The following is a 53,641-nucleotide window of genomic DNA, read 5'->3' on the forward strand; positions in this document are numbered from 1 at the left end:
CAGACCTGAGTGTCCGGATGAAAATTCACTGAAAACAGGCCTAATCCCATTGCAGATGGGGGATGGCAGCTATCAAACTGATGAATGTGCGATGGGGCAGAGTCGTGCATAAGCAGGGCTTGGCTGCCGCTTATCCACGCATTGCAGGGGCGCCGGATTCGGACAATTGGGACATCCAATCCGTCCGTGCGCCATGTCCGAATCCCAAGACAAAAACCTGCCCGCCACCGAACGCAAGCTGCAGAAGACGCGTGAAGACGGCCAAGGTGCGCGCTCGCGCGATCTGTCGCACCTGGCCATTCTGGGCACGGGCGCTTTGCTGGTGCTGATGGGCACCCAGCCCATGATGAATCATCTGCGCGAGGCCATGGCCCAGCAACTGGTGTTCAATGCCGTGACAGCCAAGACTCCGGCGCTGATGCTGGAGCGCTTTCAGTCCATGCTGATGCTGGGTCTTGGAATTTCCGTGATCTTCGCGCTGGTGACCACCACGGCCTCGGTGCTGTCCGGCGTGGCTGCAGGTGGCTGGATCTTCAGCTTCAAGCCCATTCAGCCGCGCTTTGGCAAGCTCAATCCCTTGTCTGGCCTCAAGAATCTGTTCTCCAAGCAGCAACTGACCACGGTGGTCAAGATGGTGTTCCTGACCATCGTGCTGGGCTTCGTGGCCTGGAAGTACATGAGTGCCAATATTGCCGAGATTGCATCGGTTTCGGCCCAGCCATCGCCCATGGCGCTCGCCATGGTGGGCTCCTGGCTGACCACGGGCGTCACCCTGCTGCTGGTCGTGGTGCTGCTGGTGGCCCTGATCGATGTGCCGTTGCAGGCCTTTCTCTTCAAGTCGCGCCTCAAGATGAGTCATGAGGAGGTCAAGCAGGAGCACAAGGAGTCCGAAGGCAACCCGCAGCTCAAGGGCAAGATCCGCCAGAAGCAGCGCGAGATCGCCGACCGGGCCAGCGTCTCGGCCGTGCCCAGAGCCGACTTTGTGGTCACCAACCCTACCCACTATGCCGTGGCGCTGCGTTATGACGATGCCACCATGGCCGCGCCCCAGGTGATTGCCAAGGGCACGGATCTGGTGGCGCTCAAGATTCGCGAAATCGCGGGCGCGCATCAGATCCCGGTGCTTGAGTCGCCCATGCTGGCGCGCGCTCTCTATGCCCATGCCGATCTGGATCAGGCCATCCCCGCCGCGCTTTACACGGCCGTGGCCCAGGTGCTGGCCTATGTCTATCGTCTCAAGGCTGCACTGAGCGGCCAGGGTCCCATGCCCGATGCGCTGGGCGAGCCCCCCGTGCCTGTGGAGCTGGATCCGCACCGTGGCCGCACCCAGCCTGCGGCGGTCGATGCTGCTGCGCAGCAAGAAGGTAATCTGTGATGTCGTCGAATCCTCTGCAACTGTTCCAGAAGTGGTCTGGCTCCAATGCCGGCGCCCTGCAAGGGATGACTACTCCCATTCTGGTGGTGGCCATTCTGGGTCTGATGGTGTTGCCCGTGCCGCCCTGGCTGCTGGACACCTTCTTCACCCTCAATATTGCCGTGGCGCTGATGGTGATGATGGTGGCGGCCTACATGATCAAGCCGCTGGATTTCGCGGCCTTCCCTTCGGTGCTGCTGCTGACCACGCTGATGCGCCTGTCGCTCAACGTGGCGTCGACGCGCGTGGTACTGATGGAGGGCCACACCGGCCCCGGCGCCGCGGGTGCGGTGATCGAGGCTTTCGGCCACTTCCTGATCGGCGGCAACTTTGCCGTGGGTCTGATCGTGTTCAGCATTCTGGTGGTCATCAACTTCGTGGTGATTACCAAGGGCGCAGAGCGTATTGCCGAAGTCTCGGCCCGCTTCACACTGGACGCGATGCCCGGCAAGCAGATGGCGGTGGACGCCGATCTGAACGCCGGCCTGATCGACGAGAAGGAAGCCAAGCGCCGCCGTGCCGAAGTGGGCGAGGAAGCCAATTTCTTCGGCTCCATGGACGGAGCCAGCAAGTTTGTGCGCGGCGACGCGATTGCCGGCATCTTGATTCTGGTGATCAACGTCATCGGCGGCCTGATCATCGGCATGGCCCAGCACGGCCTGACCGCGGGCCAGGCGGCCGACAGCTATATCCTGCTGGCCGTGGGCGATGCGCTGGTGGCGCAGATTCCGGGTCTGTTGATCTCGGTGGCCTAGGCCATGGTGATCTCGCGCGTGGGCAAGGAATCCGATATGGGCCGCCAGATCGTGCAGCAGCTGTTCATGTCGCCCAAGGTGCTGGGCATCACGGCCGGCGTGATGATCCTGCTGGGCCTGATTCCCGGCATGCCGCATCTGGTGTTCATCAGCATGGGGGCATTGCTGGGCTGGGGTGCCTGGATGCTGGACAAGCGGGAGAAAGCCCGCGTCGCAGAAGAAAACAGCGCCGCGGCACCCCAGCAGCAGGCTGTGCAGGGTGACGGCGAAGCGAGCTGGGACGATCTGCAACCCGTGGATCTGCTCGGCCTGGAGCTGGGTTACCGCCTGATTGCCTTGGTGGACAAGAGCCGTCAGGGCGACTTGTTGACGCGTATCAAGGGTGTGCGCCGCAAGTTTGCACAGGAGGTGGGCTTTCTGCCCCCGGCCGTACATGTGCGCGACAACCTGGAGCTCAAGCCCAGTGCCTATCGCATGACGCTGCGCGGCGTCATGGTGGGTGAGGGCGAAGCCTTCCCCGGCATGTTCCTGGCCATCAATCCCGGCGGCATCACCACGCCGCTGATAGGCACGGCCACGACCGATCCTGCCTTTGGCCTGCCCGCGCACTGGATTGACGAGCGGCAGAAGGAAGCGGCACAAATGGCCGGTTTTACCGTCGTTGATTCGGAAACCGTGATGGCGACGCATTTGTCACACTTGATGCAAGTGCACGCGGCCAAGCTGTTGTCTCGTACTGAGACGCAGCAGCTCGTTGACCATGTGGCCAAGCTGGCCCCCAAACTCATCGAAGAAGTCATCCCGAAAATGGTGCCCATCACAACGTTCCAGAAAGTGCTCCAGCTGCTGCTGGAGGACTCTGTGCACATTCGTGATATCCGCACCATCATCGAGACGCTGGCCGAAAACGCCACGCAGACGGCCGATCCGGTGGAGCTGGCGCGTCGCGTGCGCATTGCGCTGTCGCCTGCCATCGTGCAGCAGATCTACGGTCCGACCCGCGAGCTCAATGTGATTGCCATCGAGCCCGGCCTGGAGCGTCTGCTGGTGCAGGCACTGTCGAACCCCAATGCGCCATCGCTGGACCCCGGCGTGGCTGAAATCCTCACACAAAAAGCGGTCGATGTGGCCAACCAACAGGAAGAGCTGGGTCTGCCCGCCTGCCTGCTGGTGCCGGACGTCATCCGCAACTCTCTTGCCAAGCTGCTGCGCCGTGTGGCGCCGCGTCTGCAGGTGCTCGCGCACAGCGAGATTCCCGAGACGCACACCATCCGCATCGGCCCGATTCTTAAAGGTGCAACCGCATGAATATCAAACGCTTTTACGCCCCGACTGCCCGTGAGGCCCTGGCCAAGGCGCGCATGGTTTTTGGCGACGGCACCCTGATTCTCTCCAACCGACAGACGCCGGATGGAGTGGAAGTCATGGCCACGGCCGAAGAGACCCTTCAGGACATGGATGCCGGCATGCAGACCGGCTCGCCCCTGCAAAAGGCACTGGAGCGCCGCGCAAGTGACGAAGGCATGAGCCTGCGCAAGGAGCACTCGCCTCTGGCCCCCGCTGCTGCCAGGCGCAGCCGGGGCGGTGAAGCCATGAGTACGCTGGAGCATGTGCAGGCGCGTCAGACGGCCAAGGAAGAGCAGGCCCGCGAGATGCAGATTCAGGCCAAGCCGGTCAAGGCCATCAATGAACTGGCCCAGCATTCCGTGCAGGACGATGTGGAGCAACTGTCCATGAGCACGCTGACCTTCCAGGACTATGTGCGCGAGCGCATGCTGCGCCGCCGCCATGAGTCGTCGCTGGACAGCAGCGAAGCGCTGCCCACCTTTGCCCAGCGCGTGCAGGAGCGCAACAACGAGCGCCCTGCCATGGCCGCCAAGTCTCAGGCAGCCAGCGCTGCGGTGATCCGCCACAATCCTCTGCGTCCCGAGAAGATCCAGCTCAAGGAAAGCGCCAGACCCGTCAGTACGGCTGCACCTCAGAACTTCATGCAGGAGATGCAGTCCATGAAGGATCTGATCGAGGAGCGCTTCAACACGCTGACCTGGCTGGGCCAGACGCGTCAGAACCCGATCCAGTCCAGCCTGATGCACAAGCTCATCCGTGCCGGATACTCGCCCGCACTTGCACGTGCGCTGATCGAGAAGCTGCCAGAGACGCTCTCCGCCGGCGACGCCGTGCGCTGGCTGATGCAGGTGCTGGAGCGCAATCTGCGCACCGATGCAGCCCAGCCTGCCATCTACGAGCAGGGCGGGGTGTTTGCCCTGGTCGGCGCGACCGGCGTGGGCAAGACCACCACCACGGCCAAGCTGGCGGCGCTGTGCGCGGCCAAGCATGGTCCCGCATCCGTGGGTCTGATCACGCTGGATACCTATCGCATCGGTGGCCATGACCAGTTGCGCACCTATGCCCGCATGCTGGGCATGGTGGCCCATCAGGCCCATGACAAGGCTGCGCTGCAGGACCTGCTCGGACTGCTGCAGAGCAAGAAGATGGTGCTGATCGATACGACCGGCGTGGCCCCGCGTGATCCGCGCAAGGACGAGATCATGGATGTGCTGGCCATTGAGGGCGTGCAGCAGCTGCTGGCCGTCAATGCAGCCGCTCAGGGCGATGCGCAGGACGATGTCATGCAGGCCTTCAAGGCGCGCGGATCGCAACACGCCATCCTCACCAAGGTCGATGAAGCCGTGAAGGTTGGTCCTTCGGTGGACACGCTGATCCGTCATCAGATCCAGCTGCGCGGCGTGACCAATGGCCAGCGCGTGCCCGAAGACTTCGAACGCGCCAATGCGCAACTGCTGGTCTCGGCCTCCATGCGCTCGGCGGCCAAGTCGGCCTTTGATCCCCAGTCGCTGGATCTGGACTTCTTCTTCACCCCTTCGTCCGCCAGCAGCGCAGAGGCTGCCCATGCTTGAGCGTCGCTCGCCATTGCATCAGGGCATGGCTCTGCATGTGAGCGATGCCAGCACCGCAGGCTTGCGCGTGCTCGCCGTGCTGCACAGCGCATCGGGTGCGGCTGCCGAGCAGGCCGTGCTCTGGCCGTTGTGCGCCCAGTTGCAGCGCCTGGGGCAGAAGGTGCTGGTGCTCGATGGCAGCCAGGCCGAATCCTTTCACACGCCAGGTCTTGCCCAGCTGCTGGCGCAGCATGCCTGGCAGGCTCAGGCGGGACTGCGCGCAAGCGTCGGCGACGCCCAGTCGGTGGCCAGCCTGCCCGCGCGACTGGGCCTCAAACAGCTCAAGGCCTCTGCCGACGAGATGGGGCTGGACATGCTGACGGCCCTGCAAGCCTATGTGCGCGGCTACACCACCGTTCTCATCTATGCGAGCAGCGAGACCCTGACGCCGCTGCTGCAAGGCCAGGGCCTGCAGCCGCTGCTGGTCGTGCCACCCGATTCCGAACACCTCATTGAAAGCTACCGTCAGCTCAAGCATCTGGCCTTGTTTGCCGGTGTGGAGTGCACGATTGCCGCACTGGAGGCACCGCTCGCGGCTGATGGTCCGCAGAAATACGACTGGAGCCGCAAGCAAAGCAGCTCGCAGACAGCCAAGCAAAACGCTCAGACACGCTTGCAGCGCCTGAATGCACTGCTACAGTGTTCGCAGCGCCATCTGGGCGATGCCCCGGTGCTCATGCGCTTGCGCTGGCGTCAGGCCAGCGATCTGCATCAGCTCACGCTGCACATGCTCAAGACGGCCTGCATCCTGCCCATGCAGGCCCAGCCTACGGCGGCTGCCGCGCCTGAATCCCTTGTCTGGAGCCATTGACTGCCATGTACACCGCCAAAGGCCAACTCGACCGCGACGCGCTGATTCGTCAGCATGTGCCGCTTGTGCGTCGAATTGCCTTGCACATGATCGCCAAACTGCCACCGAACGTCGAGCTGGATGACCTGATCCAGGTAGGCATGATCGGTCTGGCCGAAGCGCTGTCGCGCTTCGAGAGCGAGCAAGGCGTGCAATTCGACACTTTCGCCAGCCAGCGCATTCGTGGCGCCATGCTGGACGAACTGCGCGAAGGCGACTGGATGAGCCGTAGCTCACGCAAAAGCCAGAAGGAAATCGAGCAGGCGCTCAACCGCCTGGAACAGCGCCTGGGCCGGCCCCCGCTGGAGTCGGAGATCGCGGCCGAGCTGGGCATGGCCCTGGACGACTATCAGTCCCTGCTGGGCAAGGTGCGCGGCACGCAGCTGGTCTATCTCGAGGACATAGGCGGAGGTGACGGCGACGACGGCGACGACTATCTGGAGCGGCATGTGGCCGACTCTGGTGCCGACCCCTTTGCCTTGCTGCGTGACCAGCGCATGCGCTCCGCATTGGTCGAGGCCATCAAGGCCCTGCCGGAGCGCGAGCAGTATGTGATGGGCATGTACTACGAGCACGACATGAACCTCAAGGAAATCGCCGCCGTGCTCGGCGTGACCGAGTCGCGGGTCTGCCAGCTGCACAGTCAGGCCATCGCCCGTCTGCGCACCAAGATGCGCTCGCATTGAACACCTGAAACGGTCCGCCAGGAGCGGGCCATTGACCAGAACAAAGCCGCCGCTTGGGCAGATCCCATCTGCCCAAGCGGCGGCTTTGTTTTTGCAACGCAGCGGCATGGCTGCGTTTTTCTGCTTCATTGTCGATAGCGTTTGGCGTTCTGCGGCATTGGGTTCATGGATGTCTTGATCGTCGCTGCAAGCAAAAAGCCCTGTTGCATCGCTGCAGCAGGGCTTGGCTTGAGTGGCTTTGCAATCAGTGCATCACATGCGGCTGGCCGTCAAACATGTGCTCGAAACTGGCCAGCCAGGGCTCGGCGAGCACGCGAATCTGGGCATCGTTGCGCAGGATGCGTTGCATGATGCGCGCCTTTTCCTTGCGCAGTTCGGGCGCCAGCTTTTCGTCACGCGAACGAAAGCGCAGCTGCTCGATCAGCACGGCACAAGTGCCCTCATAGCGCGCAACACCGTCCCAGTCCTTGGCCTGGGCGGCCTGCAGCATCTTGGCGCTGCTTTCCTCAATGGCGCGGTAGAAGTCGATCAATGTGTGCTCCATATATGCATTGTTTTATTGCCCGGCTGCAGCAGCGGGAGCGGAACCGATTTCTTGCCAGCCTTGGGCGACAGGCTCCACCAGCGAGACTACCTCTTCCACGGCCTGCACGTCATTGCGCAAATTGGCATGAGTCAGGCGCTGGATGCAATAGTCATACAAGGCGCCCAGGTTAGCGGCAAGCTCTCCGCCCTGTTCGCGGTTGAGACTGCCCTTGAGGCCTTCTTCCAGGATGCGCACCGCACGACCCAGTTGGGTGCCCTTGACCTCTACCTCGCCGCGCTCAATCGCGCCGCGTGCAGCATTCAGGTTCTGCAACAGCCCTTCAAACAGCATCTGAATCAGGCGATGTGGCGATGCGCTTTCCACGCCAGACTGAGCACCTACCTGGCGATAGGCACTCGCAGCGCGGGAAAAAGAGGGGGTATACATGGCAGGCTTCCTTGTCAACGACTTACCTTGGATATCGGCAGTCGCTTTCCAAAATCAAGTTTTTTTTGGCCCCGTGCAGAACTGAGCCGCTTTACGCAAAGCGCGAATCTTCAGCTGCTCTTGTTCCAGGCAGCAATCTGGTTCTGCATATAGGTGCTGAGCGCCGAGATGGAGGACATCTGCGAGTCCAGTGCCGAGTATTGACGCGTCAGTTTGGCCTCCAGCGTCGTCGCTCCCGCGTTGATCTTGTCCTGGTCCTTTAGATTGCTCTTTTTGCGCAATTCGAGTGAGTCGGTCTTGCTGTTCAGCGTTCCGTCATAGGCCAGCAGTTCATCCGTGAATTTCTTCATGCTCACGGCAATGCCGCCACCGGTTCCATCGCTGGAAGACTTGGCTGCGAAAAGCGACTTGAGGGCGTCGGGTGAGTCCAGGGCCTTGTCCAGCTTTTCGGACTTGGTGATGCTCAAGGTGCCATCCTTGTACTCGATACCGATATCCGCCAGGCGCTTGAGATCGCCCGTGGCATTGCTGGCCGAGCCGCTGAGCAGGGAGCGCAGGCTGCTTTGCAGACTGATCGTGGCTGAATCGCCCTGGAACAGTCCCGATGGGTCGTTTTCGTCGGTCGAGGATGTCTGTTTGCCGCTCTCGTCCCGCATGCCCTTGGTGGTCTTGGTCAACAAGTCGTTCAAGGCATTGAAAGCGTCTACAAAGTCCTGAATGTTCTTCTTGGTGGCGGTCTTGTCAGCCGTCACGGAGACGCGCGCAGGCTTGTCCACATTGGTCGCCTGATCGACGGTCACCTGGTTGACCGTGATCTTCAAGCCCGGCAGCACATTGTCGAAGTTGTCAGTGCTGGAGGCTTGCGTCACACCATTGATGGTGATCTTGGCATCCTGCGCCCCTTGGTTGGCAGGGATGGAGAAACTGCCCACGGCGGAGCCGCTATCCGTCACGCTGAATGCCGCATCTGCCCCCGTCGCCTTGGAGCGAAGCATCAATTGCTCGTTGCCTGCGCCATCACGCATCACCAGAGCCTGCATGCCGGAGGCCTTTTCATTGATTTTCGCGGCCAGCGTGGTCAGCGTGTCGCTGCTGGTGTAGTCGACATTCACCGGTACGCCAGTCTTGGTGTTCTGGATGCTCAACGTGCCTGCCGCGCCCATCTTCTGATCCACGGCACGCGCAGCGTTCACCGATGTCTGCGATCGAGCGAGCTGGGTCACCGACACGTCATACGTCGCCGCGCTGGTAATGCCCGACACCGTCATCGACACTGCGGAGTTGCTGGAGTTGATGGTCATCGAATTCCAGCCGCTATCGCGCGTGAGCTTGGCATTCGCATCGGCCAGCGTGCTCGACAGCGACTTGATCTGAGCATAGGTCGAAATCTGGGTCTGGATGGTCTGCTGTTTGACCTGCAGTCCTGCCAAAGGCTGCTTTTGCAGAGACACCATCTTGCTGATGATGTCCGAGACATTCAGGCCACTGCCAATACCCACAGAGGAAACTGCCATTTTCTACTCCTTGCGGCCGTGGACTCCCGCAGTCCATGCCTATCACTGCCGCCCATTCTGGGGCAAGAAGAAAAAATCAAAAGCATGAAAAGCAGCATGAGGCCTTGTCTATCGCGGCTTTGGACTCGGGCCTCACAGCTTTTCCCGCCTCTTTCTCGGCTTTTTGGATGAGAACTTGAGTGCTTTTTACAGGCGCATGCAAAAAAGGCGGTCTCGCATTTGCAAGACCGCCATCAAAAAGCAAACTTTCACTAGAGCTTGCCTGCGATGCCTCTCATCGAGACGACGCAGGCAGCTACCGTCATCAGCGCAGCAGGCTCAGGACCTGCTGGGGCAGCTGGTTGGCCTGGGCCACCATCGCCGTGCCGGCCTGCTGCAGGATCTGCGTGCGGCTCAGGTTGGCGGTTTCCTTGGCGAAGTCGGCATCGGTGATGCGGCCGCGGGCTGCAGTGATGTTCTCGCTCTGGATGTCGATGTTCTCAACCGATTTCTCGAACCGGGTCTGGATGGCACCCAGGTCACCTCGGGAAGAGTTCACCTTGTCAATGGCCTTGTCGATACGCTGCAGAGCTTCCCAGGCACCAGATTGAGTGCTGATGTCCACCTGGTCAATGCCCTTGCCGCCGCCCGCGGTGGCGGCACCGGCCGCAACATCCACTGCTGCGATGCTGCTGCCCGTGTCAATCTTGACGTTGGCAATATCGTCGCCATTGGCCTGATTTTCGGTGGCGCGCAGCTCGATCTTGGTCTTGTCGTCGCTCAGGAAGGCTGTCACGCCGGTGTCGGCCGTCTTGGAGTTGATGGCCGCCACCACCTTGCCCAGGGCTTCGTCCTCGGTCACGTTGGCATCCTTGGCAATCTTGACCGAAGTCTCGGTGCCATTGGAGCCCGTGATCTTGATTGTCACATCGCCAGCCGAGATCGATGCCTGTGCCTGCGTCTTGACCGTTGCTGCAGTGACATCCGCTGCCTTGCCGTAGGTCGAGTTGCCGAGCTCATCGACCTTGGTATTGGCCAGAGCGCCCACGGTGATGTTGTCGCCGGAGTTGGCGCCCACCTGGAAAACTGCACCGGTGAAGCCACCGTCGAGCAGCTTGGCACCGTTGAAGCTGGTGGTCTTGGCCACGCGGTCCACTTCATCACGCAGCTGGGAAAGTTCGGACTGCAGGGCTTCGCGGTCGCTCTTGCTGTTGGTGGCATTGCCCGACTGCACAGCCAGTTCGCGCATGCGTTGCAGCATGTCGCCGACCTTGCCCAGCGCGCCTTCAGCTGTCTGGGCCAGGGAAATACCGTCATTGGCGTTGCGCGATGCCACGGACAGGCCGCGGACCTGGGTGCTCATGCGCTCGGCAATGGCCAGGCCGGCGGCGTCGTCCTTGGCGCTGTTGACACGCAGGCCCGAAGACAGGCGTTGCATGGAGGTCGCCAGCGAGTTGCCAGACAGCCCCAGATTGCGTTGTGCATTGATGGACACAACATTGGTGTTAATGGTCATTGCCATTTGAGTTTCCCCTTTTTCTAACGCTCACTCGGTGATATGGAATCCGATGGTTGGGAGCACACGAAAAACATGCGCATTTCCATCGACTCCTTTTTTTCAGGCAGTCTGGCTACCCGTTCTTGCCAAAGCCCTGCACTGAAGCTGGGGAGTTGCAGTGCAGGGCCTTGTGTTCATGTCAGGCCTTGCTGTAAGAGCGCATCGCCAAGGCCTGACCTCATTACTTCAGCAGGCTCAGCACTTGCTGAGGCAGCTGGTTGGCCTGGGCCACCATGGCCGTGCCTGCTTGCTGCAGAATCTGTGTGCGGCTCAGGTTGGCGGTTTCCTTGGCAAAGTCGGCATCAGTGATGCGGCCACGCGCTGCCGAGAGGTTCTCGCTCTGGATGTCGATGTTCTCGATCGACTTCTCGAAGCGAGTCTGGATGGCGCCCAGATCGGCACGGGCAGAGTTCACCTTGTCGATGGCCTGATCGATACGCTGCAAGGCTTCCCAGGCACCGGATTGGGTGCTGATGTTTACTTTGTCAATTCCCTTGCCGCCAGCTTCGGTGAAGCTTGCCGCGTCCACCGAGGCAATGCTGCTGCTGATCGAAATATTGGAGAGCGCATCGCCATTGGCGGGGTTTTCGGTCGCACGCAGCTCGATCTTGGTCTTGTCGTCGCTCAGGAAAGCTGTCACGCCTGTGTCTGCAGTCCGAGTATTGATGGCTGCGATCACCTTGCCCAGGGCCTCGTCCTCGGTCACGTTGGCATCCTTGGCAATCGTGACGTCGGCTGCTGCCTTGCCATTGGCGCCGGTGATCGTGATCGTCACATCGCCAGCCGAAATCGCCGCCTGCGCTTCAGATTTGACCGTTGCTGCGACCAACCCACCCGTCACTTCGCCATAAGCAGACTTGCCCAGCTCATCCACCTTGGTATTAGCCAAAGCTCCCACCGTGATGTTGTCGCCCGAGTTCGCACCCACCTGGAACACACCACCGGTGAAGCTGCCGTCCAGCACCTTCTGACCGTTGAAGGTGGTGGTCTTGGCCACGCGATCCACTTCGTCACGCAGTTGCGAGAGTTCGGCCTGCAGGGCTTCGCGGTCAGACTTGCTATTGGTGGCATTGCCCGACTGCACGGCCAGTTCACGCATGCGTTGCAGCATGTCGCCGACCTTGCCCAAGGCACCTTCTGCCGTCTGGGCCAGAGAAATCCCATCGTTGGCATTGCGAGAAGCCACGGACAGGCCACGCACCTGGGTGCTCATGCGCTCGGCAATGGCCAGGCCGGCCGCATCATCCTTGGCGCTGTTGACACGCAGGCCCGAGGATAGGCGTTGCATGGAGGTCGCCAGCGAGCTGCCCGACAGGCCCAGGTTGCGCTGGGCATTGATCGAAACAACGTTGGTGTTGATGGTCATGGCCATGATGGAATTCCTTTATGCAGACGGTATTGATGAATGGTTTGCTTGGTTGCCGGAGCCTTGCATTGCGGGCCTCTTTGGGCTTTGCTTGCCGCTTTTGCGGCTTGCCTGCTCCGTACAATGCAGTTATCGGGCTGTATTTTTTTTTCTTTAGCGTTTTTTCATCTCGCCCGCAGCAAGTCGCCCAAGGGCTTGCTGCGCCGGGCAGATTCTTTACAAAAGCCTCCGTATCAACAGCAGCATGCTGAACAGGCTTTTGGGCGTGAGTCCGCTTCATGGCTGAGAACCAGCCGGTGATGCCGGGGGCTTGGGAAAGCAGCAAGAAGGCGGGCAATTGGCGCTTTATTCGGTCGTATGCAGGTCAGCGGTTCATAGAAAAATCCTCTCATCGCTAGGTTTGCCAATCGCTTAACCAATGTCTTTGGTCACTGCAGCGATGCTCCAAGCCCTAATTCCGGAGGTTTCTAGACATGGCTGCTACCATCAACACCAACATCATCTCGATCAACGCCCAGCGCAATCTAGCCCTCTCAGGCACGTCGCTGGCGACCTCCATGCAACGCCTGTCCTCGGGCCTGCGTGTCAACAGCGCCAAGGATGATGCGGCCGGCCTGGCCATTGCCGAACGCATGAATACACAGGTGCGCGGCCTGCAGGTTGCATCGCGCAATGCCAACGACGGAATTTCCCTGGCCCAGACGGCCGAAGGTGCGTTGGGCAAGGTCGGCGACATGCTGCAGCGTATGCGCGAGTTGGCCGTGCAAGCCGGCAATGCCACCAACAGCAAGAGCGACCGCGAAGCGCTGCAGGCCGAAGTCAAGCAGCTGTCCTCCGAAATCGATCGTGTTGCCAAGCAGACCAATTTCAACGGCCAGAAGCTGCTGGAGGGCAGCTTTGCGGGTGCGGTGTTCCAGGTGGGCGCCAACTCTGGCGACAACATCACGCTGGGCGCTTTGGCAGATACACGGTCCTCGCAGCTGTCCTCGGTGTCCTATGGACAGTCGACAGTCTCCCCCGTTGCGACTGCCCAGCCCATTGCTGCAGGCCAGCCCCTTGCCGATTTCAGCACCGCTGCCGCCGATGTGACCATCACCGTTGGTGGTGGCTCTGCGATCAACCTGGGGCCACTGGCCGCAGCAGGCAGCCCCCAGGAGCGCCTGGGACAGATCGTGGAAGCCATCAACAACAAAACCGGTGATACCGGCGTGACCGCCTACCTGACCAAGATTGATGGTTCCGAGAACTACCAGGTGGACATCCTGTCCAACAAGCTCGACGGCAGCGGCAACCCTGTGTCCGTGACTTTTGGGGGCGCCGACTTCAGCGCGCCAAGCGTGGGCCTCAACCCTGCGGCCAATCCAGCTGGCATCAGCTTGACCGGTGGCGCTGCCCCTGCTGCAGGTTCCGTCAGCAAAGCTCAGGGCATCGAAGACATTGATGTATCCACCCAGGCGGGTGCCTGGGTTGCCTTGCAGAAGATCGACAGCGCCGTAGACCAGATCAACAGCGCACGAGCCACGCTGGGCGCCATGCAGAGCCGTTTCGAGAACGCGGTCAACAATATCGACATCCAGTCGGAAAACCTCTCGGCCGCACGAGGACGCATCGTTGATGCAGACTTTGCCAAGGAAACCGCCAACCTGAGCCGCACGCAGATCCTGCAGCAGGCCGGCACAGCCATGGTGGCCCAGGCCAACCAGATTCCCCAGCAAGTGCTGCAATTGCTGCAAAAATAAGAGGCTTTGCGACGATGCTCCCGCCATCGTTCGCAAAACTCCTCGGGCCGCTTGTTCGCCATGGCTGACAAGCGGCTTTTTTATAGAATCGGATCATCATGACTTCTATCAATATCGACCAATTCATCGAAAATTTTCTAAGTGCCGTGGACTTCCAGGAGTCCGTGGAGGTCACACCCGAGACCGAACTCAAAAGCCTGCCCGAATGGGATTCGCTGGCCGCGTTGGGTGTGATCGTGATGTTCGATGTGGAGTTCGGTAAGGCCATCACGGGCGACGATCTCAAGACCTGCACGACCATTACCGACCTCTACAAGCTGCTGGGCTAAACCCGGAAAGGCTCTTATGGCGCTGTCCACACTGCACAACGTCCGCTTTGCGGGTATGGCGAGTTGCGTCCCACGACGGGTTCTTGACAACTTGCTGGATTGCCCTCCACAGCTGAAGTCGGAACGTGAGCGCCTTGTGCGCAATATCGGCATTCAGAACCGCCGCATCTGTCACGAATGGCAATGCTTCTCCGATCTGGCCTTCGATGCTGCCCAAGAGCTACTCAACTCCTTGCAATGGCAGCGTGAAGAAATAGGCGCCCTCATCGTCATTTCCCAGTCACCAGATTATTTGATGCCCTCCACGGCCATCATCCTGCAAGATCGATTGGGTCTGTCGCACTCGACAATCGCCTTCGACGTGAACTTGGGCTGTTCCGGTTATCCGTTCGGCTTGCACCTGTTGGGCAGCATGATTGCTGCTGGGAGCATTAAAAAGGGCTTGATTCTTGTCGGAGACAAATGCGCATCCGTGCAAGATCCGCTCTTTTCCGATGCGGGCACCGCCACGGCGCTGGAGTTCGATGCCGGTGCGCCTCCAATGCATTTCGACCTCAACAGCGATGGTAGCGGCTACCAGTCCATCCTGCTGCCCGCAGGCGGACACCGTGAGCCGTTCAGTGTTGAACATCTCATTCCCAAACGCGATGAAAACGGTCTCAAGCAATGGCCTAGTGCGCTGCACCTGGACGGCCCTGCTGTATTGAGCTTTTCCACGCAGCGCGTTCCGCCCGCCGTCAATCGCTTGCTTGAATACGCCAACACGCCTAAGGAAGAAGTGGATTACTTCGTCTTCCACCAAGCCAACCGTATGATCAACGAGACCATCCGCAAAAAGCTGAGCTTGCCTGCGGAAAAAGTACCGTCAACCCTGCATGACTTCGGCAATACCAGCGGCGCCTCCCTGCCCATCACCATGACGGCGCGACTGCGCGATGTCTTGGCCAACCACCCCAAGCGTCTGCTGCTAAGTGGTTTTGGCATTGGCTTGTCCTGGGGATCATGTCTTCTGGAGACGGATGGAAACGCCCAATTCCCTGAGCTGGTAGTGTCATGACATCTGTATTCAGCCTCCAAGACAAAGTCATTCTGGTTACCGGAGCCAGCTCCGGTATCGGCCGGCAAATCGCACTGAGCTGCGCCCAGGCAGGCGCCCAAGTGATTGCTTCAGGGCGCGATGCTCAGAGGCTGGCGGCCACGCTGCAAGCCATGCCGGGTACCGGGCACAAGCCCCTGCACCTCGATCTGTGTGACGACCTGGCTATCAAAACGGCTGTGGCAGAACTGGGCAAAATCGATGGTGTCGTACATGGCGCCGGGATTTCTCTACTGGCTCCTTTACGGCTTGCCACGCGCCCCCATATAGAAAGCCAGCTCGCGGCAAATCTGGTCGGTCCCATGCTGCTGACGCAACAGTTGCTGCTGAGGAACTCTATACAGCAAGGCGGAGCCATCGTCTTCATCTCGTCCATTTCCGCCCATATCGGAGTTCATGGCGTGTCGTCCTACTCCGCCAGCAAAGGGGCGGTGGAAGCCATGGCACGCAGCCTGTCGATGGAAGTGGCAAAAAAAGGCATTCGCGTCAATTGCCTAGCCCCAGGTCTTGTACAAACGCCCATGTTCGAAGCGGCTCTTAGCACCACGGGCGGCCTTGATGAAACCATCAAGAGCTACCCATTGGGGCTGGGGCAGCCTGAAGACGTTGCGAATGCCGCCATCTTCTTTCTCTCGCCCGCCAGTCGCTGGATCACCGGTACAACCTTGGTCCTCGACGGCGGTCATACCGTCGGCTGAACTACGTCATGCAACCACGCAAGAAACTCATCATCGTCGGCGCCGGCGGACTGGGTCGCATCGTCCATGACGTGCTGTCTCAAGACCGCGAAATGGACCGCGAATACATCCTGGCAGGCTTCCTGGATACACGCGCCGATCTAGAGCTGCCCTCTGAGCTACATGAAAAAGTGCTCGGCTCTCCTCTGACCTATCAACCGCAACCTGATGAGGTCTATATTCCAGCGATTGGCGATCCCCGATGGCGACAAGAACTGCTGGCTCCCTTGATCGCCCAAGGCGCAGCTTTCTACAGCTATACACGGCAAGCTTCCATTGCCGCTCGCGCCCGCATAGGCCAAGGCGTTTTTCTGACGCCTGGCGCGGTCATTTCCACGGACTGCGAGATTGGCGACTACAGCTATATTGATACCTATGTCATTCTGGGCCATGACACCAAAGTGGGCAGCTATTGCATGATTGGTGCGATGAGCTTCTTAGCAGGTGGAGTGAGCGTGGAAGATGGCGTAGCTCTTCACCCTCGCGCCACTATCGCCAAAGGCGTCACATTGGGGCAGGGCTGCACGGTGGGTATCGGGTCTGTGGTTGTCAAAAATGTGGCATCTCAAGTTACGGTATTTGGTAATCCGGCTAGAGTCATATCTGCCTGATATCTTCATATCTGGATTTTCCACTTTAAATATTGGCTACGCATCGTGCTACTCCCCGTATTATCATCGGCCTGCTATACAGACCAATATTGGTTCGAGCTTGAGCGTCAGAAGATATTCGGAAGCCTTTGGATATTCATTGGCTTGAAACAGCAGTTGCAGCAGGAGAATGATTTTATCACCCGCACCGTTGGCGGGGTACCTGTTCTTGTGCAGAACATCAACGGAGAGTTACGCGCATTTCGCAACACATGCACACACAAGGGGATGCCAATACAAACACAGCTGTATGGCAATCGCAAATTATTGTGCCCTTATCACGGCTGGAGCTTTCATGGCGACGGAAGACTGAGAGGTATTCCTAATGAGCACATTTACAATATCTGTAATCGTTCTGAACTGAACCTGAAGCAGCTTGGAATTGAGACTGTCGGAAATTTCATTTTTATCAATATTTCCGAAAAACCATTCCCCATAGAAAATCAACTCTCTGAGCAGTTGCGCTCCTGTTTGGAAATAGTTTCCAAGCATTTCGACAGCCGTGTCTCTTATACAACATTCACGGGCCGGTACAATTGGAAGCTCAATTTCGAAAATATTCTCGACTGGAATCACGTTCCATTTGTACATTCCAAGACATTTTCACCCATCGTCAACTATGCGGCTGCTTTGCCTAAAAATAAGGAGAGCACGAAAACTGTCGATGAGGGAACGCAAGAAAAACCAACATCCCCATTCAGAGATATCGATTTCAGAACACCCATCCACAGGCGGGATGAGGTCTTGCTGCATGACATCAACTGGATAAGCCGAGTCTCTCTTGAATACCATGGTCGATGGTATACAAAATTTCTGGAAAATATCTTTGATAAGGGTCATCTTTTTGGATGCCATATTTTTCCGAATTTCAACTTTGGCTCGCTGCATGGAGAGACGTTCTATCTGCAGCAATACGACCCACTAGCGCCTGATCTCACCAACTTCCACTCCTGGGTTTTCACCTCCAAGATCAAGGAAGAATTACCTCCGCAGCCTCACTTGTTATGGGGAATACATCACGCGGAAAAACGGGTGATCGACGAGGACAGGGTTCTACTCGAAGCTATGCAGGCATCGCTACTCAATGCCGGGACCATGGGCGTCCTGGGAGACTATGAGCATCGTCAACATACGATGGCTCGCTGGTATATGCAGAATCTTGCAGGCAAGGAGGCCATGAAATAATGAAGCCACTATTGGTTATTGGCCCCGACGGTACATTGAGGAATGCATTCCATCTAGCCTTACAAATATATCCCCAGCGCCAGGCACTCATGTGTCCCATTCCGGTCGAGGATTATTACGAATTTGATTTTTCGGTCCTGAGCGATTTTTCGGCAACGGAGTGGGAGATTAGTGCCCCGGTCAATGAGTTCTACGTCAATGACGTGCGACGCGCTTTCTGTCAGGAACTCAGTGAAGCAGGCTATCAATTCGCTTCCCTCATCTCGCCTCACGCCCATATCGATCCCAGTGCTCGTATTGGGGCAAATTCTATTGTTCACGCAGGATGCTTTGTTGGAGCCGGCAGCTCCATCGGAGATCATTGTGTTCTACACCCCAACGCTGTTTTGACAGAGGACGTAGTTATTGGAGACTACGTGACACTAGAAGCCAATGTGACCATACGCGAGCAATGCAATATCGGGAGCTTCGTTACGATCTGCGCCAACAGCAGCATCATGCGTGCAACGCAGATTGGTACTCATTGTTATCTCAATATCGCAAAACAGTACTCTGGAAATATTCCCGCCTGCACTTTTCATTCACCCATGTTCCCCAACCCTGTTCAAGTAATTTAGTGAATGAAAAACAGTGTCCAAAAAATGCCAAATAGCGCACCCAGGAGGGAGAAATGACAGCAGTGGACGGCATTATCTGCATGCCGGACTTGTTACGCGGCACCCGTAACTTCCCAGAAGCTTTTTTCGACTTTGTGCGCGAACCGATCCAGCAAGGTGCTGGCATAGCCATTGGTTATCCACCGGGCGGCAGGAAGCCGCATGGGCTAAAGCCGGGATTTGATCTTGCGGAATTTCGTGCCCGTGCAGGTATGCCGCCCAGCATTTTTGCCGATAACGCTGCACGGCAGACCCATTGGACAGCGAACTACCATTGTGTGACGGATAGCGCCATTGACTATCTGTTTCAATACATGCCCGCGCGCCACCTCCTGCTTGCCTTCGAGATTCCTCCCTGGCTAGAGCAGGCCTGTATTGCGCGGGATGTGGAATTCCTCAACCTTGCCGTCTCGCCCCTGCGTTTTGGCCGGGATCTGTACGTGGCCCTGCGCTGCTCCAGTGAAATATTGCGACAACGCATTGCCCCTCTCTGTGTACCCTACGAGGAACTGCGTCTGGAAGCAGCCTTGCTGGGGGCTAATGTCCGGATGCACAGGCTGCGGATGGAAATAGAGCGCAACTACCATTTCGAGAGTCTGGACGATGCATTGGTCTTCGTTGGCCAAGCACCCTACGATGCTTCGCTGCTGGCGCCCAATGGGTCTTCATTTCGCTGCACCGACTATGCCGACACTCTGCGCACATTGAGTCAAGGCAAAGTCCTGCGATACAAGCCGCATCCATTTGCCCCAGATTTTTCCCGACAGGAATGTGCTGCACTACAGCGCATCACCGGACAAACACCAAGCATCTGCAATCAGAGCGCTTACCAAATCCTCAGCAGCGAGGACGACGTGGAACTCGTTGGCATTTCTTCAGGCCTGCTGCAAGAAGCCGCATGGTTCGGCAAAAAGTCGCACACGTTGTTTCAGCCTTTTGTTCCGCTGGCCAAGGAAGGGGAGTTATCCGATTCCGCCTACCTTCAAATGCATTTCAAGACTCTGCTGTCACCGGATTTCTGGCATAGAGTTTTAGCCCCGCAGTGCCCTGCACCACGTCTAGCCGCCTTGCCCGATGTAGCACACAGCCATGCCCGGGAGCTACTGGATCACTGGTGGGATTATTCCAAGGTTTTAACCTGGGAACGTGCACTACCCTATGAGTCTTTCATGCGCGGCGGCGGTGCAGCAATGAGGCAGCGTATCGAGACGCTGGAACAAATGGGGCGCACATGGTTGAACGAGGACGAAGCCCCCTTGCTCTGTGCCGATGTTGAGAATTTACTCAAAGACCGTGGCGTAGTTGAGCGCAAGGTAGGCGGCGTCTCACTGACACTGCATTTGGAGCATCCCCACGAACGTAGGTATGCGGCGTGCCTGAAAGCACCGCTGCGCTATCCGCAATATGACATCGACAAGATGTTCATTCAGCGGTTTATCCAAACTGGAGACATCGTGTTGGATGGCGGTGCAAACATAGGCCTGACTGCTTTGCATTTCCTGGAGCAAGGTGCTGCTCGGGTGGTCGCCGTGGAGCCACTGCCTGAACTGGCGTCCCGCATTCAGGATTTACACGAGCCGCGAATTATCTGCGTGGAGGCTGCACTTTCCGAATCCACGGGATATGCTGATCTTCATGTGTCACAGGAACATAACCAAGGCTCTACCTGCGACCAATCTATGCTGGAGCTTTTTCCAGCCATCTTCGGAAAAGAAAGAAAGACAATACGGATTCCGACCATCACAATAGATAGCTTGATTGAAGATTGTGATGTGTGGAAACTGGACCTAGAAGGTGCAGAGTTAAATGCCATTCGTGGTGCACAGGAAAAGTTGGATACCGCGCCACCGCGTCTGATTTATGTCGAACTTTTCGATAAAAAATACCACGCATTCCGTGATTTTATTGTGAACTGGTTTCCGTTTGTGTATCGACTTGGTATTCGAAAATCAAACTATTCCTTGGCACTTTTGGCACCTGAGGATTTTTCAGAGAAATTAGACGAGTTTTATCCCACCTCGCCAACTTATATTTTTTCACTGAAATCCTTGGTTCCATGAATTACAAGCACATTGTGCTCTTGCCCGACCTGTTTCGAAGCCATCGAGCAGCGTCGGAAGGCTTGTTCGCTTTTGTGCGAGAGCCAATACGCCAAGGCTGCGGCATCAATCCCTGCTGGCCTCCGACGGCAAAACAGCCTTCGGCATTATTGCCGGGCTTCGATCTACAAAAATTTCGCGCTCTGGCGGGGTGGAACCCCATGCTCGCCACGGAATTCTGGATGCAGACTTGGCGTGCCGCGCCAGCAGCGGCGGTGGACTACCTGTTCGCCCATGTGCCGCCTTCATCCCTGGTCTTGTCCTATGATCTGCCCCCCTGGCTAGCCCAGGCATGCGCGCAGCGGGACATTGACTGGCTGGACATGCGTCCCTCGCCCCTGGCCTTCGGGCGCGATTTATATGTCGCCTTACGCGCATCGAATGTCACGCTACAAAAACGTCTTGCCGACCTGAGCGTGTCAGATGAAGAGTTGCTGCTGGAAGCCGCGACTCTGGCGGCCAATCTGCATACCCATCAGCTGGGCATGGAAGAAAGTTACCGCTACAAATTCAATCTGGATGACTGCCTTCTTTTCATCGGCCAGCCTTACGGAGATCCGGCACTTCTCTCGCCGCATGGGCGCACCCTATGCTGTACGGATTTTTCCGCACAGTTGCGCACGCTGGCAAGAGGAAAAACCGTGCTGCACCTTCTGGATGCTCGCCATGTTGCGCCCTCATCCCATAGCCTGAGCAGGGGCCCATTGCGCGACCAGGTGCAACAAGAACGCGCAAGGTTGGAGCATATGCTGGAAACCCCTGTGCGGGCATGCCAGCAAAACCTCTATCAGGTGTTGAGCACGCATGACGACGTGGAGTTGGTCAGCATCTCCGCCCCAGCCTTGCAAGAAGCCATATGGTTTGGCAAGACAGCGCACACGCTGTTTCGCTCCTACACCTCGCTGACGGGAACGGGGACTCCGCGGGAAGACGGTTATGTGCAGGTGCATTTTCGTGATGTGCTGTCTCCCGCCTTTTGGCACGCAACGTTATCTCCCGATGCTCCACCCCCACGGCTGCCCGCCTTGCCCGAGCTGGAGCGCAGCCAGGCCCGCACGACGCTGAACCACTGGGGCAGCTACGAGCAGGTCACGACGTGGGAACGCCCCTTGCACCATGCGAGCTTTGAGCGTTCTGGTGGCAGTGTGCTGCGCCAGCGCATTGAAAAGCTGGAACAGGTGCATAGCTCCACATCCGCTGTCGGAGCCTCGGATGAGTCCATCATGCGCATGAGAATTCGTGCCTTAAAGGACACCAAGAAAGGCCAGACCGCATATGTGCTCGGCAATGCTCCTTCCTTGAATGAGCTGGATATACGGGCCCTATTGCAAGCAGAATCATTCTGGTGCAACCGTGCCTATGAAATAGAAAAAAAGGGCATTGAATTTCTGCCTCAATACTATTTTTTCAGCGATCGCATGGGATTTCAGGAATTTGGCAAAAACGTCATGGCCGTCAAAGCGCAGCAGAAGTTCTTTCGGGAGCAAGCGGCCGTACTGGCCCGTCAAACCTTTCCGCAAGATTTTGATGCGCAAGGAGTGATTACCTATGGTAGCCAACCATTGCCCTTGATGTTCGAGGGAGAAGGACACTTTTCAACAGACCCATCCTTGATCGTGAACGGAAGCTTTACCGTCGTCATGGATGCCATTCAATTTGCCTTTTATATGGGATTTGAGAAAGTCTATGTCGGTGGCGTAGATCTGGATTATTCAGGCACACCCTATTTCTTTGGGGGGAAAGTGCCGGATTATGTGAATTTTGAATCCGGAACGGAAAATATGAGAAAGTCCTTCATTGTCGCACGACGGCACTTTGAAAGGCATGGCCGCATTTTGGGAAAAATAACCCACTCCCCTAATCTGCCACTCGATTACATATCATTATCAAGTCACTCGGAGAATCTTAATGGATGATACACAAATATTTATGTGTCAAGGGGTGGGTGTATGCCGCATCGGCGACAAAGATGTTCGCTATCTACTCAGCAATAAGAACTCAAACGCTTGGCGCTTTGAAACCTTGTTCACTAAAGAACCAGAAACCCTAGAGTGGATTGATAGCTTTTCCGAAGGTGATGTGCTATGGGATGTTGGGGCAAATATCGGTATGTATTCAATATACGCGGCCTTGCGTGGCATCAATGTCATAGCATTTGAACCACATTTCGGAAACTATTTTCAACTTTGCGCAAATATCTATATGAATGGTTTGCAAGACAAGATTAAGGCCTACTGCTTTGCCTTGTCTGAGGATATTTCTGCCGGTACAATAAATCTTGCATCTATCAGTATCGGAACGGCGCTGAGTTCATTTAACAACGATCTGGATTACCTCGGTAATCCATACATCCCCGCGTTTCGGCAAGGCATGATGGGCTGTAGTATCGATCAACTGGTTAACCTTTTTGGCATGGATGTGCCTAATCACATCAAGATTGACGTAGATGGTATCGAATTAGATATTGTTAATGGTGCACGCCAGACGCTTTCAGATCCAAAGCTAAAATCTGTATCTATTGAGTTGGTGGAAATGCTACTTGAGCAGGTGGACGGCGTGAACAGCATTATGCACACATGTGGTCTTGAATTTATGCACAAGAAACAAAGTACTATATATCCTCACAAACAGCTTGAGGGTGTACTCAACTTTCTCTACAAAAAACCTTGATTCTATGAAAAGGAGGTTCTCATGTTTTCTGTTAATCAAGTAGTGGATAGATTGATTGATAAGATTCGCTGTGCAGACATTGATGTCGAGCCCTCCGATAATATTTACGTGGAAGACCTATTTGAGCCGACGATTTATCAATCAATACTTGCTCAACTCCCCAGCAAGGACAACTACGAAATCCTTCCCCATCCTGACGCTAAGCTGCCAGATGGAGGCTCCACACGATTAATGTTTGATCTGACCGATGAGTCCATACAGCGGTTACGCGGCGAGAATCGGACCTTTTGGGAAAGAATGCGTCAAGTATTTTCTTCAGATGCATTGAAAGATGCAATTCTTGAAAAATTCAGCGGAAGAATAAAGCGGCGCTTCAATGGAGAAATTCCGGAAACTGTTTCCATTCCTATTTTCTACAAAGACTTCCCTGGTTATTTTATTAACGTACATCCGGATCATGCTATAAAGGTGGCCACTTTCCAGATTTATTTGCCAGAAGACAATTCACAAATCCATTTAGGCACATCTTTCTATCGTCAGGAAGGAAATGATTTCATAAAATTGAAACGCAACCAGTTTCAACCAAATTCAGGCTATGCCTTTGTTCGGACGGATGAGAGTTGGCATGGTGTTGACCCTATCGGTGAAAGTGAAAGAGAACGAAATACAATGGCACTCACCATTTATATAAAAGGTTCCAATCACAAACCTTGGCAACCAAAGATGTAGTTCTTCACCAGCTAAAATAAGAATTTCTCATCTTTTTCAAAGAAAATGAAAAAAACAGAAAAAAACAAACCTAATAAATCTTATTCTCTTAAAGATATTCAAAATTTTCAGCAGAGATCAGATATCACCAAACTTCTCAAAGCTGGCTCCATCGGTGTCGAGTTGGGTGTTGCAGAAGGAAGATTCTCCGAAACGTTGCTGAAAACAGGGTGTTTTTCTCACCTCTATAGCATCGATATGTGGGCGGGAGATCGCCATCACGATACAGCGCAATACAAGACTGCATTGCGCCGCTTGCTTCCATTCCGAGATCGAAATACCACATTGCGCATGACTTTTGATGAGGCGCTTGACCTATTTCCCGATGCATTCTTCGACTTCATTTATGTCGATGGGTATGCACATACAGGCGAAGAAGGTGGTGCCACATTTGACCACTGGTGGCCCAAATTGAAGCCAGGCGGCGTGATGGCTGGTGATGACTACGCCCCCAAATGGCCACTAGTCGTTCAAGCAGTCGATGCTTTTATCGACAAGTATCAGCTAGAGATAGGCTTACTGAATTTCCAGAAATCCGATGATCCTTGGTCGCAGTATCCGACCTGGGCAACGGTAAAACCCATTGAGAAGTAAAGTTTTCGCGCAGATGGAAAGGTGGCACCAAAACGTGTTCACTACCTAAGCAGTGCTTGCTACCGCACTACATACCCGCTGGCGTTGCTCCGCCGTAATGCTCAGAAAAAACGGTAGCCCCAGCAGAGTTTGGGCCAGTGCCTCGGCATTGGGCGTATCCAGTGACACGCATCGCTGTTGCAGCACGTCGATGTGCTGCAACAGCGGCTGGTACCAGCGCCTCGTCATGATGCGCGCCTGCTGGCAGGCTTGCTCTACCGCCGCACGGGCTAGGGCATTCGGCAGGCGAGCACACAGCACTGTGGGGGCCATCAGCGGGCCGCCCGCGCCCTGGGTCTGCCAAGTCATGCAGTGGCCGCTGGCCTGATCGATTTCATGTATCAAATCAGCCTGTAGTGCTTTTCGTTTATGCGCATGGTGCTCCCATTTTTGCAGTGAAGCCAGACCAATGGCTGCATGATATTCGCTCATCTTGGCGTTACTGCCCAGCCCAGCCAAAGTGCCCACTGGCGCATCAGCGTCAGGATCCAGGTTGATGCCGAAGTTGGAGAGCTGGCGCACCTTGGCCGCTAGGCCAGGACGGGTGGAAACGACCAGCCCGCCCTCGCCCGCAGGCAGACTTTTGGTGGTGTGCAGACTGAAGATCAAGGTACCTTCGACACCTTGCAACCATTGGCTGCCATAGGCGGCCGCGGCGTCGATGACCACGGGCAAGCCGGTATCCCGCTCGAATTGCTGCCAGGCCCGCATGTCGTGGGGCATGCCGAAGGTGGCAACGGGTATCACCGCGTCAATGCGCATGTGCTCGCAGACGGAACGGGCAATGTCGGGCGTGAGCATCCAGGTTTGCGCATTCACATCGGCCAGCACGGGTTGATGGCCTATTCGCACTACGGCAGTGGCTGTGGCGACAAAGGTAAAGGCAGGCAACAGGATGCGTGAACCAGGCTGCAAGTCCAGTGCCTGCAAGACCAGCTCCAGCCCCTGAGTGGCGTTAGCCACCGTGGTGAGTTGCTCTGACCCCAGAACGAATCGCTGTGCAAGCGCACTCTCCAGCTCCTGTACCAGCGGGCCAAAGTTGGAATAGTGCCGAGCGGCATGCATGCGCTCCAGCCAAGGCAACAGCTCCTGGGGAGATGGCATATCGGGCACCAACAATGGCACCCATGGCGGCTGCTGTACAGTCGTCATGCGACAGCATCCATCTCGGCCAATGCTTGCGCTAGATCGACATCGACGCTCAATGCCTTGCGGTCACCGCGCAAATAGTTGAGCCACATGAGCCGATAGGCGTCTTCCAGCTCTTGCGTACGTGAGACATAGTCCATCAACCCACTTTGCTTGAGACGATCGCGCGTCACAGAGCAGCGGCACTGCTGCAAGAATTCGGGATTGTTTATGCATCGCAAGACACGCTCTATATATTCCTGTTCGCTTTTCACTGCCCAATGTCCCAGGCCCAGCCCTTCCAAGATACGCGCAGTTGACGCATCTACGCCACGCTCAGCATCCAGGGCGACGATAGGCATGCCCATCCACAGCGCATGCAAGGTGGTGGTGCCACCGGAGATTGGAGAGGTATCGAGCACGATATCTGCAATATGTCCCATCTCCATAAACCGGTCGAGCGGCTGCTGGTGCAGCACCGAAACGCGATCCAGGGGCATGCCGGCCGTTTCCACACGTGGTTGCATATGGGCCTGGGCGGCATCGGGATTTTCTTCCTTGACCATGATGATGAGACGCGCATCCTCGCGTTCATGCAGGATGCGCGCCCAGATGCGCAGCATCTCGTCGGTGATCTTGGACGAGTTGTTCAGCGATACCAGCGTCGGGTAGCCGTTGCGCAGCATGGGCGGCTCTTCGCATAGCGGGGCATAGGCAGGCGGCGTATAGCTTGCCATGGCGCGCAGATAGAACAAGGTTTCCGAGTAATGCGGAGCATGGCTGGGGGGAGCGATACCCTCATCCACCAGCCGGTAATCCATGGCCTTCATGCCCAGCGTCTGCATATAGCCCAGCCAGGTCACCTGCACGGGTGCGGCACGGCGCGCGAAAACGCCCAGGCGGTGGCCCTGTGTATATCCGGACAAGTCCACGAGCACGTCGATTTCGTCCTGACGGATTCTTTCGCACAGCGCTTCATCGTCCATCTCCATCACATCCAGCCAATGCAGCACCAGGGAGCGCATGTGTTCAGTGGTGCTGTCGCTGGGGCCATTGGAGTAGACATGCACCTCGACGTTGTCCGGATTGTGGTGGGCCAGCACGGGCTGCATGAAAAAGGCCACCGAGTGCTGGCGGAAGTCCGCCGTTACGTAACCTACCTTGAGCTTCTTGCGCGGGCTGCGGTCTGCCACCTTCAAGGGTTTGGCCTTGCGCGTCAGCGGATCGGCAAAGCGCCTGCCCCAGTCGCGTGCTGCTTGCAGTGCCAGCATGGGGTCACGACTGGTGTGTGCGTGGATGTAGGCGCGCATCATCCATTGCGGGCCAAGATTGCCTTTCTTGACAACCTTGTCTATCAGGTCACAGGCTTCCTGCTTGCGTCCCGTGCTGAACAGGGCCATGGCCATCAGATGCTCGGCCTGGACTTCCCTGGGATCAAGCTCCAGCACCGTCTGCAGCGCCTCGATCGCAGGCTTCCAGTCCGACATGCGCGTGTAGGCCAGGCCGATCAGCAGCCACAGTTTCGGATTGCGAACGTCCTGCGCCACCTGCTGCATCAAGGCGGTGAGCGCAGGCACAAACTGATTGGTCTTGATCAGCTGATGGATCTCTTCAAGCTCCGATGGCGTGGCTTGCTGCGGTGTTGAGTTCGCGGTGGTGGAGGGGGAAGACATTGGTACCCAGAGAAATGCAAAAAGTGCACTGGCATGCTGTGCGTAGAGAGCCCGATATGGTGCCACCTCAATATACCTGTCGCACTCTTGGTCATCGGCGAGTTAAGACCCCCAATAGCAGCCCATGAACAGGTACGTCTTTACCTTTCAATTCGGCTGCCGCCCTACAAAAGAGCCTGAAGCTGCCGATCTAGAGAGCAATCACCCGGCTTTTTTCCGTTAACAATCACGGCCCGCCCCCTCACAATCACTTCCCATGCTTGTTCTCATCGGTTATATCGTCGCCTTCGGCTGCATCTTCGGCATGTATGTGCTGCACGGCGGCAGCGTGGGCGTTCTTGTCAAGGCGCTGCCGTTCGAGATGGTGACCATTGGCGGTGGCGCCCTGGGCGCATTCATCGTCAGCAACCAGCCCAAGGTGCTCAAGGCCACGGCCAAGGCGATCCCTTCGGCGCTCAAGCCCTCGCGCTACAACAAGGCGCGCTATATGGAAGTGATGGCGCTCCTGTACGAGCTGCTGCAGAAGGCGCGCAAGGAAGGCCTGATGTCGATCGAGTCCGATGTGGAAGATCCGCAGTCCTCGACGGTGTTCCAGAACTATCCGCAGCTGATGGCCGACCACCATGTCGTCGAGTTCCTGACCGACTATCTGCGCATGATGGTCTCGGGCAATCTCAACTCGCATGAGATCGAGGCGCTGATGGACAGTGAAATCGAAGCCCATCATGCCGAGGCCCATGCGCCGGTGATGGCACTGAATCGTCTGGCGGGCGCCCTGCCGGCCTTCGGCATTATTGCGGCCGTGCTGGGTGTGGTGAACACCATGGCTTTCGTGGGGCAGCCCCCGGCGGTGCTGGGCGGCATGATTGCCTCGGCGCTGGTGGGTACCTTCCTCGGGATCTTGCTGGCCTATGCGCTGGTGGAGCCCATGGCCGCGCTGCTGGAGCAGCGTGCGCAGGATGCGGCCAAGGAGTTCGAGTGCATCAAGGCGACGCTGCTGGCCAGCATGCAGGGCTACAACCCGGGCACGGCCATCGAGTTCGGCCGCAAGGTGCTGTTCTCCACCGAGCGCCCAGGCTTTCTGGAGCTGGAGTCGCACGTCAAGGGTAAGAAGTGATGAGTGCCCGCTCTCGCCAGTATGTTGTGATGGAGCGCTGCCATGGCTGACAAGAAACTGCAGCCCATCATCATCAAGCGTGTCAAGAAGACCGCCCATGCCCACCATGGTGGCGCCTGGAAGATTGCCTATGCCGACTTTGTGACGGCGATGATGGCCTTCTTCTTGCTGATGTGGCTGCTGGGTTCGACCGCTCAGGGCGAGTTGCAGGGGATTGCCGCGTATTTCAATTCGCCGCTGAAGGTGGCGATGTCGGGTGGCAGCGGTGCGGGCAACAGCTCCAGCATCGTGCCAGGCGGCGGCAACGACCTCTCCAAGGTGCACGGCCAGGTGCGTCGTTCCGAGTCCGAGGACAATGCCAACCGCCGCTCCAGCCAGACCATGGGAAGGGCCGATGAGTCCGCGCGCGACGCGCAGCGTCTGCATGCGCTCAAGGCCAAGGTGGACACCATGATTGCCAACAATGCGCGCCTGAACGAGTTTCGCTCGCAGATTCGCACGGAGATCACGCATGACGGCCTGATGATTCAGATCGTCGATGACCAGAACCGCCCCATGTTCGACAGCGGCAGTGCCGTGGTCAAGCCCTACATGCGCGATATCCTGCGCGAGATCGGTGCGGCCATGGGCAATGCAGAAAATCGCATCAGTCTCTCGGGTCACACCGATGCCGCGCCCTACGGCAATGCCGATCGCGGCTACAGCAACTGGGAGCTGTCGGCCGACCGCGCCAATGCATCGCGCCGCGAACTCGTGGCTGCCGGCATGCCGCTGGACAAGCTGGCGCGCGTGGTGGGCATGTCAAGCAGCGACCTGCTGCTGCCCGAGGAGCCGCGCGCGGCGCAGAACCGTCGCATCACGATTACCGTGCTGACCAAGGAGGCCGAGCGCCGTGTGCTGGGCAACGACAAGGAGCGCAGCATGGAGCGCGTGGCCAGTGCCGAAGAGGCAGCCAGCACGATCAACCAACCCAAGGCCCGGCGCGCAGTACCCAGCGCTGTCGACAAGCAGTCTCTGGATGCCAAGGAAGAGTTTGTTGTAACAAACCCTGAAGTTGCTACAGAGGCTGTCGAAAAGCCTGACAATGCACGTCCAACGCCATGAGGTTGACAAATTGTTACCATCACGGCGTGAAAACTTGTTCCCACGCACCTATTCCGACCGAAAGGGCCTCTCGTGGCTAATGCCCTGCGATTTTTGATTGTTGACGACTTCTCCACCATGCGCCGCATCGTGCGCAATCTGCTCAAGGAGAGTGGCTTTGCCGATGCCGATGAGGCCGAAGATGGTGTGGTGGCCATTACCAAGCTGCGTGCTAGCAAGTTCGACTTTGTGGTGACCGACATCAACATGCCGAACATGAACGGCTTTCAGCTGCTCACCGAGATCAAGCAGGATGAAAAGCTCAAGCATCTGCCGGTGCTGATGGTGACCGCCGAAGCCCGCAAGGAAGATATCGTGGCTGCCGCCCAGGGCGGCGCTGCCGGCTATATCGTCAAGCCCTTCACCAAGGCCACGCTGGAAGAGAAGGTCAACCTCATCATCAAGAAACTAGACCTCTGAGCCATGAGTAGCGACCAGGCTTCCGCCAACGTCCACTACAAGATTGGCGTGCTCACGCGCCAGTTGCATAACTCGCTCAACGAGTTGGGCTATGCGGATCGTTTGCGCGGCAGTGCAGGGGAGCTGCCCGATGCGCAAAGCCGCCTGTCCTATATCGCCCGCCTGACGGGCGAAGCTGCCAACAAGGTGCTGGGCCAGGTCGAGGTGACGCAGAACCGCCAGGATGCGCTGGCCGAGCGTACCCGTGCCATGCGTGCAGAACTCATCAAGGATCCCGTGGCCGCAGTAGCCAAGGGGCGTGTGATGAACTATCTGCAGGAGGTGGAAGAGGGTACGGAGCAGACCAATAGCCATCTGACCGAGATCATGATGGCGCAGGACTTTCACGATCTCACCGGCCAGGTGATCGCGCGTGTGGTGGCCCTGGCGGCCGATCTGGAGTCGCAGCTGCTGGAGTTGCTGATCCAGACCTCGCCGGATGTTGCGCAGGCACCTGTCCTGGCGCCTGTGGAAGCCTTGCAGCCCAAGCTGGCAGGTCCGGTGGTGGATCCGGAAAAGACGGCAGACGTGGTGACCTCGCAGTCCCAGGTGGATGATCTGCTGGCCAGTCTTGGCTTTTAAAAATATTGCTGCCTGCGCTTTGCAGATAAGCACTTGAGCCCGAGAAGCCTGATCTTTTGAATGGATCGGGCTTTTTTATTGGGCGCTGCCAGGCGGGCAGGGCGCAAAAAGCCCGCATGTCACTACAACATGCGGGCAAGCCTTGGAGGGCAATCTGCCTTTTGAGCGATGTGCGGCGTCGCGCCGATCACACCTGCATATTCATCACATCGGAGTAGGCCTGCACCAGGCGGTTGCGCACATGCAGCGTGGCCTGAAAGCCGATCTGCGACTTTTGCATGGCCACCATGGTCTGCTCCAGGCTGACCGCGGGGTTTTCCAGCTGTACTTCGCGCTGCAGCTGGCTGGAATGGTTTTGAGCCGAGCTCACCGATTGCAGTGCATTTTGCAAAGCCTGGCCAAAGCCGCCGGCCACGGGCGCGGTGCCGACGCTGCCGACCTTGGTGAGCTGGTTGCCCAGTTGGGCGGGATTGATTGCTGGGATCTTCAGGTCCATATCTTTATCCAACAGGCTTGGTGAGTTGGAGGTGATCGTAGGTTTTTCGCTTGATCGCAGACGGGCAATAAGTGGGTGAATCGGCTCGCTTATCGGGGGAACGCCATGGGCCCGAGTCCGAATAATCCACTGGACGCTAGACCTCGTGTGGGGTCTGACACCATGGAATCAAGATGTCTGCTGTAGCTGAAGTACCTGTCCCCAATGCCGTGCCCGGTGCCACGTATGCGCCCCGCCCTGCGCTTGCGCAGCGCTGGAGTGCGCTCGACCGTGGCCAACGTCTTCGCTGGGGCGCACTGGCGGCCTTGGTCGCCGTCGGTCTGGTGGCGGCGGCGGTGTTCTATCGCCAGCCCGACTACAAGATGCTGTTCTCCAACGTCAGCGACAAGGATGGCGGCGCCATCGTGGCGCAGCTGACGCAGATGAACGTGCCCTACAAGTACAGCGAGGGCGGCGGCGCCATCCTCATCCCCGCAGACCGTGTGCACGATGTGCGCCTGAAGCTGGCCACGCAAGGCCTGCCCAAGGGCTCGGTCACGGGCTTCGAGCTGATGGAGAACAGCAAGTTCGGCATCACCCAGTTTCAGGAACGCCTCAATTTCCAGCGCGGCCTGGAAGGCGAGCTGACCCGCTCCATCCTGGCGCTCAATGCCGTGCAAAGTGCCCGCGTGCATCTGGCCCTGCCCAATCAGAACGGCTTTTTTCGCGAGCAGCAAAAGCCTTCGGCTTCCGTGCTGCTGAGCTTGCATCCGGGCCGCATGCTGGACCGTGCGCAGATCGCGGGCATCGTGCATCTGGTCGCATCCAGCGTGCCCGAGATGGAGCCTTCGGCCGTGAGCGTGGTGGACGACACCGGCAAGCTGCTGTCGCAGTCGCCTGACGGCAATGCCGGCGGCGTGGACATGCAGCAATTCCTCTACACCCAGCAGGTGGAGCAGCAATATGTGCGCCGCATTCTGGACATTCTGGAGCCCGTGGTCGGCAAGAACAATGTGAAGGCCCAGGTTTCGGCCGAGCTGGACTTCAGCCAGACCGAATCGACGTCCGAGCAACATCGTCCCAATCAGTCCACCGACGGCGGGGCCGTGCGCAGCCAGCAGGTGATGGAAACCAATGGCGACAAGACGGCCACTCCACCTACCGGCGTGCCTGGCGCGACCAGCAACCAGCCACCTCAGAACTCTACCGCACCCATCAACGGTGCCAATCCTGCGCCGCAGGCCGCTGGTGCAGGCCAGGGCAACGCCCAGGGCAACAAGCGCGAGTCCATCACCAATTACGAAGTGGACAAGACCGTCAAGGTCACACGTGGCAGCACCGGCACCGTCAAGCGCCTGACGGCGGCGGTAGTGGTCAATGCGCCGCTGGCCGCTGCCGCTGGCACCGATGCGGCGGCAGCGGCAGCGGCAGCCGCAGTCAGCTCCGGCCTGCGTCCCCTGACGGCCCAGCAGCAGGAGCAGCTGCTCACGCTGGTGCGTGAGACCGTGGGCTATAGCGCCGATCGCGGCGACTCGGTGAATCTGGTCAGTGCGCCCTTCATGGACAGCGGTGCCGCACCTGCCGAGCTGCCGATGTGGAAGGACCCCGAGATTCAGGCCATGGCCAAGAGCCTGGGTGTGCCGATTGCGCTGGCGCTGTTTGGTGCCCTGGTGCTGCTGGGCCTGGTGCGCCCCTTGCTCAAGGGACGCAATACCAGCCCCGGCGGCCAGCTCAATGCCATTGAAGCCGAGGCGCTGGACCGCCCCGCTCTGCCCGCACCTGCGAAGGATCTGTCTCCGACGAAGGAGCAGGAGCGACTGGATCAGGCCCGTCATCTGGCCAAGCAGAACCCGATCGCGGTGGCGAACATCGTGAAGACATGGATTAACGGAGAAGGCTAGTCCCCTGGGCGGCTGCGCCGCATCCCCGAGGGGGACGACAGCCTTGCTGCGGGACGGCGGGGCCGCCTAGGCCCTTGCTTGCTGTCACTGGCTAAAGAGTCGTTGGCAAAGCAGGCGATGAGCTGGCCCGGTTTTGGATCATTGAATAGAGAGTTTTGAATATGGACGATAGAGGTCTGAACGACGCTGCCATCTTGCTGGTCTCCCTCGGTGAGGAAGAGGCGGCCGAGGTGTTCAAGCACCTCACGCCCAAGGAAGTGCAGAAGCTGGGCGAGACGATTGCCCGCATGCGTGGCGTGACGCGGGAAAAGGTGGATTTCGTGATCGACCGCTTCACCAGCGATGCTGCGTCGCAGAGTCTGCTGGTGGACGATGCCAGCGACTATGTGCGCTCGGTGCTCAAGCGTGCCCTGGGCGATGACAAGGCGGCGCTGCTGATCGACCGCATCATGCAGGGCGGCGATATCTCGGGCATTGAAAGCCTGAAGTGGATGGACCCGCTGTCGGTGGCCGAGCTGCTGCGCGGCGAGCATCCGCAGATCGTGGCGGCAATTCTGGTGCACCTGGAGTATGAGCAGGCTGCGGCCGTGCTGATGCAGTTCCCCGACCGGGCACGCAGCGAGGTCATGCTGCGCGTGGCCACACTGGAAGGCATTCAGCCCACGGCACTCAAGGACTTGAACGAAGTGCTGTTCAAGGTGCTGGCGGGTGGAGACAAGGTGCGCAAGACCTCGCTGGGCGGCGTCAAGACCGCAGCCGAAATGCTCAATCAGATGGGCGGCAATGCCGATGTGGCGGTGCTCGATACCATCCGCAACTACGACCCCGAGCTGGCACAGAAGATCATGGACAAGATGTTCGTCTTCGACGATCTGGTCAAGCTCGACGACCGCTCGGTGCAGCTGGTGCTGCGCGAGGTGGTGTCCGAGACGCTGATCGTGGCGCTCAAGGGCGGCTCCATGGAAGTGCGCGACAAGATTCTGGCCAATATGTCAATGCGTGCGGCCGAGTCGCTGCGCGAGGACCTGGAAGGTCGTGGCCCCATGCGTCTGTCCGAAGTGGAAGCCCAGCAGAAGGAAATCCTCAAGGTCGTGCGTCGTCTGGTCGAGGAAGGCCAGGTAACCATCGGCAGCGGCCCGGAGGACAGCTATGTCTAAGGGCCAGCCACCGCGTTCGCACTCGCGCTTTATCCCGCAGGAAGAGATCGACGACAGCACCGTGGTGCAATGGCGCTTCGGCGCGGTGGATGCGCAGAGCGGTGGCGTCTTCGCGCCCGCACAGCCAGCGGCCTTCATCCCGGCAGGGACACCGCACTTCAACGGCTTTTCCCCTTCTATTGCCCATCAGCCGCAGCCACAACCCGAGGTGCAGGCTGTGGAGTCGGTGGAGCCGGCCGCCCCGGCTTTCGACGAGGAGCAGCTGCAGCAGATGCTGGCGCAGGCACGCGCCGAGGGCCATGCACAGGGCCTGGCCGAAGGCCGCACCCAGACCCAGCAGCAATGGCAGCAGCACCTGGACGACCATATCAATGGAGCAGGCCGCGAGAGCGCGCAACGTATCGATGGCGTGTTGCAGGGCCTGGAAGACAACTTCAAGCAGCTGCAGTCGGGCATGGCCCAGGAGTTGCTGAATCTGGCCTGCGACATCGCACGCCAGGTGGTGCGCCAGGAGCTGCGCAGCCAGCCCCAGGCCTTGCTGCCCGTGATTCGCGAAGCACTGGACATGCTGGTCGAGGAGAGCCGCCCGGTGACCGTGCGCCTGAACCCCGCAGACTTTGAGCTGCTCGATGAGGCCCTGCGTGCCGAGCATGGTGCGCACAGCCGTATCCAGTGGCTGGGCGATGCCACGATTGCCCAGGGCGATGTCAAGGTGGAATCCGGCGGCTCCGAGATCGACGGCGGTCTGGACAAGCGCTGGCGCCGTGCTGTGGCGGCTCTGGGGCTGGTCTCCACCTGGTATGACGGAGACAAGCCATGAACGCCTGGCAGCAGTTCATGAGCCAGGCGCGTGCTCGCTATGCCGAGCCGGTGCCACTGGAATGCCAGGGCCATCTCACGCGCCTGACCGGCATGGTGCTGGAGGCCTCGGGGCTGCGCGTTCCCGTGGGGGCGCAATGCCATATTCATCAGCACGGGCAGGAACCTGTGCTGGCCGAGGTGGTCGGTTTTGCCGGCGAGCGCGCCTTTCTGATGCCCGCGGGCGATATTCAGGGTCTGTCCAGCGGTGCCATGGTGACGCCGGCAGCTCCATTTGTTCCCGTGCCCCAGCTGGGCGTGGCGGAGACCGAGAAGGTCAGGCAGACCGTGGGCGTGCTGCGCCTGCCCATGGGCGATGGCCTGCTGGGGCGCGTGGTGGATTCGCAAGGAATCCCGCTGGATCGCGGCCCGGCGCTGGAGGGCGTGGTGCCCGAGGTGCTGGATCGCAACCCCATCAACGCCATGGACCGAGACCCCGTGCGGGAGTCGCTGGATACCGGTGTCAAGGCGCTGAATTCGCTGCTGACCGTGGGGCGCGGCCAGCGTCTGGGTCTGTTTGCCGGCTCGGGTGTGGGCAAGTCCGTGCTGCTGGGCATGATGGCGCGCTACACCCAGGCCGACGTGATCGTGGTGGGCCTGATCGGCGAGCGTGGCCGCGAGGTCAAGGAGTTCGTCGAGGACATCCTGGGCGCCCAGGACCGCAGCCGTGCCGTGGTGGTGGCCGCCCCCGCCGATGCGCCGCCGCTGCTGCGCATGCAGGGTGCCAGCTACGCCACGGCGATTGCCGAGCATTTCCGCGACAAGGGCAAGCATGTGCTGCTGCTCATGGATTCGCTGACTCGCTATGCGATGGCCCAGCGCGAAATCGCCCTGGCCATCGGCGAGCCGCCGGCCACCAAGGGCTATCCGCCATCGTGCTTTGCCAAGCTGCCTGCGCTGGTGGAGCGCAGCGGCAACGGCCTGCACGGCGTGGGCTCGATCACGGCCTTCTACACCGTGCTGTCCGAAGGTGACGATCAGCAGGATCCGATTGCCGATGCGGCCCGCGCCATTCTCGACGGTCACGTCGTGCTCTCGCGGGCGCTGGCCGAGACCGGGCATTACCCGGCCATCGACATCGAACAGTCGGCTTCGCGCGTCATGCACAACGTGGTTTCGCGCGAGCATTTCGAGCTGGCACGTCGCTTTCGCGCCGTCTATTCGCGCTATCAGAAGGGGCGCGATCTGGTGCAGGTCGGCGCCTATGTCCCAGGCTCCGATCCGCAGCTGGACGAGGCGATTGCGCTGCAGCCCGCCATGACCGGGTTTCTGCAGCAAAGCATGTTTGAAAGCTCCAGCATGGAGCAAAGCCTGGCCGGCATGGCGCAAGCCATGCAGCGGGGCTGAGACTAAACGGGTTAGCCAGAGGGAGAGTCGCAGATGTCGTCCTTGAATGCCTTGAACGTCGCCATTGAAGCCGCAGAACGCAAGCGCGATGCGGCCCGCACCGCCTTGCAGGAGCGTCAGCGCGCTCAGCAGGCGGCGCAGGCCCAGATGGATCAGCTGCAGGGCTATGTCCTGGAGATGCAGACGCGCTGGGGGGCCCAGGAAGGGCTGGCCGTGCAGCCAGAAGTCATGCATCACCAGTACCAGTTCATGGAGCGCCTGCAGCACGCCATCGGCTTGCAGACCCGTGTGGTGGCAGATCAGGACATTCGGCTGGAGACCGCACGCCAGGCCCTGCTGGCGGCCGAGCTACGCGTGACCAGTCTGCAGAAAGTGGTGCAGGCCCGCCGCCGTGATGTGGCACTGGCCCAGATGCGCCGCGAGCAAAAAGATACTGACGAACGCGCCACCATGGCCTTTTTTCGACGCAGCTTCGGCCTGCAACTCCAGGAGGCCTGAGCATGGCGGAAACCAGAATTGATGGCCCGCGCGGCGGCGAAGCGCGCACCGGCAAGGCCATGGCACAGTCCATGAGCTCGGCCAAAAGCGCTACGGCCGCGGCAGGCGAGCCCGGCCAGGGCTTTTCATCGCTGCTGGCATCGCTGGACGGATTCGTGGCTGCCGGCCTGCCGCAGACGGCGCTGCAGCCTGCCGAGGTGCCGGACGTGAAGCTGGCTCCAGGCGAGCAGGATGAGCTGCTGATCGCTCAAGGCCATGCGCCGTGGATGACCCTGGTGGGACAGACCGCCCAGCTGGATGGACAGGGGGACACCGATTTGCGCCAGGGCGTGGCCACCGACTTTCTTTCAGGCAGAGGCCATGCCGCTCAACTGGCCCATCGCCAGGCTTTGCAGCCCGGGTCCGAGCAGGCGCATGCCGCATTCATGGGCAAGGATTTACATTCAGATCAGGCTCAAACGTATACGGTGAAAGCGCAGGCAGCTATAAGTTCTGATGAGGCTGCTTTACAGCCGCAGCAGGATTCAGCCGCGCAGGGGCAGGACGGCGGGTACAGCGCACTGGCTTTGGTGACTGAAGAGGCGCCTGCTGCGCGCATCGAGCCTGCCGTGCACAAGGCGCAGGCAGTGCCGCAGCAAGGCATCAGCCTGCAGGGCATGACGGCCGTGCAGCCGCAGGCCCTGGAAGGGCTCAAGGATTTGCTGCGTGCGGCCCGCTCGCCCCAGCAGGATGAGGCTGCGCCGCAGGGCAAGACGGCGGCAGTGCAGGGCGGGGCAGACTTGCAGGCCGCAGCCGCTGCCGCAGGGGTCGCCATGGGAGCGGCGAGCGCCGGCATGCAGGGCGGCGGCCAGAACAGCTCCGACTTCGGCCAGAGCCTGGCAGGACAGGATGCTGCACCGACAGAGCGCGAGCAGGAGGTGTCCGAGCAGGTGGCCTTCTGGGTGCATCAGAAAACGCAGAATGCCGCGCTGTCTATCCAGCATGAGGGCAAGGCTATCCAGGTCCAGGTGCAACTGAACGGCCAGGAGGCGCATGTGCGCTTTGCCGCGGGCGATGAGCAGGCACGTCAGCTGCTGGCTGACGGCCAGGCTCAGCTGCGCGAGCTGTTGCAGGCGCAGGGGCTGAATCTGAGCGGCGTCAGCGTGGATGCGGGCGGTGCTGGCGCCCGGTCCGGGGGCGACAGCCAGGGCGAGGATGCCCAGCGCGGCCAGGCCAGGGTGTCCCGGGTCTCGGTCAATGCTGCCGAGCTGCCCATGGGTGCGGCCAGCGCCCGCAATGGCGCGCGGCCGCTGCAGTCCGGGGTGGACCTTTTCGTGTAAATGATCAGAGTCGGTTCACGGAAGCAGTGAGCCGGACATGGTGCGAAACCCGGAATGAAGCCGGGTTTCGCGCTTTTATTCGGGCAATGGTCGGCAGGGCGGGCGGCGAATAATTCAGGCGTGGATCTTCCGTGTCGCGGCAATGGCTGCGGGGTGGATGCAGTCCCCCACTCTTGAGGAATACCCGCCGTGTCAGCCAATCCCAATGCCGCCCCTGTCGCACCTGCTCCTGCCAAAAGCAAGAAGCTGATCGTCATCGTGGCCATCGTTGCCGTGCTGGCCATTGTGGCTGCCGCGGCCTATGTGCTGATGATGCAGCGCCAGCACAGCAGCGCCGATGGCGAAGAAGAAGTCAGCGCCAAAGCCACAGTGCCCACTTTCCTGCCGCTGGACAATATGGTGGCCAATCTGGCCGATCCCGGTGGCGACCGCTTTGTGCAGCTGGGCATCACGCTGGAGCTGTCCGACGAAAAGACGGCTTCCACCGTCAAGCAATACCTGCCCAGCATCCGCAACGGCATTCTGATGCTGGTGTCCCAGCGCACGGCCGACGAGCTGCTGGCGCGCGAGGGCAAGGAAAAGCTGGCCGCCGACATCCTGACCGAGGTCTCGGCGCCGCTGGGCTTCGGCCCGAGCGCCAAGAAGCGTTCGCGTGACGACGAGGACGCCGACGAAGACAGCCCGCGTGCCAATCGCAAGGGGCCTGTGCGTCGCGTGCTGTTCTCCAGCTTCATCATTCAGTAAGCAGGGAGGGAGTGCATGAGCGATTCTTTTCTCTCCCAGGAAGAGGTTGATGCTCTTCTTGAAGGCGTTACGGGCGAAAGCCAGCGTTCCGAAGTGGTGGAGGTCGATCTCGGCCAGGTCCGCAGCTACGACATCTCCAGCCAGGAACGCATCGTGCGTGGGCGCATGCCCACCATGGAAATTGTCAACGAGCGCTTTGCCCGCAACTTCCGCATCGGCCTGTTCAACTTCATCCGCCGCAGCCCCGAGGTTTCCGTCGGCACGGTGACGGTGCAGCGCTACAGCGCTTTCCTGCGCGAGCTGGCCGTTCCCACCAATTTCAACATCATGGCCATTCGCCCGCTGCGCGGCAATGGTCTGATCGTCTGCGATCCCTCGCTGGTGTTCGGCGTGATCGACACGCTGTACGGCGGCACGGGTCGCCTGCAGACCCGCATCGAGGGGCGCGACTTCTCGACCACCGAGCAGCGCGTGATCAACCGCATGGTCAACGTGATCTGCGAGGAATACAAAAAAGCCTGGCATGGCATCTATCCGCTGGAGCTGGCCTATCAGCGCTCGGAAATGCAGCCGCAGTTCGCCAACATCGCCACACCCAGCGAAATCGTGGTCTCCACGGCCTTTCAGCTGGAGATCGGCGATATCTCGGGCTCCATCCACATTTGCATGCCTTATGCGACGCTGGAGCCTATTCGCGACGTGCTGTATTCGTCGACTCAGGGCGATGCCATCGAAGTGGACCGCCGCTGGGTCAAGGTGCTGACGCGCGAGATTCAGGCCGCGGAGGTCACGCTGGTGGCCGAGCTGGCCCGCGCCGATGCCACGGTGGAACAGTTGCTGGCCATGCGCCCGGGTGACTTTATCGAGCTCGACCGCGAGCCGCTGATTCGCGCCTCCATTGGTGGGGTGCCGGTTTTCGAGTGCCAGTACGGCACGCACAACGACAAATATGCAATCCGCGTGGAACGCAGCCTGCGCGGCGGCGATACCAGCTGGATGGGAGAGAAGCATGGCAATTGACGACAACAACAAGCCCGCGGGCGACGATCCGTTCTCCGGCTGGGCCGAGGCGCTGGAAGAACAGCGTCAGCATGACCAGGCCGTCGAAGGCCCCGACCTGTCCGATCAGGGTGGGCCGCTGGCGGGCGACGCCGCTCGCAGCTATGGCGATGTGCCGGTGCACGATATCAACATGGTGCTGGACATTCCGGTTCAGCTGTCCGTGGAGCTGGGCCGCACCAAGGTGCCCATCAAATACATTCTGCAACTGGCTCAGGGCTCGGTGGTGGAGCTCGATGCTCTAGCCGGTGAACCCATGGATGTGCTGGTCAACGGCTACCTGATCGCCCAGGGCGAAGTGGTGGTGGTCAACGACAAGTTCGGTATCCGTCTGACGGACGTGGTAACACCGTCCGAGCGCCTGCGCCGGGTCAGCCGTGGTTGAGAATACGGCCAGCTCTGCGGCTGCTGCCCCCTCCATGTGGCCCACGCTGCTGCTGGTCGTCCTGTTCGTGGCGGTCATGGCGGCATTGCCCTGGCTGGTGCGCCGTCTGCAGCAGAAAAACCTCCTGCCGCGCGGCATGGGCATGGCCCGTGGAGCCTCTGCCGTGCCGGCGCAGGTGCTGGGAACGCTGGCCATTGGCCCGCAGCAGCGGGTGCTGACCGTGCAGCTGGGTGAAGGGGAGCAGGCCGTGCGCCTGGTGCTGGGCGTGACGGCGCAGCAGATTCAATGCCTGCATGTGCTGCAAGACCCGTCCGCGACTTTGCAATCGGCCCCTGCAGCCCATTCACCTGCCGTCTCATCGTTCACCGACTCGCTGATGCGTGCGCAGGCCGACGAAGTGGCCCGGAATTCTGGAAATGTCTAAATTCGTCTCTCGTGCTGCTGCAGCTGCCCTGCTGGCGATGCCCCTGATGGCCGCAGCCCAGGGCGCACCCGCCAGTCTGCCGCTGCTGGTAGGCCAGGGCGCGGGCGGCACCAGCTATTCGGTGCCCATCCAGACATTGCTGTTCTTCACGGCGCTGTCCTTTCTGCCCGCCATCCTGCTGCTGATGACGGGTTTCACCCGCATCGTCATTGTGCTGAGCCTGTTGCGCCAGGCGCTGGGCACGCAGTCTGCGCCGCCCAATCAGGTGGTGATCGGCCTGTCGCTGTTTCTCACCATGTTCGTGATGGGGCCCACGCTGGACAAGGTCTATCAGGACGCCTATCTGCCTTACACGCAGAACAGCATCAGCTTCGAGCAGGCCATTGAAAAGGCCGAAGCCCCAATGCGCGGCTTCATGCTCAAGCAGACGCGCCAGTCGGACTTTGCGCTGTTCAAGCGCCTGGCCAAGCTGGATGCGAATGTCACGGCGGAAACAGCACCTCTGCGGGTGCTGGTGCCGGCCTTTGTGACCAGCGAGCTGAAGACGGCCTTCCAGATCGGCTTCATGATCTTCATTCCGTTCCTGATCATCGACATGGTGGTGTCTTCCATCCTCATGTCGCTGGGCATGATGATGCTCTCGCCCGTGCTGGTGGCCCTGCCGTTCAAGCTCATGCTGTTTGTGCTGGCCGATGGCTGGAACCTGATCATCGGCTCCCTGGCGGCAAGCTTTGCTACATGAGATACCGCCCTGAGGCGCTTGCCTAGGCGGCCCTGCGCCATCTTAGGTGCGGGGCGGCCCTTCCCCGGTGTCTCGCACATTGAGCCGAGGCGGTTGCAAGCGTATTGGATTCATTGAATTTTTAAGAGAACGTCATGACCTCTCAGTTTGTTCTGACCTTTGGCCGCGAGGCGCTGACCCTGCTGCTCATGATCTCCATGCCGGTGCTGGGCGTGGTCATGGGCGTGGGCCTGCTGGTGAGCGTCTTTCAGGCCGTGACCCAGGTGCATGAGGCCACGCTGGCCTTTGTGCCCAAGCTCATCGCTGCCGTGCTGGTGTTTGCCGTGGCCGGACCGTGGATGCTGTCCACGCTGGTGGATTTCATTCGTCGCACCATAGAGAGCATTCCGGGTTCGGTGGGATGATTTCCTTTAGCGAAGCCCAGATCGCCGCCTGGCTCTCGCCGCTGATCTGGCCTTTTGTGCGCGTGCTGGCGCTGTTCACCGCGGCGCCCGTGTTTTCCCAGAAAGCCATTCCCATGCGGCTCAAGGTCGGGCTGGCTTTCCTGGTTGCGCTTTGCGCGCAGCCCGTGCTGGGCGAGCAGACGGTGGTCAGCATTGCTTCGGCCCAGGCGCTGGGCACGCTGGTGCAGCAGGTGGTGGTTGGGCTGTCCGTGGGCTTTGCCGTGCGCCTGGTGATGGCGGCCATCGAAGTCGCCGGTGAAGTGGTAGGTCTGCAGATGGGCTTGAACTTCGCGTCCTTCTTCGACCCGACCAGCAATGCCCAGCTCAGCGCCGTGGCGCGTTTCCTGGTGCAGATCGCCACCTTGCTGTTCATCGTCATCAACGGCCATCTGCTGGTGCTGATGGCGGTTCTCAAGAGCTTCCAGGCTTTCCCCGTCGATGGCAATTTCCTGCAGGCTATCTCCCAGATGCGGATTCACGAGATGGGCAGCGCCATTTTCTCCAGTGCTTTCTGGATTGCCCTGCCCATGATTGCCATGCTGCTCTTCGTCAACCTGGTGCTGGGCATCATCTCCCGGGTCGCGCCGCAGATGAATATCTATGCCGTGGGCTTTCCGGTCACCTTGACCGTGGGCCTGCTCGGCCTGACGGCCACTCTGCCCTTGCTGGAGCAGCCCCTGGTGGCCCTGCTGCAAAAGGGCATGGCAGTCTTCGGCGTCTAGGGCGAGCGACTATTTTTTTATAGCTTGATGCGCTTTGTGGACAAGCGCTGAAGCCGGGTTTGGCTTTCGGTCAGCGGCTCAGGGCGTATCGATCAGCCCATTCTTGATGGCATAGGCGGTCAGTTCGGCGTTGCTGCCCATGCCCAGCTTCTCCAGCACGCGTGCCCGGTACACGCTCACCGTCTTGGGGCTGAGCATCAACTCCTGTGCAATCTCGGTCTGGCGCTGACCGCTGGCAATCTTCAGCAGCGTCTGCATCTCGCGCTCGGACAGGGTTTCATGCGGCACCGGGGCCGCAGGCTGGGCCAGACTGTCGGCCAGCATCTGGGCCACCTCGGCAGTCAGGTATTTGCGTCCGCTGTGGACGGTGCGCACGGCGTCGATCAGCAGCACCGGATCTCCCGCCTTGTTGGCATAGCCGGCCGCGCCGGCCTTGATGCTGCGCAAGGCATACTGGTCTTCGGGGTACATGGAGACCATGATGACGCGGATCTGCGGATGCGTTTCGCGCACGCTGGCCAGTACTTCCAGGCCGCTGCGGCCCGGCATATTGATGTCCAGCAGCAGCACATCGCAGGTGGCATCGCGCAGTTGCTCACGCAGCTCGGCGTAGCTGCCGGCTTCTGCAGTGACGCTGATGTCCGTCGCCTCTGCCAGGGTGTCGCGTATGCCCCGGCGCAAAATGGCATGGTCGTCGCACAGCACCACGTGAATCAAGGTTGCTCTCCCAGGAAGTCAGATGGCAGACCGGGCAAGCGCGTGGTTGGGCGGCTCATGCCTGGGTCTCTGCCAGAGGAATGGTGAGGATGATAGAGGTTCCTCGGCCGGGGTGGCTGCTCACATCCAGCCAGCCCTGAATAGTTCGCGCGCGCTCACTTAGTCCGCGAAGGCCGAAGGAATGCGGTTTATTGCGCTCATCCTGGCTCAGGCCTATGCCGTTGTCTGTTACTTCCAGTGTCAAAAAACCCTCGTGGTCGGACAAATCCAGGGTCACCTGGCTGGCTTGTGCGTATTTGCTGATATTGGTCAAGGATTCCTGTGCCGTACGGTAGACCACCACCTGCTGCGCGGCTGCTATTTCCATATGCTCGCGGCTGGTGTGCAGCTGGGCGGGTATGCCGGTGCGGCGCTCGAAGTCCTGGGCCAGCCATTGCACGGCTGCCACCAGTCCCTGGTCCAGTACGGGCGGACGCAGGTTCTGCATGATGCGCTGGCTGGCGCCCAGTGCGTGCTCCAGCATCTCCAGCGCCGATCTGGCATGCTCGCGCTGCTTGCCTTCGGGGCTGTTGCGGATCAGCCAGGCCAGGTCGAACTTGACGGCAGTGAGCGAGCCGCCGATGTCGTCGTGAATCTCGCGCGAGATATTGGCGCGCTCCTGCTCGATGCTGGTGTGCAGGTGTTCGGTCAGCTCGGCCAGGCGCTTTTCGGACTCGGCCAGTTGCAGCGCGGCGCGGCGGCGGGCCAGTCGCGCTTCATGGACTTCCATGGCGCGCTTGATGACACGGGGCAGGCTGTTGATCTGGTCCTTGAGCAGATAGTCGCTGATTCCCAGGCGCATGATGTCCACTGCGGCGGACTCGCCGATGGCCCCCGACAGCAGCACGAAAGGGGGGGCGTCGGCACGGTTTCGCACCAGGTCCCAGACATCAAGCGCCGTGAAGCCGGGCAGATGATAGTCCGCCAGGATCAGGTCGAATTCCTGCGTCTCCAGGGCGTCGCTGACCTCCTGCAGACTGTCCACGGCCGTGAGCGTGCAGGGCAGCTGACCGCGCTTGAGGCTCAGGCGTGCCAGCGCCTGATCTGCGACAGAGTCTTCAATATGGAGGATTTTCAAGGTCTGATTCCGGAATTGAATATCGCCAAGGAGGCTATCATTGGATACATTTTGGAACATCGAGGGCTGTTGTCGTCAGGTCGTGGCTGTGTGGTCACGAGGGACGGACTGCTGATCGGTTCATTTCGTGGAGCATGGCGGCAGGGCCGTCATGATGGTTTTACGCAGTTGGAGTAACAATGCAGACGATGCAAAACCCTTCGGGTGTGCCTGCAGTTGCCGTGCCGGTGATGGTGGCTGCGGAGCTGCAGGATGCCTTGCTGGTCACGCTGCGTGATCTGCAGCGTCTTGAAGGGCTGCTGGACCATGCCACGCACAATCTGCTGGAGCGCTTCGAGCAAGTCAATGGGCAATTGTCGCAGCCGGCCTTGCCTGATTCCACTGCGCTGGCAACAGCACGTGAGTCGTTGCGCCTGGCTGTGACCGAGCTTCAGTTTCACGACATGTCGTCTCAGCTGATTGCCCATATGGCACACACTTTGCAAGCCTGTGCTTTCAGGCTCGGGGCTGCCGCCATGGGTAGGGACGAGGACGAGGCGGAGTCCGCCATCAGTCTGCCAAACCTGCCCGAAAAGCCCAATCCCGTCACGCAAAGCGAGATGGATGCCGGCTCCGTGGAGCTGTTTTGAACTTCTACCCTGTTTTCCGTTGCCCGTCTGTTGGAGCTGTACATGCGATCGATTCTGGCTGTTGATGATTCCCCCTCGATGCGAAAGATGGTGTCTTTCACATTGAGCAGTGCTGGTTTTAAGGTGGTGGAAGCCGTCGACGGTGTGGATGCGCTGGAAAAAGCGCAGGCGCAGAACATCGATCTGGTGCTGGCCGACCAGAACATGCCGCGGCTGGACGGCATCGGTCTCACGCGCAAACTGCGTGAAAACCCGAAGTTCAAGGGCACGCCCATCCTCATACTGACCACGGAATCCAGCGATCTGATGAAGCAGGCGGGCCGGGCTGCAGGTGCCACAGGCTGGCTGGTCAAGCCCTTCGATCCCAATCGATTGATCGAAGTTATTCAAAAAGTGCTGCGTTAAGCCGATAACAACGAATCACAGCAGGAAACACCATGGCGGATACACACCAGGATGGCGCAGGTTCGGGCGCAGACTTCGACCTTAGCCAGTTCTATCAAATCTTTTTCGAGGAAGCCAGCGAGAACCTCGACCAGATGGAGCAGATGCTGCTCAGCCTGGACCTTTCGGCCGCCAATGATGAAGAGCTCAACGGTATCTTCCGCTGCGCCCACTCCATCAAGGGCGGTGCGGCGACCTTTGGCTTCTCGGATGTGACCGAGCTCACGCACCGCATGGAATCCCTGCTGGATCGCCTGCGCCGCCACGAAATCACGCCCATCCCCGAGATGGTCGATGTGCTGCTGGAGTCGGCGGACGCCAGCCGCAGCCTGCTGGCACGTCACCAGTCGGGCGACGAGGGCGAGCCGGTTTCCACTGCGGAACTCGTGGTGCGCATCGAGGCCCTGGCCCAGGGCCTGACCGAAATTCCCCAGATCAACCGCAGCGCCGCGGCTGCCGAGCCTGCGCAGCAGGCGGCCGCCGCCGTCGCGCAGCCACCCGCTCAGGCGCCGGCTCCGGTCGCTGCCCAGGCGGCGGAGCCAGGCCCTGCGATCGGTACCGAGCCTCCCGAGGGTGCACGTGAGCTGATGATCGAGATCGGCCCGCTGTCCCGGCTGGAGCTGGGCGACGCCATCAAGGAGCTGTTCCGCGACATTCCGGGTCTGGGCACGATCCAGGACCAGGCCAGTGCCAAGGCCGATCACCGTCTGTTCAAGGTCAGAACGGTGTCCACCGATGACGAGTTGCGTGATCTGTTTGTCTTCCATGTCTCCAAGGAGCAGGTGCAGATCAGCGAGGCGACCCTGCCGCAGTCCGCGGCCGAGCCCGTGGCCGAGCCGGAAGCCGTGGTCGATGAAGAGGCCGCCATGCCGCCCCACAATCTGCCGGCCGAAGAAGCCTACGGCTTTTTTGCGGGTGCTCCGGGCAGCCCCGAGGCTCAGCAGAATCAGGAGCATGGTGCGCTTGCCGGCGCTGGAGGTGCTGCGCAAAAGGCTGCACCCAAGGCCGCTGCAGCCCATATGGAGTCCACCAGCATCCGCGTGGATGTAAAGAAGGTGGACCAGCTCATCAATCTGGTGGGCGAGCTGGTTATCACCCAGGCCATGCTGGCACAGAACAGCCAGGGGCTGGACCCGACGACCTATCAGCAGCTGCTGGCCGGTCTGGCCGACCTGGATCGCAACACGCGTGACCTGCAAGAGTCCGTGATGTCGATCCGCATGATACCCATGTCCACCGTGTTCAGCCGCTTCCCGCGCATGCTGCGCGACCTGGCGGGCAAGTTGGGCAAGAAGATCGATCTGGTCACGCTGGGTGAGGCCACCGAGCTGGACAAGGGACTGGTCGAAAAGATTACCGATCCGCTGACCCATCTGGTGCGCAACAGCGTGGACCACGGCATCGAGATGCCGGAGGACCGCATCGCTGCAGGCAAGTCCGAACATGGCACGCTGACGCTGGCGGCATCCCACCAGGGCGGCTCCATCGTCATTGAGGTGCGTGACGACGGCAAGGGCATGAATCGCGAGAGGATTCTGAACAAGGCCCGCGAGCGCGGCATGGATGTCTCCGACAGCATGCCCGACAGCGAGGTCTGGCAGCTGATCTTTGCGCCGGGCTTCTCGACGGCCGATGTGGTCACCGATGTCTCGGGCCGCGGCGTGGGCATGGACGTGGTCAAGCGAAACATCACCTCGCTGGGCGGCACGGTGGAGATCGAGTCCGTCGCCGGCGTGGGCATGAAGGTGGCGGTGCGTCTGCCGCTGACGCTGGCCATCATGGACGGCATGTCCGTCGGTGTGGGCGAAGAGGTCTATATCCTGCCGCTGTCCTCGGTGGTCGAGTCCTTCCAGGTCAAGGCCGACGATGTCAACACCGTGGCCAATGGCACCCAGCTGGTCAAGGTGCGCGACGAGTACATGCCGGTGATCGCGCTGGAGCGCACTTTCAAGGTGCCGCGCGCCGATGAAAGCCAGACCAGCAACATCATGGTGGTGGTCGAGGCTGAAGGCAGTCGCGTGGCGCTGCTGGTCGACGAGCTGCTGGGCCAGCACCAGGTGGTGGTGAAGAACCTGGAAAGCAATTACCGCAAGGTGCCCAATGTATCGGGTGCCACCATTTTGGGCGACGGATCCGTGGCGCTGATTCTGGATACGGGCGCTCTGGTGCGCCGTACCCGCCACTGAGGCAGCCAACCCGAACAACGCAGAGAGAGCCGACATGAACATCATCAACAAGACTGCCGAAGGCGTGGCCACCGGGGCCCGCGAATACCTGACCTTCCGCCTGGGCGAGGAGGAATACGGCATCGACATCCTCAAGGTGCAGGAAATCCGTGGCTACGAGCAGCCCACGCGCATTGCCAACGCACCCGAGTTCATCAAGGGCGTGGTCAATCTGCGCGGAACCATCGTGCCCATCGTGGACATGCGCCTGCGCTTCAACTGCTCCGAGGTGGAGTACAACGCCTTCACCGTGGTCATCATCCTGAACCTGCGCAATCGCGTGGTCGGAATCGTGGTGGACTCGGTCAGCGATGTGATGGAGCTGGCCGCCGATGCCGTGCGTCCTGCGCCCGATATCGAAAGCGCCATCGACAGCGGCTGCATCCTGGGCCTGGGCTCGGTGGGCGAGCGCATGCTGATCCTGCTGGACATCGAGAAGCTCATGGGCAATGTCGACATGGGCCTGGTGGCCTCCGAAGCCTGAGTGCGCCAGAGGTCTGTGTGCTGAACCTGGGACGTAACGCTTCATTCGCAGCCTCTCCTGCCCGGCCTGAGCAGGATGATGAGGCGCTGCCGGGCGGCATGTCCGGTCCGCTGGCGCAGGGGCGCGAGTTCGTCTGGTCCAACCGCGACTTTGCCCGCGTCCAGACCCTGATCTACAAGCGTGCCGGCATCAGCCTGCATGATGGCAAGCACGCCATGGTCTACAGCCGTCTGTCGCGCCGCCTGCGCGAGACCGGGCATGAGAGCTTTGTCAGCTATCTGGACTGGCTGGAGAGCATCAACGACGGGCCTGAATGGCAGGAATTCGTCAACGCACTGACCACGAATCTGACCTCGTTCTTCCGCGAACAGCATGCTTCGACATCCTGGCCCAGCATCTGCGCAGCCATAAACCCGGCGGCAATGGCTGGAAGGTATGGTGCAGCGCGGCCTCCACGGGAGAGGAGCCTTATTCCATCCTGATGACGGCGGTGGAGAGTCTCGGTGCCTCGGCCAGCTTTCAGCTCATGGCCAGCGACATCGATTCGCGCGTGCTGGAGACCGCCTCGCGCGGCGTGTACCGGGCAGAGAACCTCAAGGGCGTGAGCACCGAGCGGCTGCACCGCTTTTTCCTGCGTGGGCGTTCGGCCAACTCGGGGATGGTGCGGGTCAAGCCGGAGCTGCGCCGCATGGTGGACTTTCTCAACGTCAACCTGATCGCCGGCGACTGGCCGTTCCGGGAGACCTTCGACATCGTCTTCTGCCGCAACGTGATGATTTATTTCGACGCACCGACCCAGCGTCGCGTGCTGGAGCGCATTCATCAGGTGATGCGTCCGGGCGGGCTGTTGTTTGTCGGTCATGCCGAGAATTTCAGCGATTCGCGCGATCTGTTCGCGCTCAAGGGCAAGACCGTCTATGAGCGCCAATGAAGCTGAAGGGCAGGGCTGCAAGTCATGAGGAATCTGAGCTCTCCGCTGGATCTGCCAGGTGCTGGCGCTGCCAGACCCCTGCGCGGCAACAGCTTCGTGCCCCTGGGCTATCCTGATCCGGCCATGCCGGCGCCGGTCTCATCGCTGGAGCAGCTCAAGCGCCAGCCGCGCCAGCCGGGCGAGGCCTCGTTCTTCTACTACGACCCGCACTTCCAGCTCAATTCGGCCAAGGTGTTGCCGGGCGAGTACTTTGTCTCGCGCGACGAGATGGCCATCGTCACCGTGCTGGGTTCCTGTATCGCGGCCTGCCTGTGGGATCGTTTCATGCGCATTGGCGGCATGAACCACTTCATGCTGCCTGACGGCGATAGCAGCGACGTCTCGGGGCGCTATGGTTCGTACGCCATGGAGCTGCTGATCAATGAGATGCTCAAGCTGGGCGCAAGGCGCGAATCCATGCAGGCCAAGATTTTTGGCGGCGCCCAGGTCATGGCCAATTTCACGACCATGAATGTGGGTGAGCGCAACACCAGTTTTGTGACAGAGTATCTGCAAACCGAGCGCATTCCCATCGTCTCCGAGGACGTGCTGGATATTTATCCGCGCAAGGTGGTGTTTTTCCCATCCACGGGCAAGGCCATGGTCAAGCGCCTGGCACACGCCCATCCCGAGGCATTGGTGCAGCAGGAAATCACTCGCGGCAACGCGGCTGCGGTGGCACGCAATACGGCGGGCGGCTCGGTGGATCTGTTTTGAGGAAGGTTGAGCGTTGTTAAAGCCAAAAATCCGGGTGATCGTGGTGGACGACTCTGCGCTGGTGCGCAGTCTTCTGGCCGAGATCATCAATCGCCAGCATGACATGGAGTGCATCGGCTCGGCCAATGACCCGTTGATCGCGCGTGAAATGATCCGCGATCTGAACCCCGACGTCATCACGCTGGATGTGGAAATGCCCCGCATGGACGGCATCGATTTCCTCGGGCGGCTCATGCGCCTGCGACCCATGCCGGTGGTGATGATCTCCACGCTGACCGAGCGGGGTGCCGAAGTCACCATGCGCGCCCTGGAGCTGGGTGCCATCGATTTTGTGGCCAAGCCCCGCGTCGGCGTGGCCAACGGCCTGCAGGAGCTGGCCAGCCAGATTGTGGACAAGATCCGCGTGGCCGCCGTGGCCCAGGTGCATCGCCTGCCGGTGGTGCCGCACGGTGTGGCCGCGTCGGCGGGTACGGGCGCCAAGCCTGCGGCGCCCCGTGCGCCGGCGACTCCCGGTCTGCTGGGTCGCATCTCGACCGAAAAAATCATCGCCATCGGCGCTTCCACGGGGGGCACCGAGGCGATCCGTGAAGTGCTCACGCATCTGCCAGCCGACTGCCCGGCCATCGTCATCACCCAGCACATGCCGCCGGGCTTTACCACCAGTTTTGCGGCACGGCTCAACAGCCTGTGCCAGATGACGGTCAAGGAGGCCGCGCACGGCGAGCGTTTGCTGCCCGGCCATGCCTATATCGCTCCTGGCGGCAGGCATTTCTCCATCACGCGCAGCGGTGCCAACTATGTGGCCGTGGTCGATGATGCGCCGCCCGTCAACCGTCACAAGCCCTCGGTGGAAGTGCTGTTCAAGTCCGTGGCCGCCAGCGCCGGGCGCAATGCCTACGGCATCATGCTCACCGGCATGGGGGCTGATGGCGCCACCGCCATGCGCGAGATGCGCGATGCCGGCAGCTACAACTTGGTGCAAGATGAGAGCACCTGCATCGTCTTCGGCATGCCCCGCGAAGCCATTGCCCATGGTGCGGCCGACGAGGTGCTGCCTCTGCCGCAGATCGCTCATGCACTGCTGACCAAGCTGCGCGGCGGCTCGGACCAGGTACATCACCGTATCTAGGATTGCATAAAAAGAGAGCGCCTTGCGCTTGTCAGGTAAAGATTTCAGGCTTCTAGAGCTTTGAAATCAAGAACTGACAGGCGCAAGGCGCTCTCTTATTTGATGGCCTGATTATTCAGACAGTAAGGTCCAGCGCTCCAGCGCCTCCATCAGTGCTTCATCGATCTCCGCATCGCGCTGGTGCATGGCGACGGCCTTGGCGTTGTCGCTGGCAAACAGGCTGCCGTCGGCCAGTGCTTGCTGAATCTGCTTTTGCTCGGTCTCCAGTGCGGCAATCGTGGCCGGCAGGGTTTCCAGCTCGCGCTGATCCTTGTAGCTGAGCTTCTTCTTGGGGCTGGTCGCAGCGTCGGTGCGGCTTGCGACGGGCTTGGGCTCCTCCTTGGGGGCGGACTTGGCCTGCGCGGCTTCGGCCATGGCCTTGCTGCGGCGCGATTGCTCCATCCAGTCCGTCACGCCACCTTCGTATTCACGCCAGTGGCCGGGGCCTTCCCAGGCAATCGTGCTGGTGACCACGTTGTCGAGGAAAGTGCGGTCGTGGCTGACCAGAAAGACCGTGCCGTCGTAGCTTTGCAGCAGGTCTTCGAGCATGTCCAGCGTCTCGATGTCCAGATCGTTGGTCGGCTCGTCCAGCACCAGGACATTGGCCGGTCGCGCAAACAGACGGGCCAGCAGCAAGCGGTTGCGCTCGCCGCCTGATAGCGATCGGACCGGGGAATGCGCACGCGCCGGAGAGAACAGAAAGTCCGCCAGATAGCTCTTGACGTGCTTTTTCTGGTTGCCGATCTCGATCCACTCGCTGCCGGGGCTGATGAAGTCTTCCAGCGTGGCATCCAGATTCACCTGATGGCGCATCTGGTCAAAGTAGGCCACTTGCAGATTGCCGCCCAGGCGAACCTGGCCGCTGTCCGGAGCCAGCTCGCCCAGAATCATCTTCAGCAGCGTTGTCTTGCCTGCGCCGTTGGGGCCCAGCAGGCCGACCTTGTCGCCACGCAAAATGGTGCCGCTGAACTTCTCGACGATCTTCTTGTCGCCAAAGGACTTGCTGACATCGGTCAGCTCGGCCACGATCTTGCCCTGATAGCCGTCGCCCTTGCCGGATGCGATATCCATGTTCACGCTGCCCAGCACATCACGGCGCTGGGCACGGCTGGCACGCAATTCCTGCAGACGGCTGATGCGGCTCTGGCTGCGGGTGCGGCGGGCTTCCACGCCCTTGCGAATCCAGACCTCTTCCTGGGCCAGCAGCTTGTCCGCCTTGGCGTTGATGACGGCCTCCTGGCTGAGCTGCTCTTCCTTTTGCAGCACGTACTGAGAGAAGTTGCCCGGGTAGGTGCGCAGAACGCCCCGATCCAGCTCCACGATGCGGGTGGCGATGCGGTCCAGAAAGCTGCGGTCGTGGGTGATCGTGATCACGCTGCCCTTGAAGGCAATCAGCAGCTCTTCCAGCCACTCGATGGAGTCCAGATCCAGGTGGTTGGTCGGCTCGTCGAGCAACAGGACATCGGGGCGGGCCACCAGAGCCTGGGCCAGCGCCACGCGCTTGCGGGTGCCGCCAGACAGACTGCCCACCAGGGCGTTCGGGTCCAGATGCAGGCGCTGCAATGTTTCTTCTACGCGCTGCTCCCAGTTCCAGGCATCATAGGCCTCGATCTGCGTCTGCAGCTCGTCCAGATCCTCGCCCTCGCCGCCAGCCAGGTAGCGCTCGCGAATCGCAATCACGGCCGCAATGCCGTCCGACGCCGACTCGAAGATGGTGTGCTCCGGGTTCAGGTCGGGCTCCTGCGCCACATAGGTAATGCGGACCCCGTTCTGCACCTGGAGCTGGCCGTCATCGGCCTTTGCCAGTCCGCCCAGAATCTTGAGCAGTGAAGACTTGCCGGCGCCGTTACGGCCGATCAGGCCGACGCGCTCGCCGGTCTCCAGGGAAAAATTTGCGTGGTCCAGCAGGGCCACGTGCCCGAACGCCAATTGAGCGTCTAACAAAGTAATCAGTGCCATCGTGCCAGCATTATCGTTGGCCTCCATAGAGACAGCGGCCGTAAGGCCGCTGTCTCTATCTCTGTCTATGGATGCAGCCCGGGCAAAGACCACGCTGGCAGATGAATCTTTTGTGTCAGAAGCGGCATGGCTAGGGTTTCACCTATGCTATAGTTCGATCCATCGCAGCAAACGACTGCCTCGCAAAAACTCAAAAGTTCTTGCGCAGGAATGCAAAAGTTGTGATACACTACAAGGCTTCGCTGATCGCAGCAAGCAACGAGATTCAAATTCAAGCTTCTTGATTTTGCACTTGGCTCCTTAAAAAAATACAGCCGATAAGCGTGGGCGTTTGAGGGCAAGCAGCCAGTTCTTCGGAACAAACTCTTCGGAGTTATCAAACGCTCACAAAAACAGTAATGAGGAAGAATTAATTCTTCTT

Annotated in this window: 52 protein-coding genes and 2 pseudogenes (1 of these 54 only partly in view); 43 read left to right on the forward strand and 11 right to left on the reverse strand. The window is 59.8% G+C overall.

Annotated elements, in window-relative coordinates; genetic code table 11:
• From FSY59_RS11905 to FSY59_RS11930, 6 genes and pseudogenes are all read left to right on the forward strand, one after another.
• Window positions 1-9, forward strand: partial view of an HDOD domain-containing protein gene (locus tag FSY59_RS11905; protein WP_080731428.1) — the 3' portion only. The gene continues 1,143 nt to the left of window position 1, outside the view; only the last 9 of its 1,152 coding nucleotides appear in the window; the start codon falls outside the window, past its left edge; it ends in the stop codon at window positions 7-9.
• A 184-nt stretch (window positions 10-193) separates the two neighbouring features.
• Complete coding sequence (locus FSY59_RS11910) at window positions 194-1,375, forward strand: flagellar biosynthesis protein FlhB (protein WP_003059190.1); 1,182 nt, start codon at window positions 194-196, stop codon at window positions 1,373-1,375.
• A pseudogene (gene flhA, locus FSY59_RS11915) lies at window positions 1,375-3,477 on the forward strand (flagellar biosynthesis protein FlhA). The gene FSY59_RS11910 and the pseudogene flhA overlap by 1 nt, the downstream one beginning before the upstream one ends.
• Window positions 3,474-5,087 (forward strand): flagellar biosynthesis protein FlhF, encoded by a 1,614-nt coding sequence (gene flhF / locus FSY59_RS11920; protein ID WP_043370694.1) that lies wholly within the window; start codon window positions 3,474-3,476, stop codon window positions 5,085-5,087. The pseudogene flhA and the gene flhF overlap by 4 nt, the downstream one beginning before the upstream one ends.
• Window positions 5,080-5,937: a hypothetical protein gene (locus tag FSY59_RS11925; protein WP_043370696.1), complete on the forward strand. Its 858-nt coding sequence runs from the start codon at window positions 5,080-5,082 to the stop codon at window positions 5,935-5,937. Before flhF ends, FSY59_RS11925 begins: the two co-directional genes overlap by 8 nt.
• Before the next feature lie 5 nt (window positions 5,938-5,942).
• Window positions 5,943-6,662 carry an RNA polymerase sigma factor FliA gene (locus tag FSY59_RS11930; RefSeq protein ID WP_003059180.1) on the forward strand — a complete coding sequence of 240 codons (720 nt, stop codon included), beginning with the start codon at window positions 5,943-5,945 and terminating at the stop codon, window positions 6,660-6,662.
• A 244-nt stretch (window positions 6,663-6,906) separates the two neighbouring features.
• On the opposite strand, the gene FSY59_RS11935 is transcribed toward FSY59_RS11930, so the two are convergent.
• From FSY59_RS11935 to FSY59_RS11955, 5 genes are all read right to left on the reverse strand, one after another.
• Window positions 6,907-7,206, reverse strand: coding sequence for a flagellar protein FliT (locus FSY59_RS11935; RefSeq protein ID WP_003059178.1), 300 nt, complete (start codon window positions 7,204-7,206; stop codon window positions 6,907-6,909).
• A 12-nt stretch (window positions 7,207-7,218) separates the two neighbouring features.
• Window positions 7,219-7,635, reverse strand: a complete 417-nt coding sequence (fliS, locus tag FSY59_RS11940; RefSeq protein ID WP_043370698.1) for a flagellar export chaperone FliS — start codon at window positions 7,633-7,635, stop codon at window positions 7,219-7,221.
• A 110-nt stretch (window positions 7,636-7,745) separates the two neighbouring features.
• Window positions 7,746-9,149 (reverse strand): flagellar filament capping protein FliD, encoded by a 1,404-nt coding sequence (gene fliD, locus FSY59_RS11945; RefSeq protein ID WP_043370699.1) that lies wholly within the window; start codon window positions 9,147-9,149, stop codon window positions 7,746-7,748.
• 304 nt (window positions 9,150-9,453) lie between these two features.
• Window positions 9,454-10,650, reverse strand: a complete 1,197-nt coding sequence (locus FSY59_RS11950) for a flagellin (RefSeq protein ID WP_148729001.1) — start codon at window positions 10,648-10,650, stop codon at window positions 9,454-9,456.
• Window positions 10,651-10,867: 217 nt separating this feature from the next.
• Window positions 10,868-12,058, reverse strand: a complete 1,191-nt coding sequence (locus FSY59_RS11955) for a flagellin (protein ID WP_043370701.1) — start codon at window positions 12,056-12,058, stop codon at window positions 10,868-10,870.
• Window positions 12,059-12,072: 14 nt separating this feature from the next.
• Between FSY59_RS11955 and FSY59_RS11960 the strand changes: the two genes are divergently transcribed.
• From FSY59_RS11960 to FSY59_RS12020, 13 genes are all read left to right on the forward strand, one after another.
• Window positions 12,073-12,303 carry a hypothetical protein gene (locus FSY59_RS11960; RefSeq protein ID WP_144244882.1) on the forward strand — a complete coding sequence of 77 codons (231 nt, stop codon included), beginning with the start codon at window positions 12,073-12,075 and terminating at the stop codon, window positions 12,301-12,303.
• A gap of 222 nt (window positions 12,304-12,525) precedes the next feature.
• Window positions 12,526-13,791 (forward strand): flagellin, encoded by a 1,266-nt coding sequence (locus FSY59_RS11965; RefSeq protein ID WP_043370703.1) that lies wholly within the window; start codon window positions 12,526-12,528, stop codon window positions 13,789-13,791.
• Window positions 13,792-13,889: 98 nt separating this feature from the next.
• The gene (locus tag FSY59_RS11970) at window positions 13,890-14,120 is read left to right on the forward strand and encodes an acyl carrier protein (RefSeq protein ID WP_148729002.1); all 231 of its coding nucleotides are present in this window, start codon (window positions 13,890-13,892) and stop codon (window positions 14,118-14,120) included.
• A 16-nt stretch (window positions 14,121-14,136) separates the two neighbouring features.
• The gene (locus FSY59_RS11975; RefSeq protein WP_148729003.1) at window positions 14,137-15,177 is read left to right on the forward strand and encodes a ketoacyl-ACP synthase III; all 1,041 of its coding nucleotides are present in this window, start codon (window positions 14,137-14,139) and stop codon (window positions 15,175-15,177) included.
• Window positions 15,174-15,914 (forward strand): SDR family NAD(P)-dependent oxidoreductase, encoded by a 741-nt coding sequence (locus FSY59_RS11980; RefSeq protein ID WP_148729004.1) that lies wholly within the window; start codon window positions 15,174-15,176, stop codon window positions 15,912-15,914. Before FSY59_RS11975 ends, FSY59_RS11980 begins: the two co-directional genes overlap by 4 nt.
• An 8-nt stretch (window positions 15,915-15,922) precedes the next feature.
• The gene (locus tag FSY59_RS11985; RefSeq protein WP_148729005.1) at window positions 15,923-16,564 is read left to right on the forward strand and encodes an acetyltransferase; all 642 of its coding nucleotides are present in this window, start codon (window positions 15,923-15,925) and stop codon (window positions 16,562-16,564) included.
• A 45-nt stretch (window positions 16,565-16,609) separates the two neighbouring features.
• Window positions 16,610-17,788, forward strand: coding sequence for an aromatic ring-hydroxylating dioxygenase subunit alpha (locus FSY59_RS11990; protein WP_148729006.1), 1,179 nt, complete (start codon window positions 16,610-16,612; stop codon window positions 17,786-17,788).
• Complete coding sequence (locus FSY59_RS11995) at window positions 17,788-18,405, forward strand: hypothetical protein (RefSeq protein WP_148729007.1); 618 nt, start codon at window positions 17,788-17,790, stop codon at window positions 18,403-18,405. Before FSY59_RS11990 ends, FSY59_RS11995 begins: the two co-directional genes overlap by 1 nt.
• A 53-nt stretch (window positions 18,406-18,458) precedes the next feature.
• A complete protein-coding gene (locus tag FSY59_RS12000) occupies window positions 18,459-20,504 on the forward strand; it encodes an FkbM family methyltransferase (RefSeq protein ID WP_148729008.1) in 2,046 nt (681 codons plus the stop codon).
• Entirely contained in the window at window positions 20,501-22,459 is a 1,959-nt protein-coding gene (locus FSY59_RS12005) for a hypothetical protein (protein WP_148729009.1), read from the forward strand. The genes FSY59_RS12000 and FSY59_RS12005 overlap by 4 nt, the downstream gene beginning before the upstream one ends.
• Complete coding sequence (locus FSY59_RS12010; protein ID WP_148729010.1) at window positions 22,452-23,213, forward strand: FkbM family methyltransferase; 762 nt, start codon at window positions 22,452-22,454, stop codon at window positions 23,211-23,213. The genes FSY59_RS12005 and FSY59_RS12010 overlap by 8 nt, the downstream gene beginning before the upstream one ends.
• Before the next feature lie 21 nt (window positions 23,214-23,234).
• A complete protein-coding gene (locus FSY59_RS12015; protein WP_148729011.1) occupies window positions 23,235-23,942 on the forward strand; it encodes a hypothetical protein in 708 nt (235 codons plus the stop codon).
• Between the two features lie 45 nt (window positions 23,943-23,987).
• A complete protein-coding gene (locus FSY59_RS12020) occupies window positions 23,988-24,575 on the forward strand; it encodes a class I SAM-dependent methyltransferase (RefSeq protein ID WP_148729012.1) in 588 nt (195 codons plus the stop codon).
• 45 nt (window positions 24,576-24,620) lie between these two features.
• On the opposite strand, the gene FSY59_RS12025 is transcribed toward FSY59_RS12020, so the two are convergent.
• Window positions 24,621-25,766, reverse strand: a complete 1,146-nt coding sequence (locus FSY59_RS12025; RefSeq protein ID WP_187427908.1) for a DegT/DnrJ/EryC1/StrS aminotransferase family protein — start codon at window positions 25,764-25,766, stop codon at window positions 24,621-24,623.
• Window positions 25,763-27,415 (reverse strand): glycosyltransferase, encoded by a 1,653-nt coding sequence (locus tag FSY59_RS12030; RefSeq protein ID WP_148729013.1) that lies wholly within the window; start codon window positions 27,413-27,415, stop codon window positions 25,763-25,765. The genes FSY59_RS12025 and FSY59_RS12030 overlap by 4 nt, the downstream gene beginning before the upstream one ends.
• A gap of 256 nt (window positions 27,416-27,671) precedes the next feature.
• Here FSY59_RS12030 and motA point away from each other — a divergent pair, with 256 nt between their 5' ends.
• From motA to FSY59_RS12050, 4 genes are all read left to right on the forward strand, one after another.
• A complete protein-coding gene (gene motA / locus FSY59_RS12035) occupies window positions 27,672-28,532 on the forward strand; it encodes a flagellar motor stator protein MotA (RefSeq protein WP_003059167.1) in 861 nt (286 codons plus the stop codon).
• A gap of 42 nt (window positions 28,533-28,574) precedes the next feature.
• Window positions 28,575-29,636: a flagellar motor protein MotB gene (motB, locus tag FSY59_RS12040; RefSeq protein WP_043370714.1), complete on the forward strand. Its 1,062-nt coding sequence runs from the start codon at window positions 28,575-28,577 to the stop codon at window positions 29,634-29,636.
• Between the two features lie 72 nt (window positions 29,637-29,708).
• Window positions 29,709-30,095, forward strand: coding sequence for a chemotaxis response regulator CheY (gene cheY, locus FSY59_RS12045; protein ID WP_003059161.1), 387 nt, complete (start codon window positions 29,709-29,711; stop codon window positions 30,093-30,095).
• A gap of 3 nt (window positions 30,096-30,098) precedes the next feature.
• Entirely contained in the window at window positions 30,099-30,716 is a 618-nt protein-coding gene (locus FSY59_RS12050) for a protein phosphatase CheZ (RefSeq protein WP_003059158.1), read from the forward strand.
• 187 nt (window positions 30,717-30,903) lie between these two features.
• On the opposite strand, the gene fliE is transcribed toward FSY59_RS12050, so the two are convergent.
• Window positions 30,904-31,212, reverse strand: a complete 309-nt coding sequence (gene fliE / locus FSY59_RS12055; protein ID WP_148729014.1) for a flagellar hook-basal body complex protein FliE — start codon at window positions 31,210-31,212, stop codon at window positions 30,904-30,906.
• Window positions 31,213-31,385: 173 nt separating this feature from the next.
• Here fliE and fliF point away from each other — a divergent pair, with 173 nt between their 5' ends.
• The 13 genes from fliF (at window position 31,386) to fliR (ending at window position 42,790) form a co-directional block, all read left to right on the forward strand.
• Window positions 31,386-33,092 carry a flagellar basal-body MS-ring/collar protein FliF gene (fliF, locus tag FSY59_RS12060; protein WP_148729015.1) on the forward strand — a complete coding sequence of 569 codons (1,707 nt, stop codon included), beginning with the start codon at window positions 31,386-31,388 and terminating at the stop codon, window positions 33,090-33,092.
• Between the two features lie 161 nt (window positions 33,093-33,253).
• Window positions 33,254-34,249, forward strand: a complete 996-nt coding sequence (fliG, locus tag FSY59_RS12065) for a flagellar motor switch protein FliG (RefSeq protein WP_003059149.1) — start codon at window positions 33,254-33,256, stop codon at window positions 34,247-34,249.
• Window positions 34,242-35,069: a FliH/SctL family protein gene (locus FSY59_RS12070; protein WP_043370715.1), complete on the forward strand. Its 828-nt coding sequence runs from the start codon at window positions 34,242-34,244 to the stop codon at window positions 35,067-35,069. The genes fliG and FSY59_RS12070 overlap by 8 nt, the downstream gene beginning before the upstream one ends.
• Entirely contained in the window at window positions 35,066-36,454 is a 1,389-nt protein-coding gene (gene fliI / locus FSY59_RS12075; protein ID WP_019043215.1) for a flagellar protein export ATPase FliI, read from the forward strand. The genes FSY59_RS12070 and fliI overlap by 4 nt, the downstream gene beginning before the upstream one ends.
• A 33-nt stretch (window positions 36,455-36,487) precedes the next feature.
• Complete coding sequence (fliJ, locus tag FSY59_RS12080) at window positions 36,488-36,952, forward strand: flagellar export protein FliJ (RefSeq protein WP_003059142.1); 465 nt, start codon at window positions 36,488-36,490, stop codon at window positions 36,950-36,952.
• A 2-nt stretch (window positions 36,953-36,954) separates the two neighbouring features.
• Complete coding sequence (locus tag FSY59_RS12085) at window positions 36,955-38,271, forward strand: flagellar hook-length control protein FliK (RefSeq protein WP_148729016.1); 1,317 nt, start codon at window positions 36,955-36,957, stop codon at window positions 38,269-38,271.
• A 189-nt stretch (window positions 38,272-38,460) separates the two neighbouring features.
• A complete protein-coding gene (gene fliL, locus FSY59_RS12090; protein WP_003059136.1) occupies window positions 38,461-39,015 on the forward strand; it encodes a flagellar basal body-associated protein FliL in 555 nt (184 codons plus the stop codon).
• 15 nt (window positions 39,016-39,030) lie between these two features.
• A complete protein-coding gene (gene fliM / locus FSY59_RS12095; RefSeq protein WP_003059133.1) occupies window positions 39,031-40,035 on the forward strand; it encodes a flagellar motor switch protein FliM in 1,005 nt (334 codons plus the stop codon).
• Entirely contained in the window at window positions 40,025-40,459 is a 435-nt protein-coding gene (gene fliN / locus FSY59_RS12100) for a flagellar motor switch protein FliN (RefSeq protein WP_003059131.1), read from the forward strand. The genes fliM and fliN overlap by 11 nt, the downstream gene beginning before the upstream one ends.
• Before the next feature lie 34 nt (window positions 40,460-40,493).
• Window positions 40,494-40,883 carry a flagellar biosynthetic protein FliO gene (locus tag FSY59_RS12105; protein ID WP_050874586.1) on the forward strand — a complete coding sequence of 130 codons (390 nt, stop codon included), beginning with the start codon at window positions 40,494-40,496 and terminating at the stop codon, window positions 40,881-40,883.
• The gene (fliP, locus tag FSY59_RS12110) at window positions 40,876-41,625 is read left to right on the forward strand and encodes a flagellar type III secretion system pore protein FliP (RefSeq protein WP_003059128.1); all 750 of its coding nucleotides are present in this window, start codon (window positions 40,876-40,878) and stop codon (window positions 41,623-41,625) included. The genes FSY59_RS12105 and fliP overlap by 8 nt, the downstream gene beginning before the upstream one ends.
• A 134-nt stretch (window positions 41,626-41,759) precedes the next feature.
• Window positions 41,760-42,029 (forward strand): flagellar biosynthesis protein FliQ, encoded by a 270-nt coding sequence (fliQ, locus tag FSY59_RS12115; protein ID WP_003059126.1) that lies wholly within the window; start codon window positions 41,760-41,762, stop codon window positions 42,027-42,029.
• Window positions 42,026-42,790 (forward strand): flagellar biosynthetic protein FliR, encoded by a 765-nt coding sequence (fliR, locus tag FSY59_RS12120; protein WP_003059125.1) that lies wholly within the window; start codon window positions 42,026-42,028, stop codon window positions 42,788-42,790. The genes fliQ and fliR overlap by 4 nt, the downstream gene beginning before the upstream one ends.
• A 78-nt stretch (window positions 42,791-42,868) precedes the next feature.
• On the opposite strand, the gene FSY59_RS12125 is transcribed toward fliR, so the two are convergent.
• Both FSY59_RS12125 and FSY59_RS12130 read right to left on the reverse strand, forming a co-directional pair.
• Window positions 42,869-43,507, reverse strand: coding sequence for a response regulator transcription factor (locus tag FSY59_RS12125; protein ID WP_003059124.1), 639 nt, complete (start codon window positions 43,505-43,507; stop codon window positions 42,869-42,871).
• 55 nt (window positions 43,508-43,562) lie between these two features.
• Entirely contained in the window at window positions 43,563-44,684 is a 1,122-nt protein-coding gene (locus FSY59_RS12130; RefSeq protein WP_003059123.1) for an ATP-binding protein, read from the reverse strand.
• A gap of 119 nt (window positions 44,685-44,803) precedes the next feature.
• On the opposite strand from FSY59_RS12130, the gene FSY59_RS12135 reads away from it, so the two are divergent.
• From FSY59_RS12135 to FSY59_RS12165, 7 genes and pseudogenes are all read left to right on the forward strand, one after another.
• Window positions 44,804-45,253: a hypothetical protein gene (locus tag FSY59_RS12135; protein WP_003059122.1), complete on the forward strand. Its 450-nt coding sequence runs from the start codon at window positions 44,804-44,806 to the stop codon at window positions 45,251-45,253.
• 42 nt (window positions 45,254-45,295) lie between these two features.
• Window positions 45,296-45,658, forward strand: a complete 363-nt coding sequence (locus FSY59_RS12140; RefSeq protein WP_003059121.1) for a response regulator — start codon at window positions 45,296-45,298, stop codon at window positions 45,656-45,658.
• A 32-nt stretch (window positions 45,659-45,690) separates the two neighbouring features.
• Window positions 45,691-47,883 (forward strand): chemotaxis protein CheW, encoded by a 2,193-nt coding sequence (locus tag FSY59_RS12145; RefSeq protein WP_148729017.1) that lies wholly within the window; start codon window positions 45,691-45,693, stop codon window positions 47,881-47,883.
• Window positions 47,884-47,917: 34 nt separating this feature from the next.
• Window positions 47,918-48,406, forward strand: coding sequence for a chemotaxis protein CheW (locus FSY59_RS12150; protein ID WP_003059117.1), 489 nt, complete (start codon window positions 47,918-47,920; stop codon window positions 48,404-48,406).
• Window positions 48,407-48,423: 17 nt separating this feature from the next.
• Window positions 48,424-49,337: pseudogene (locus FSY59_RS12155) on the forward strand (CheR family methyltransferase).
• 24 nt (window positions 49,338-49,361) lie between these two features.
• A complete protein-coding gene (gene cheD, locus FSY59_RS12160; protein ID WP_003059115.1) occupies window positions 49,362-50,093 on the forward strand; it encodes a chemoreceptor glutamine deamidase CheD in 732 nt (243 codons plus the stop codon).
• Between the two features lie 13 nt (window positions 50,094-50,106).
• Complete coding sequence (locus tag FSY59_RS12165) at window positions 50,107-51,222, forward strand: chemotaxis response regulator protein-glutamate methylesterase (protein WP_003059114.1); 1,116 nt, start codon at window positions 50,107-50,109, stop codon at window positions 51,220-51,222.
• A gap of 111 nt (window positions 51,223-51,333) precedes the next feature.
• Here FSY59_RS12165 and FSY59_RS12170 read toward each other — a convergent pair whose 3' ends face one another.
• Window positions 51,334-53,220 (reverse strand): ATP-binding cassette domain-containing protein, encoded by a 1,887-nt coding sequence (locus FSY59_RS12170; protein ID WP_148729018.1) that lies wholly within the window; start codon window positions 53,218-53,220, stop codon window positions 51,334-51,336.
• Window positions 53,221-53,641: the final 421 nt, after the last annotated feature.

Origin of the sequence: Comamonas sp. Z3 (assembly GCF_008121565.1) — a bacterium.
In the GTDB taxonomy this organism is placed as follows: Bacteria; Pseudomonadota; Gammaproteobacteria; order Burkholderiales; family Burkholderiaceae_C; genus Comamonas; species Comamonas brasiliensis.

What these genes read in the sequence shown, in the direction of transcription:
- flhF (WP_043370694.1), top strand. Translation starts at nt 3,474, where the DNA reads ATGAATATCAAACGCTTTTACGCCCCGACTGCCCGTGAGGCCCTGGCC.
- FSY59_RS11910 (WP_003059190.1), top strand. Translation starts at nt 194, where the DNA reads ATGTCCGAATCCCAAGACAAAAACCTGCCCGCCACCGAACGCAAGCTG.
- fliJ (WP_003059142.1), top strand. Translation starts at nt 36,488, where the DNA reads ATGTCGTCCTTGAATGCCTTGAACGTCGCCATTGAAGCCGCAGAACGC.
- FSY59_RS12170 (WP_148729018.1), bottom strand. Translation starts at nt 53,220, where the DNA reads ATGGCACTGATTACTTTGTTAGACGCTCAATTGGCGTTCGGGCACGTG.
- fliD (WP_043370699.1), bottom strand. Translation starts at nt 9,149, where the DNA reads ATGGCAGTTTCCTCTGTGGGTATTGGCAGTGGCCTGAATGTCTCGGAC.
- fliQ (WP_003059126.1), top strand. Translation starts at nt 41,760, where the DNA reads ATGACCTCTCAGTTTGTTCTGACCTTTGGCCGCGAGGCGCTGACCCTG.
- FSY59_RS11925 (WP_043370696.1), top strand. Translation starts at nt 5,080, where the DNA reads ATGCTTGAGCGTCGCTCGCCATTGCATCAGGGCATGGCTCTGCATGTG.
- FSY59_RS12130 (WP_003059123.1), bottom strand. Translation starts at nt 44,684, where the DNA reads ATGTTCCAAAATGTATCCAATGATAGCCTCCTTGGCGATATTCAATTC.
- fliI (WP_019043215.1), top strand. Translation starts at nt 35,066, where the DNA reads ATGAACGCCTGGCAGCAGTTCATGAGCCAGGCGCGTGCTCGCTATGCC.
- FSY59_RS11960 (WP_144244882.1), top strand. Translation starts at nt 12,073, where the DNA reads ATGCAGACGGTATTGATGAATGGTTTGCTTGGTTGCCGGAGCCTTGCA.
- FSY59_RS11980 (WP_148729004.1), top strand. Translation starts at nt 15,174, where the DNA reads ATGACATCTGTATTCAGCCTCCAAGACAAAGTCATTCTGGTTACCGGA.
- cheD (WP_003059115.1), top strand. Translation starts at nt 49,362, where the DNA reads ATGAGGAATCTGAGCTCTCCGCTGGATCTGCCAGGTGCTGGCGCTGCC.
- FSY59_RS11955 (WP_043370701.1), bottom strand. Translation starts at nt 12,058, where the DNA reads ATGGCCATGACCATCAACACCAACGTTGTTTCGATCAATGCCCAGCGC.
- FSY59_RS12145 (WP_148729017.1), top strand. Translation starts at nt 45,691, where the DNA reads ATGGCGGATACACACCAGGATGGCGCAGGTTCGGGCGCAGACTTCGAC.
- FSY59_RS11965 (WP_043370703.1), top strand. Translation starts at nt 12,526, where the DNA reads ATGGCTGCTACCATCAACACCAACATCATCTCGATCAACGCCCAGCGC.
- motB (WP_043370714.1), top strand. Translation starts at nt 28,575, where the DNA reads ATGGCTGACAAGAAACTGCAGCCCATCATCATCAAGCGTGTCAAGAAG.
- FSY59_RS12070 (WP_043370715.1), top strand. Translation starts at nt 34,242, where the DNA reads ATGTCTAAGGGCCAGCCACCGCGTTCGCACTCGCGCTTTATCCCGCAG.
- motA (WP_003059167.1), top strand. Translation starts at nt 27,672, where the DNA reads ATGCTTGTTCTCATCGGTTATATCGTCGCCTTCGGCTGCATCTTCGGC.
- FSY59_RS11975 (WP_148729003.1), top strand. Translation starts at nt 14,137, where the DNA reads ATGGCGCTGTCCACACTGCACAACGTCCGCTTTGCGGGTATGGCGAGT.
- FSY59_RS12015 (WP_148729011.1), top strand. Translation starts at nt 23,235, where the DNA reads ATGTTTTCTGTTAATCAAGTAGTGGATAGATTGATTGATAAGATTCGC.
- FSY59_RS12030 (WP_148729013.1), bottom strand. Translation starts at nt 27,415, where the DNA reads ATGTCTTCCCCCTCCACCACCGCGAACTCAACACCGCAGCAAGCCACG.
- FSY59_RS12140 (WP_003059121.1), top strand. Translation starts at nt 45,296, where the DNA reads ATGCGATCGATTCTGGCTGTTGATGATTCCCCCTCGATGCGAAAGATG.
- fliP (WP_003059128.1), top strand. Translation starts at nt 40,876, where the DNA reads ATGTCTAAATTCGTCTCTCGTGCTGCTGCAGCTGCCCTGCTGGCGATG.
- FSY59_RS11985 (WP_148729005.1), top strand. Translation starts at nt 15,923, where the DNA reads ATGCAACCACGCAAGAAACTCATCATCGTCGGCGCCGGCGGACTGGGT.
- FSY59_RS12020 (WP_148729012.1), top strand. Translation starts at nt 23,988, where the DNA reads ATGAAAAAAACAGAAAAAAACAAACCTAATAAATCTTATTCTCTTAAA.
- FSY59_RS12150 (WP_003059117.1), top strand. Translation starts at nt 47,918, where the DNA reads ATGAACATCATCAACAAGACTGCCGAAGGCGTGGCCACCGGGGCCCGC.
- FSY59_RS12105 (WP_050874586.1), top strand. Translation starts at nt 40,494, where the DNA reads ATGTGGCCCACGCTGCTGCTGGTCGTCCTGTTCGTGGCGGTCATGGCG.
- fliG (WP_003059149.1), top strand. Translation starts at nt 33,254, where the DNA reads ATGGACGATAGAGGTCTGAACGACGCTGCCATCTTGCTGGTCTCCCTC.
- fliE (WP_148729014.1), bottom strand. Translation starts at nt 31,212, where the DNA reads ATGGACCTGAAGATCCCAGCAATCAATCCCGCCCAACTGGGCAACCAG.
- FSY59_RS12005 (WP_148729009.1), top strand. Translation starts at nt 20,501, where the DNA reads ATGAATTACAAGCACATTGTGCTCTTGCCCGACCTGTTTCGAAGCCAT.
- FSY59_RS11995 (WP_148729007.1), top strand. Translation starts at nt 17,788, where the DNA reads ATGAAGCCACTATTGGTTATTGGCCCCGACGGTACATTGAGGAATGCA.
- FSY59_RS11950 (WP_148729001.1), bottom strand. Translation starts at nt 10,650, where the DNA reads ATGGCAATGACCATTAACACCAATGTTGTGTCCATCAATGCACAACGC.
- fliF (WP_148729015.1), top strand. Translation starts at nt 31,386, where the DNA reads ATGTCTGCTGTAGCTGAAGTACCTGTCCCCAATGCCGTGCCCGGTGCC.
- FSY59_RS12050 (WP_003059158.1), top strand. Translation starts at nt 30,099, where the DNA reads ATGAGTAGCGACCAGGCTTCCGCCAACGTCCACTACAAGATTGGCGTG.
- FSY59_RS12000 (WP_148729008.1), top strand. Translation starts at nt 18,459, where the DNA reads ATGACAGCAGTGGACGGCATTATCTGCATGCCGGACTTGTTACGCGGC.
- fliM (WP_003059133.1), top strand. Translation starts at nt 39,031, where the DNA reads ATGAGCGATTCTTTTCTCTCCCAGGAAGAGGTTGATGCTCTTCTTGAA.
- FSY59_RS12085 (WP_148729016.1), top strand. Translation starts at nt 36,955, where the DNA reads ATGGCGGAAACCAGAATTGATGGCCCGCGCGGCGGCGAAGCGCGCACC.
- FSY59_RS11930 (WP_003059180.1), top strand. Translation starts at nt 5,943, where the DNA reads ATGTACACCGCCAAAGGCCAACTCGACCGCGACGCGCTGATTCGTCAG.
- FSY59_RS11935 (WP_003059178.1), bottom strand. Translation starts at nt 7,206, where the DNA reads ATGGAGCACACATTGATCGACTTCTACCGCGCCATTGAGGAAAGCAGC.
- fliR (WP_003059125.1), top strand. Translation starts at nt 42,026, where the DNA reads ATGATTTCCTTTAGCGAAGCCCAGATCGCCGCCTGGCTCTCGCCGCTG.
- FSY59_RS12010 (WP_148729010.1), top strand. Translation starts at nt 22,452, where the DNA reads ATGGATGATACACAAATATTTATGTGTCAAGGGGTGGGTGTATGCCGC.
- fliN (WP_003059131.1), top strand. Translation starts at nt 40,025, where the DNA reads ATGGCAATTGACGACAACAACAAGCCCGCGGGCGACGATCCGTTCTCC.
- FSY59_RS12025 (WP_187427908.1), bottom strand. Translation starts at nt 25,766, where the DNA reads ATGACGACTGTACAGCAGCCGCCATGGGTGCCATTGTTGGTGCCCGAT.
- FSY59_RS12135 (WP_003059122.1), top strand. Translation starts at nt 44,804, where the DNA reads ATGCAGACGATGCAAAACCCTTCGGGTGTGCCTGCAGTTGCCGTGCCG.
- FSY59_RS11970 (WP_148729002.1), top strand. Translation starts at nt 13,890, where the DNA reads ATGACTTCTATCAATATCGACCAATTCATCGAAAATTTTCTAAGTGCC.
- fliS (WP_043370698.1), bottom strand. Translation starts at nt 7,635, where the DNA reads ATGTATACCCCCTCTTTTTCCCGCGCTGCGAGTGCCTATCGCCAGGTA.